Genomic DNA, 57671 nt, shown 5'->3' with positions numbered 1-57671 from the left:
CCCGGACATCATGTACGTGGAGGTCGAACCGCCGGCGGTGAACATCAGCGCCATCGCGCCGAAGCCGATGCCCATCGGCAGGACGACCATCACGGAGCCGAGGTCGGCGGAGGCGGGTTCGCCGAGGACGGGCGGCTCGGCCAGTTCGATCCGGGCCTCGGGCACTTCGGGCCCCGACACACGCGGCGGACGTTTCACGACCACGGTGTTCATAGGTGCATCTCCAGCCGGCGACAAGCCTCTAGGTAGGGCGAACTTAGGAAGAGGGGCGCGTGCCGGGCCAGCGCGGACCCGGGGACGTGCCTGGTCGGACACGACCACTGCCCGAACTCCCGGCGGGGCGGTGTCACCGGGTGGTGCGGGCGGACCACAGCACGGCGGTGCCGTGGCGGACGGCGAGGCCGCCGTCCGCCCCGAGGACCAGTTCGGCGCCGTCGTGCCCGTCGGTGCGGGTGGACCACACGGGGTGCATGGCGGCGGTGTAGACGACGAGGTTGCCGTCGCCCTGGAAGACCGTCCTGGCGCCCTGTCCGACGGTGCCGGACTGCCAGCGGGGGCGGCCCTGGCGGTCGTAGAGGACGAGGTTGCCGTCGCCCTGGAAGGCGAGGACGGTGCCGTCGGCGGTCCAGGAACGGCCGGGTTCCAGGACGCTGGTGCCGTGGATCACCGTCGTGGCGGGTGTGCGCCGCGCCGGGGTGGTGCCGGGTGCGGTGGGGGTGGCCGTCCGGGATGCCGCCAGACCCACGGGGACGGTCTCGGGGCCGGGGGCGGGGGTGGCCGTGGTACTCGGCGGGGCCGTGGTGCCGGGGGACGCGGAGACACCGGGGCCCGGTTCGGCGGTGGGGGTGGTCACCGGGTCCGGGGACGGGGACGGGGAGGGCAGGTCCAGGGTGAAGTCCTCGGTGGGGCGGGCCGCGTCGGGGCGGCGGGCGCGGTCGGACTCGTCCAGCAGCAGGACCGGGAGGACGAGGACCAGGAGGCTGACGCCGACGGCTCCGGCGAGGAAGTGCCGGGTGAGGTGGCTCCGGAGGGCCGGGGACTCGTCCGGGCCGGGGACGCCGGCGGCGGCGCCGGGACCGGCGCTCGGTTCGCCCGCCTCGTCCAGTGGCTGTTGCTGCCACGGCAGGCGGCGGCGCCACACCGGGGCGGTCGCCGGGCCGTCCGCGGGGTTCGGGGCACGGCCGGTGCCGGGGTCCTGCTGTGCCACGTACGCGCCTCTCTCGATCGGAAGGGCGCACGGGGGAAACCATGTGCGGTGCCGGGGCGCCCGGGCGTGATCGTAGGAGTGCCGTCCCGCGGGACGGCGCGGCTGTGTGGCGTCGTGCCCGGAAGGACGGAGGCGTTTCCCTTTCCGCCGCCGGGGGCGGGCGGTCCGCGCGGATCGGGTGCCGACGGTCCGGGACCGTCGCGCGGGCCGGGGAGTGCGACGCCGGAGCGACGACGCCCTGGATCAGTGGCTCCGAACGGCTTCAGGAGCCGGCCGGACCTCCGTGACGTCGTCCGTGGCGGCCGGTTCCCCGCCGTCCGGCCGGTCTTCGGGCCCGGACTCGTCCGGCCCCGTGCCCCGGTGATCCGCCGGGCCGGGTCCCTCTGCCGCGTCCTGTACGGCTGCCGGGCCCGGCTTCGGCACCGTGTCCCGTACCTCTGCCGGACCGGGGGCCGGCGGGGTGTTGTCCCGCGCGGCCTGCGCACCGGGGCCGGGTGCCACATCCCTTACGCCTGCCAGGCCGGGGCCCGCTGCCGCGTCCTGTGCGACTGCCGCGTCAGGGCCCGCATCAGGGCTCACGTCAGGGCCCGTCGCAGTGCCCTGAGTATCTTCCCGGCCGGACCCCGGTGCCGTGTCCCGTACGGCTGCCGGGCCCGGCTTCGGCACCGTGTCCCGCACCTCTGCCGGGCCGGGAGCCGGCGGGGTGTCTCGTGCGGCCGGGCGGTTCTCCGGCCAAGGGCTGAGACGGCGGCTTCGGGTGCCGGTGGTGGGGGTGGCGGAGTGGCGTCGCGCGGCGCGGTGGGCACGCTGGAGGGACTGCGGGCCGGCGGGAGCGGCGTGGTCCGGCGCCGCCTCGGTCTCGTCGACGCGGATGGACGGTGTCTCGGGCGGAGCCTCTGTCGTACGGAGGATCGCCGTGCCGACCACCCAGCGGGTGCCGCGGGGCCCGGTGACCCGCAACAGGCCGATGGCCCGGACCTGGTGGCCCGTCGCGCCCTGTTCCGCTCCTGCCGACGACGTGCCGAACTTCACCACTTCACGGCGCAGTGCGGATCCGGTCTGGAACAGCCCGGCGGAGGTGCGCTGTCCGGCCACCGGCACCGTGGGGCCGAGCCGGTCGTCGGCGGCGGCGACGTTCAGCGGCACACTGAGGCCGAAACTGACGGCCGAGGAAGCCGACAGGTCGCCCTGGGAGACGAAGCCGTCCGAGGAGACTTCCAGGTGGTCGAGGCCGACGTCGTTGCCGCTCGCCTCGCTGCGCGGCGCGTAGAGCGACAGCTGGACCGACGTGGCCCCGGTGCCGGGCCCGCCCAGGAACGGCGCGGTCGCGGCGGGCGGCAGCAGTTTCACCCGGCCGCTGCGGGCGAGCTGGGTGAGGCGTACCAGCATGCCCTCCGCCGAGGTGGAGGCGGGCAGGTCGGCCGCCCGGCCCAGGGAGGGATCGACGGCCCGCAACGCCTCGGCGAGCTGGGGCAGGACGTCCAGGTGGTACAGCGCGATCGGCCGTGCGGGAACCCACGCCGGGCCGGTGAGCCGCTCGCGCAACTCGGCGGGCACCTCCATGTCGATGGCGGTCTCCCCCGGCCGGGCCACCGGCGGCCGGGCCGGGTCGGCCCGGTACACGGCCGGCTCGGCCAGGACGGCCGGTGCGACCGGCACGGACGGCGTGTCCGACCCGTTGAAGTGCAACACCACGTCGGCGAGGACGGTCCCGGACACCTTCTGCACCGGGAGGGGCAGATGGCGTGCCTGCGTCTGCGCCAAGGCGCGTACGCGGGCGGGCAGCAGTCGCGTCACCTGGCCCGCGGCGAAGCCGAGACCGTCGTACAGCATGCGCACGGGCACGCCGGTGACCAGTTCATCCATCGCCCGCGCGGAGACCGTCACGTCGAACCGGTAGCGGACCTGGGCCTCGGTGATGTCTCCCGTGCTCCGCTGCCAGACGCGCCGGTCGCGGGACGAGGTGGCCGTGTCGACCGCGTTGGACTGCCGGGACAACGCCAGCGTCGGCCGGTAGCGGACGCCGGACTGCTGGATCACCGGTGAGACGTCGACCGTGTGGGAGACCGCGTCGGTCCGGGACTGCCGGGTGCTGCCGGGAACCGGCAGTGAGGTGCCGTCGCCGTTGCTGTGGCCGAAGATGTTGTCCATGCCCGGGTTGCCGGTCGCGCGCCGGCCCCGGACATCCGCCAGGTCCCCGTCCGGCCGGGCTCCCAGGGCGACCTCGACCAGCATCGGCCCGAGCCAGGAACGGTGGACGAAGTGGAAGGCGGTACGGCTGCCGGGGCCGAGGCCGGCGAGCACCCGCATGCCCAGGGACGAGGTGTGCTCGTTGACCCGGGTGCGGACGCCGGGCAGGTAGGTGGCGGAACCGGGCACGGTGACTCCGGGCGCGACCCGCTCGACCAGTGCGTGCACCTGCCGCTCGAACGCCGCCCGGGAGGCCCCCTCCGCCGGACGCACCTCGGTCACGGCCCCGAAGCCCAGCCGGCCGCCGCTCTGCGTGAAGTAGGAGGGCAGCGCCCGGTCCCGGGGAGCCGTCACCGGTTCGGCGAGCGGGGAGTCCAGCCGGAAGCCCGGGTGGTTGACGAGGTCGTCGTCGCTCAGCAGGAATTCCACGCCGTCCGGAACCTCGACGATCCGGGTGTCCGTGAACCGCGGCCGGCCGGCCAGCGTACCCGCCACGATGTTGCGCAGCCCTGCCCGGACCGTGACCTTGTAGGTGGCGGTGGCCACGAAGCGGTGGGGCGGTGTCCCGTTCTCGGTGGTGACCCGGAAGACCGAGGTGACGTCGTTGACCGTGGTGCTTTCGGTGACGGCACTGCGCCGGGCGTAGTGGCCGGACGGCGCGATCGTCCTGGTCCCGGCCCCGTAGTCGGCAGCGAGGGTGACGCCCGTCGCGTGCGCGCGGGTGGTGCCGCGGGTGTCGGCGGAGGCGTCCATGGCCTGGCCCCACCGTTCGTAGTCCATGTCCCCGGGCCGCGGCAGCGCGCGTACGCCGGTCAGGTGGCCCTCGACCTCGATGGTGAGGTCGGTCCCCGCCAACGGGCCCGAGGTGACCGCGCCTTCGACGACGTAGCTCTCGTTGAAGACGCGGTAGGAGTGGGTGTTCAGGTGGTGCGGGGTGAGGCTCGCCTCCACGACCTCCTGGGCCACGCTCTCGGCGGCCTCCATCGGCCCGCCGGTCGCCGCGGTGTTCAGCAGGCCGAGCACATCCGCGGCCCGCCCGGCAGCGCCGAGGACACCGGCCGCCCACCGCGTGTACGGCGAGGTGACCGGGGCAGCGGGGGCGGGCGCGGGCGCTTCGGAGTCCGTTCGCGGTGCCGGCACCGGGTCGGGCCACGCACCCGGGATCACCCGCAGTTCGATGCCCTCGTCCGCCTCGACGGCCGCAGCGGTGGCCTCCACCTCCGTCTCGGCCTCCGCCGCCACCTTCGCCGGACGGCCGAGATCCCCGTCGGTCCCGGCGGCCGCGGCGGCGACCTCCTCCGTCCCCGCAACCGCAGCCGCGACCTCCTCCGTCCCACCGGCCGCAGCCGCGACCTCCTCCGTCCCCGCAACCGCAGCCGCGACCTCGTCCATCCCGGCGGCCGCAGCGGCGGTCTGCTCCGCGCGGGCCGGACGACCGGCGGCGACGATCATCTCGTTGACCGCTTCGCGCAGTTGCCGGCTGCCGCCGACCCGGTCGACGAAGGCGGTCTCGGGCAGCCGCACGGCCTCCGCCGGACGGGCGTCGTCGGCGTCCGTCACCGGCCTGGGCCGCGGCGGGTCGGCCGGCCGCTGTTCGTCCGGCTCCTCCAGGGTCTTGTAGCCGGGCACGGCGAGGGTGGCGTGCCCTTCCGCTTTCCCCGGCTCCAGCGCCGGACCGTGGGTGTACGACATCGACGTGCGGTAGGTGACCGGCAGGGTGAACACCCGGACGCCGTCGGCCGGCGGGCTGAGGACGTAGTACTCCTGCCCGGTGCTCGCGCTGGACCCGGTTGCCGTCGACGACTGGCGACTGTACGTGTACTCCGGGGTGAGCCCCTGCATCCACAGGTTGCCGTGGCCGTCGAAGGGGTTGGTCAGCGAACCCTGCAGGGTGCCGCTGAGCGCCAGCGGCACCCGGGTGAGCTGCTCGTCGCCGGCCACCGTCGCGCCGGTGTAGTTGTACGTCTGCACCGCGCTCAGGTGCCGGTCGTGGGTGACGCCGCCGTGCTCCTGGTCCGCCGGGTAACGGCGTTCGGCGACGATCCGGAACGACACCCGCCGCACTCCGGTGAGCGTGGGCAGCTCGAACCACACCGGGTGACCGCCGGACGTCATCTCGTCGAAGCCGGCGCGCAGCCCCAGCTCCGAACGGATCTGGTCCAGTTTGCGCTGGTTGTTCAGCTGCTGGAGGAGGACGGCACCGCTCACCGGCCCGTGGTACCAGCCGGCGGCCCGGCCCTGGCGGGGCGGCAGGAAGCCGTTGACGCCCAGCCAGTTCTCCAGTTCGGCGAAGAGCGGCTCGGTCCCCCGCACCGCCAGTGGTGTCACGGTGGCGCCCAAGTCGGTCAGGTGCAGGATCTCCGGCGACAGGTGGCGCGGCGCCGATGAGGTGCCGGTGACGGTCTCCTGTGACGGCACCCTCAGGATCAGCGGGTAGGACTGCCCCAGGGCCAGCGGGGAGCCCGCGGCCGGGAGTGCTTCCGGCCCGTCGGGCCGGACCAGGGTGACCTGGAACACCGCTTCGGCGTTCACCCGCAGCAACGGCGCGCCCGTCCGCAGGGAACGGGAGGTTCGGGCCGTGCCCCCGGCGACCACGGTGTGCGTGACCTGCTGCTGCACGGCGGCCTGCGCGGTCAGGGTGAGGCCGGTCGGTTCCGTTCCGGTGGCCTCGTCCGGGGCACCGACGGCGAAACCGGCGCTGACTCCGAGACCGATGCCCGCCGCGTTGGCGACCGCGGCGCTGTGGGTCATCTTCACCGACCGCAGGACGTGGCTCTGCAGCACCACGTTGCGCGTCGGAGGCCCGGCGAGTGCCTCGGGGCCCTCGCGCTGGACGACCTCCGCGTGCATCCGCAGCATGCCGATCACGGAGCCGTTCTCGGCGTACAGGGTCGGTGAACTGTGGTGTCCGCCCCACATCAGCGGCAGGTTGCCGCGCAGTACCCCCTCGTCCAGGAATTGGCGCAACTGGTCGAGGGACGCCTCGGAGAGGTCGGCCAGTTCGGGTGCGAAGGACGTCAGTATGTCGGCGAGGAGACGGTCCGCCTGCGGCGCGGCCTCCGTGGCGAAGAGCGGGACCTCGTCCAGGAGCGTGGACATCGGCGCCGGTTTGCGCGCCGGATCGTCGCCGGTCACTGCGGCGGGGTCGGGCTCGTCCTCCATCAGGTGCTGGGGGAACCAGACGGTGAGCGGGGCCGGGGCCGCGGTGGCCGGGGTACGCCACTGCTCGGGCACCGGCGTGCCGGTCACCGCCTGGCTCACCGAGCCGGTCACCCGTACCTGCGCCCGCAGGGTGTACGCCACCGGCCAGGAGCGCTCGCGGCTCTGCATGATGACCTGCGGCTGCACCGTCGCGCTCGTGGTGACGGTGGTGGTGGTCTGGTTGTGCGTGTACGTCAGCTGCGGGGCGAAGGTCAGCCGGCGGAACCACCCGGTGTGCGCGAAGGGCAGCGTGCGCCCGTGGCTGACGGTGACCGACCGCAGGTCGCCCACCGAGTCGGTGTTGCCCGCCTCGGTCACGCCGATCGCCCAGCGCTGGAGGGTGACGGGCGGGCCGTCCGGCATCTCCTCGATGTCCGGGGACACCCGGCGCGGGTCGTCCAGGACGAACCGCAGGGTCACCGGATGGGTGCTGCCGCGGTAGGGCGCCCGCAGCGGCAGTCCGTGTTCGCTGAACAACCGCGGCCACTCGCTGCTGAGCCGGGCCGCGGTCAGCTCGGCGCGGACCGCCGCGCCGAAGGCCCGGTCCTCACCGCGGCCGCCCTGGACCAGCTCGATCACGTTCTGCTGGAGCCAGCGCACGGTCGCCTCCGGCACCGTTGCGACGTGGACGAGTCCCAGCGATCCCGGGTGGTCGGTGCCGAACCTGGTGACGGCGCTGCTGAGACGCTCCCCGGCGGGGACGGCGGATGCGGCGGATGCGGCGGATGCGGCGGATGCGGAGGATGCGAAGCTTTGTCCGGCTGGAGCCGCAGCGGTCACGGGTTCCGGGTCGTGGGCGACGGTGTTCAGCCGGTACAGGTCGGCCGCCGCCGCGTACGCCTCGTCCTCCGCACGGGCGGCGACGACCGGGTTGCCGGGAGGCGCGGTGTCGGGGCGGTCGCCGTACAGCCTGTCGAGCAGCCGGGCGAGACCCGGGTCGTTGGCCCGTACCCACTCCGCGCCGTTGCGGCGGTCCTGGCCGGTGTAGGGGTCGCGCCCCCGGTTGGCGCCGAGATAGGCGTTGCTGCTCTGCGCGAAGTACTCCTCGACGCTCGTCGACGCGTAGTTGTCGACGGGACGGCCGTCGGTGCCGCGGCGCGGGCCGTCGGCCCACTCGGCGTCGGGGCCGAGGGCGAGCCGGGCCTCGTAGGCGGCCCCGACCAGGGCGCGGTCGGCGTCGTCCAGGCCGAAGAAGTGGATCAGGTGGGCGAGTTCGTGCAGGACGCTGGAGTAGCCGTCGGCGTGGCCGGGCGTCTCGTCGAGGCCGGTGTCGTGGCCGAGCAGGTTCTCCTCGGGCACCATCACGACGCGGGCGGCGACGTCGGTCAGCGCGCGGGCCCGGGCGGCCGGGCGGCCCTGCTCGGCGCCGTGGGTGCGCAGGTCGCGCGTCCCCTCGTGGCCGGACAGCTCGGTGGGCCGTACGCCGCGTGGTACGAGGACCACCCTGGCGCCGGACTCCTGGACGCGGGCGGCGACGGCCGGGTCGCGCAGCACGCGGGTGAGCTGGCGCAGGAGTTCGGCGCGAGCCGTGACGGGCTGCTGGACGCGGTCGTCGAAGGGGGCGACGAGGGCCTTCGCGGCCACCGCCGCGCGTTCGTCGGAGAGCGGGGCGGCCAGGTGGTCCGGGGCGGGGGCCGGGGGGACGTCCCGCAGATCGGCCGTCGCGGTGCCGGCCGGGGGCGCGCCGAGGGTCACCGTGGGGCCGGTCGCGGTTCCGGTCGCCGCGGTGGCCTCCGGTGCCGTCGCCGCGGTGCCGGCCGCCGGGCCGGTGACGCTCTGGGCGTCGGCGCGGACCGGGACGTCCCCCTGTGCGGGCCCCTCCTGGGAGCGTACGACGGTCTCGGCGGCGGGCGTCGGCGGAGTGGCCGTGCGGTACTCGTCGGGGAGCAGCTGTTCGAGTGTCGTGCGGGCGGCTTCCAGGCGCTCGCGGAGCCAGCCGTCCCGGGCCGCCCGCTGATCGCCGAGGAGATCGCGCAGGGCGGCCAGGGCCTCCTCCGCGGCTCCCAGCCCGGCCGTGGTGGGCCGCTCGTCCAGTGCGGCCTCGGCGTCCCAGGCCCGGCGCAGGACCGCCGCCGGCCATACCTCGACGTCGCGCAGCCTGCGGCCGGCCTCGGCCCGGACGGCTCCGTCCAAGGTCTGCCCGTGGTCCCAGGAGGTGCGGTACAGCTCGCCGAGGTCCGCGTCGGACAAGGCGAGTTGCCGCACCACCCGGAGCGAGTCGGCGGAGAGCAGCCCGGCCCGCTGGGCCCGCCCGGGGCTGAGTCCGGCGGGCTGAGGGCCGCGCGGGTCGAAGGCGTGGACACGGCCGGACGGGTCCGCCCAGCGGTCGGTGCGGGAGCCGTCCAGGTCGGTGAGCCGGGCCCGGACCGGGATGTCCAGCTCGTGCGCGAGGTCGCGCAGGAGGTGGTCGGTGGAGAGGGCGCGCAGGCTCAGCAGCGACGGCGGCGCGGGCGGCGAAGCCTGGTCGTCGCGCGCCCGGCCGACCTCGCCGACGACCGTGTCGGCGTCCGGGGAGGCTGCCCGCTCCTCCCCCGCCAGCAGCCGCCGGTAGCGGTCCACCAGGTGGGTGGACGCCCCGGGGCCGGCGGTGCGGGCGAGGCCGGACTCCAAGGTGTCCACGGCCCAGCGCAGCGCGGCGCGGTGTGCCCGCTCCTCCAGGGCCGTCCGGTCCAGCCGCAGTTCCAGGGCCTTGAGCGGGCCGGGGCGGGCGGCCCGGATCCGGCGGGCGAGCGCCCGCGGTGCGTGGGAGGCGGTGCTGCCCCGCTCCCCGGCGGCCTGTTCCAGGAGGGCGGCCAGGTCGAGGACGGGTGCCCCGGTGAGGTCGGCCCAGCGCGCGGCCGGCAGCGGCGCGGGCAGCGGCCGGCCGGCCAGCCTGTCGAGGAGTTCCTCTGTCTCGGCCCGGGACAGTTCGACGTAGACGTCCCCGGTGAACGGGTCGCTGACCACGGTCTCGGGGCGCCGCGCGGAGCGGCCGGTCAGGCGGCGGACGTACGGTTCGGCCTCCAGCCGGTAGCGGCCGCGCAGCCGGACCAGGTACACCGGGCCCTGCTGCTTGATGTGCTGCTCGCGCCGGTAGTTCTCGGTGCCGGCGCCCGCGACGCCGCTGCCGGTGTTCCAGGAGGTGGAGGCGCCGCCCTGTCCGGTGTACGGCGGGTAGTCCTGGCCGTCCGGGGTCCTGGCCGGGTCATGCTGGGCGAGGGTCCCGGAGGCGGAGGTGCTCACGGCGGCCGACGGGCGCCGGCGGTCGGTCGACGCGCTGACCGACGTACCGCTCTGGTGCTTGATGTAGCGGCCGGTGCCCGTGCCGCGGACCGGGCCGACGACCTCCAGGTCGAACAGGTCGCCGCGGAGATAGAGCCTGGCCCGCCGGGCGGAGCGGCCCGGCACGAAGATGCCGTCGCTGAGCAGGTGGCGCCGGCCCGCCGACGCCTGGAGCAGGTGGTTGGTCATCATGTCGCGGCTCATCAGCTGCCGGACGCTGAGGCTGGTGCGGGTGCTCGCGCCGTCCGCCTCCGGTCCGAACACCTGGCGCATCAGCCGGAGGGCGGCGGGCAGCGCGTCGTCCAGCAGGGTGCCGGCCACGTACACGTCGCCGGGCAGCTCGGGCAGCGGACGCGGGTCGCGCACAGGTGACGGGCCGTACCGCGGGTGGAACTCGCCGAGGCCGCGCGGGACCTGGAGGACGAGTGTGCCGGGGACGGTGGCGGTGGCCGTGGTGGAGCGGGCCTCGTCCAGGCCGCGGTAGAGCCCGGTCAGCCATCTGTTCAGCGGCCGGCCGGCGGTGTCCACGCGCCGGACACGCACCCGGAAGGTGTGCTGGAAGCGGGCCAGATAGGTGCCGTCCCAGGCGTAGGCGGTCTGTTCCGTCGTCGCCGTCTCGGAGCGGCTGGTGCCCCGGTGGGAACCCTGGGCGACCGTCACTCCCCCGTTGTGGGAGGTGTAGGTCTCGCCGCCGCCGAACTTGCCGGCGGTGACGCTCTGGGAGGAGTCGAAGGAGGTGCCGGCGGAGGTGCCCGTGTAGCCGTGCCCGTACTTCTCCAGCCCGCTGTCCGGCCGGAAGTCGAACACCTCGGGGCCGGAGTCCAGGGTGCCGGAGAGGGTGATCTCCACGACGTCGGCGAGCAGCCAGCCGATCGGGTTGACCAGGTAGAGGGTGTGGCCGTGGGGGGAGAGCAGGTCCTCGAACAGGGCGGCGTCGCGCAGCAGCGTCTGGAGGATGTTGACGGCGCCCTGCAGCCGTCCGACGCGGCGCCCGGCACCGGTCCACAGCTCGGGTCCGGAGCCGAGCAGGCCGGGCGCGACCCGGTCCACCTGGGCACGGACGATGTCGTACGCGGAGCGGCCGTCCGCGTAGTCGACCGAGCGCACCGCGCTGTGCCCGAGGGTCCGGCCGCCCGGGTCGGTCCGGGTCAGGTACTCGGGGAACCCGCTGTCGGGGAACGCCCGTCGCGGGTCGCCCAGTTCGTGTCCGAAGCGGGCGCGGAACACCGTCCTGGTCCGCGCGTCGAGGACCGGCAGGGCACCGCCGTCGTGCAGCCCGGCCAGGACGCGGGCGAGTTCGGGGCGGGGCACGGTCAGGGTGTCCAGGACGTCGGCCACCGCCTGCCGGTCCTCGGTCAGCGGGCGCGGCCCCGGCTCGGGGGTGTCCAGCGCCCAGCGGGACAGCACGCCCGCCACGGTCGTTCCGCTCAGCCTGGTCCGCCCGGCGTGCCAGCGGTTCAGGACGTCGACGAGTTGCGCGTCGGGCAGCGGGACGGTGGCGCGGGCGTACTCCTCCAGCGCGTCCGCCTCGGTGAGGACGTAGAGGACGGCGCGGCCGGTGACCTCCTGCCGGTCCGAACGCGTGGTGCCGGGCAGCAGTTTCGCCGACTTCTCCAGCCGGCTGCGTACGGTGAAGTCGGCGTCGGCGCGGAAGACGTAGCCGCGTCCGAAGCCGAGGCGGATCATCTCCTCGGCGCCGGTGCGGCCCTGGCCGACGGAGGTGTTCCGCTGCCAGGTCCGGGCGGCGCCCGCCTCGCCCTGGAGCGTGCCGCCCCCGGCTGTGCCGCCGACGGTGACCCCGGCCTGAGCCCAGGACAGGCCGGTGGACGAGGTGTCCGTGGTGTTGGTCTGGCTCATCCACAGGCTGATGTCACCGAGGACGAAGTCCTCCAGTGCCCCGGCGAAGGCGGACGGGCCGAGCGCCGCGCGCACGTCGACGGCGGCGTTGGCGGTACGGAACCCGGTGTCGAAGAACTGGTCGCTGGTGTAGAGCCCCTTGAGTATTTCCCGCAGATGGGCGCGGACCTGGATGGTGCTGGTGAAGGAGGCCAGTTCCTGGTCGGCGTGGCCCTGCGGGCCGGTCAGTTCGCCGAGCACCGACACGGCGGCCTCCCGCAGCCCGCTCGCGTCGACGTGGTAGACGACCGCCCGGTCCAGGACCGAGGCCGGTGTCCGGCGCCGCATGGCGTCGGGGGTCTCCCGCACTTCGCCGAGCGGTGGCAGGTACGCCACGATCCGCCGCCCGGTCAGGATGACCGGCGCCGGGTCGCGCCGGCCGGGCCGCAGCCGCCCGCGCAGGCCGCTGTGCTGGACTTCCAGGGTCGCGGTCAGGTCGACGCGCAGGGCGTGCCGGTGGACGACGCCGTTGTACTCCAGCAGTTCGGGCCGGTTGTTGAGGAAGGAGACGGTGTCACTGGCCCCCACGGCGCGTTTGAGGTCGACGCCGGTGACGGCCCCCTTGAGCTGGTTGGACCCGGTCCTGACGCGCAGGCTGACGCCGATCTGCCGGCTGCCGCCGGCGCTCTGGGCGGCGGTGCCCATGCCCATGGCGAGGTTGACGACCGCCTTGGTGCGGGTGGTGCCGAGGAACTGGTCGGCGCCCTCGGCCATGCGGGCCCGCAGGACGAGCCGGACCGCGTCCACGTCGGTGTCGGTGCCCAGGACGCCCTTCGGCAGGAGCAGCGACAGAACCACGCCGGACTGGAGCATCTGGTCGAAATGCGTCTCCAGGCCGCGCCGGGAGAGGTACTTCTCCAGCAGTTCGTGGTTCTGGAGCCGGGCGTCGCGGGTGTTGGCGTGCGACCACCAGCGGGCGTCGGACAGCGGTGCCGACCGGTCGTCGCTCAGGAAGCCGAGCCGGTGCAGTCTGCGCGCCACCTCGGTGCGCAGGGTGCGCACGGTGTCCTCGTCGAACTCGACCAGCCCGGTGCCGATGCCCTTGCCCTCGCGGACGTGCGGCGGCAGGGGCACGTGCTGGGGTTCGTCCGCCGCGGGGCGGGTGCCGCGCAGGAGTCCGGCGCGGTAGCGCACGCGGGGGCCGCCGGTGACGGTCACCGTGGCGCCCGCGGCGGAGGTGTCGGGAGCGGTCCCGGCCTCCGGGGGTGCGGCCAGGGCGTCGCGGTCCACCGGGAAGCCGTGGCGGAAGGCCTCCGGCTCCGGTACGCGCAGCATGGCCCGGCCGCGCACCATCGGGGTCCGCACCGGTCGGTGGCCACGCACGGTCACCCGGGCGCTGTGCGCCAGTTCCACCAGGTAGGCGGCGCTGTGCCCGGTGTCGCGGGGCACCACCACCCACAGGCCGGTGCGGCCGGAGCTGACGCCCTCGGTGGTGGCGAAGGTCAGGCCCAGCGAGGCGCTGACGCCCAGGCCGAGCGCGGGGTTGCCGTGCGGCAGCGGCAGCAGGTTCAGTTCCGCCGAGGGCGCGGTGAGGGTGGTCGACTGGCCGATGGTGTGGGAGCCGGTGGTGCCGTCGATCGCGGTCCGCACGTTCTCGATCGGGGCCTTGTCGCTGGTCGCGCCGACCCGGACGCCGCGCGAAGCGCGCACGGTGTGCACCTGCACGGAGGCGACGGGCCTGCCGTGGCGGTCGTGCAGGGCGAAGGCGTACCCGTGGTCGTCGCCCACGGCCGCGTCCAGGTGGGACTCCAGGTTCCAGAGTTTCTGGAGCAGTTCGTCGTGGGGCACGCTGCGGACGGGCAGTTCCAGCCCGCCCGTGCGCGCGGCGGTGACGATGTGGTCGAACAGCGCGGGCAGGCCGGTGAGCCCGGAGGCGTAGTACACGGCCGGCAGCCGGTGTTCGAGCCCCTCGGTGCCGAACGCGGTGACCTGCTCCGGTGCCCGCTCCAGGTAGTGGCCGGGCAGGTAGAGCAGCAACCGGTGCTCGCCGGCGGTCTCGACCCGGACCGGTGCGATCTCGTCCCAGCGCCGCCGCGCGTCGGTACGGACCCGCACCGTCCAGTCGGGCCGGTAGGCGATCAGCGTGGAGTCGCTCTTGGCGGCCTCGACATGCCCGCCCTCGGCGTCCCCGACCCAGCTGGTGGAGCGGGAGGAGGCGTTGGCCGTGCCGGAGACGCCCGCACCGACGCGGGCGACCTGGAGGACGCCGGGACCGACGCCGACGCCGTAGGACATCGAGACGCCGCCCCGGGTGGCGGTGGTGGGGCCGGAGTGGGTGCGGACGAAGGCGCCGGTCAGGTACGAGGCGTTGATGGCCTCGTTGGCGTGGAAGGGCTCCGGCCCCGCGGCGCGTGGCGGGACCAGGCTCTGCGGTCCGGCCGGTGCCGCGGCCTCGGTGCCGACGTCGGGAGCGGGCTCCTCCGCAACGGTGTCGAGCCGTCGCGTCGAGGGCCGGTCGTAGGAGGCGGCCGGGTCGCGTACCGCCCTCGGGTCACGCGGGTCGAGGGTGATGAGCGCCTCGACGTCGCCGAGCGGAACGAGCAGGCCGGCGGCGGTGGTCTCGCCCTCGCCCGGCACCAGGTAGCGGTAGTTGCTCAGCAGGCGGTGCGGCAGCAGGTTCCACACGGTATCGGGGACGCTGTGGCCGGTGCGGGAGATCTCCGCCAGCAGGGTGCGCATCACCTCGGGCAGATACGGCAGTCCGGCGCGGGGGACGCCGATCGTCCGGGCCGCCGCGGGCACGTCGGCCGGGTCGCCCAGCAGCGTGTCGGCCGGGGGCGCCGCGGACGCCCAAATCTCCTCGGGCCGCTCGGCGGCCTCCGTCGTACCGGGCCTGGTCCGGAACTCGTGGCCCAGCGCGAAGCCGTCCGGGGTGGCGCGGTCGAACAGCAGGAAGCCCGCGCCCCCGTCCTCGGCGGCCCCGGCCGGGGGCAGCGCGGTGAGGGCGTCCCGGTCCGGGGCGAGGACGATGCCGTGCTCGCCCGCGACGACCGGCACGCCCAGGGCATCGGCCAGCGCTCCGGCGAACCGGCCGGCCCCCGGCGTCGCCAGGACCGGGACGTACCCGGGGACGGCCACCGCCAGCAGCCCGGCCAGCGCGGCGACGGTCACGGGCCGGCCGGCGGAGGCGGCCACGCCGCCCTCGCGGCCCGGTTCGGTCAACAGCACGACGGTGCCCGGCGGCACCGCTTCCGCCAGCCGGTCCAGCGTCGCCGGGTCGGGCATCAGCCCCGCCGCCTCCGCACCGGACAGCCACACGGCCAGCGGCCGCTCGCCCGCCCGCGCGATGCGGACGCCCTCCATCAGGTCCTCGACGGGAACGAACTTCGGTCCGGTCGCGGTACCGATGGCGGACACGGTGCCGGCGGCGGGCACGGTCTCGGGGGGAGCCGCAGTGCCGACGGCAGCCACAGTACCGACGGCGGGCACGGTCTCGACGGCAGCCACAGTTCCGACGGCAGGCACGGTCTCGACGGCAGCCACAGTACCGACGGCAGGCACGGTCTCAACGGCAGCCACAGTTCCGACGGCAGGCACGGTGTCGGCGGTGGCCGGGAGGTGGGCGCCGCCCGCGGCCGGCTGGGTGTCCCGCGCGGTGAGGGGGTGCCGCTCTCCCTCGTCCCGGGGCGCGGCTCCCCGGTGCAGGTACGGCGCGAGGACCTCCGCGATCTGCCGGAGGTGATCGTCCGTCAGGGTCATCGTGTAGTCGTCCGGTCTGCCGTCGCCCATCAGGCTCGTCAGACCGTCGGGGACGACCTGCCCGGCCCGGCCGCCGGGCGTCAGCAGTACGCGGGGGCCGGCCACGTCGTCCCGTACGCCGAGTCCGTGCACGATCTCGTGCACCAGCAGCGCGCCGGGAGCCTCGGCGTACCAGACGCCCTGCACCATGGCCCCCCGCGCCGGCACCCGGCCGGACCGCACCCGGACCACCTGGTGCGCGGCGTCCGGGGTGTCGGTGAACCGCACCCGCACCTCCAGCAGCGGCCCCCGGGCGGTCGTCCCGCGCACCTGGTCCGGCTGGAACGCGGGCAGCCGGTGCCCACGTTCGTTGACCAGGCGGTCCAGCGCGTAGGGCAGGCGTTCCCTCAGGGCGTTCAGGTCCGACTCGGTGGCGCCGTCCGCGACCAGGTGCAGCCGGCGGGTCAGCCGGATCGCCTCCCCGACGCCCGACCCCCGGTCGGTGAGCACCCACTCGTACCCGACGTCCGTGCACTCGCCCGACGCGGGCGGCCGGTACACCACCGGTATGCCGTCCACGCCGCTGGGCTGGAACCGGAAGGCCTCCGCCTCCGGCACCGGAGCGGGCCGGCCGCTCCACCAGGAGGTGAGCCGGGACGACAGGCCCGCGGTGCGGGCGTCCGGCGGCCGCCAGCCGCGCCGGGTGCCGAACGGCAGCCAGCGGTCGGTCCGCACCTCGCCGCTGCCGAGGGGCAGGCCGGTGACCTCGCCGCCGCTCCAGTCGACCTGTCCGGTCCCGGCGTTCCAGACGCCCGTGCGGTCCTGCTCGTAGTCGTACACGCGGACGACGGCGCCCGGCTCGATCCGGCCGGCGAAGGCCACCTCGGCCTGGCCGGGGAAGAACGGCTCCTTCCCCGTGTTCCCGAGGGTGGCGTCGACGCCGGTCGGGTCGGTGTTGGCGGCGGCGACGATCTCGTAGCGGTAGCGCAGCCGCAGGGAGCGCAGGTCCGGGTCGCGGGTGGTGGAGACGTACGGCGTGGCGTACGGGTTGTCCGTCGCCCAGTCCTCGACGGTCACCCGCGCGGACGCGTCGCGGGCCGGGAAGCCCGTGGCGAAGACGTCCTCGGGCTGGCGTTCGGAGTAGCGCCAGAGGACCTCGCCCGGGTCGCTCTCCACGACCCGCGCGCGGTCACCGGGGTGGACCAGGGCGAAGTCGACGGCGGGGGCGACGTCCGCCGCGGCCGTCGCCGGGGCGGGGGCCGGTCCGGGTTCCGCCCGCTCGTTCCCCGCCGGGGCGAACAACTGCGGGAGGAGGCGTTCGAGGTCACCGGCGAGGCGGCCGTCGGCGTCGAGGGGCAGCATCGCGTACAGACCGCCGGGGACGACGGCACGCAGGGCGCGGCGGGCGTGACCGTCCGGCTGGACGGTGAGGCCGACGGTGAAGGCGTAGTGCCGGTAGCGGCGGGTGGCCTCCCGGTTGGTCTCCCGGGTCTCCCCCGCCTCGAAGCCCTGTTTCAGGCCCGTGCTGCGGCCGTAGACGTCGACGGTCTCGCGCTCGTAGAGCCGCAGGCCGTCCGGCTGGCCGCCGACCTCCGGGCCGACGGAGACGACCGCGCCCCGGGACGAACTCTCCTCACTCTTGGGGCTGGTGTGGTCCTGCTGGTAGCGGCGTGCCTTGAAGGCGACGCCCTCCGCCGGGCCGATCGGCTCGGCCGAGACCAGTTCGAAGCCGACGGTGACGGTGCGGTCGCCGACCGGCACCCGGTAGCCGTGCCGGAGCAGCGGCACCACGTTCGCGCGGAGCATGCCGGTGGACGTGTAGTGGTCGTAGCGGACGCCGGCCATGCCGGTCGGGTCGAGACCGGCCGGCCGCCGGGTGTCCGCGCGGGTGAGGTCGGGTGCCCGGGCCGGCTGGAACGCCGCCTCCCGCGCCCAGCGGCGCACGACCGGGGCGGCCGGCACGTCCCACGCGTGCAGGAAGTCGGTGAGCGCCTCGGGCGGCGCGGCCGCGGGCTCCGGGGTGGTCCACCGGGGCACCACCTCGGCCAGCGGGTCGGGGGCCGGCGCCGGCGCGGGCGGGACGGACGGCGCGGTGAGGTGGGCCGGGACGAGCAGGCGCACCTCGGCGGGGACGACGCGGTCCTCCCCGAGGCCGTGGTCGTGCCGGGTCGCCCTCCGCACGGGGTCGAGGGGGCGGCCGGTGCGGTCACCGTGCAGCAGCCCCGCCGCCCACCGGACCGAACGGCGTGCGGCGTCCACCGGCAGCGCGAACAGGGCGGGTGGTTCCTTCGACGTACGCAGCTCGATCCGGATGTCGAGGCGGTGCTCGAACTCCTCGGAGCCCTCCCGGGTGTTGGCGCGGGCGATGTCCAGGACCGTGCGGGCCACCTCGTGCGAACGTGCCCGGCCGGTCTGGTAGGAGGCCTCGGCCTCGATCCCGCCGTGCGCGTCGTGGTTGCCGAACCGGGTGCGCAGCCCGATCCCCGCCCCGGCGTGGAAGGACCGTTCGGTGCCGGTCACCTCCTCGGTGACGCCCTCCGAGCGGAGGGTGAACCTGATGTCCGGGCGGGACCGGTGGGAGTGGGGCTCCCGCACCGTGGCGCTCACCCGCACCCACACGTACCGCGTGGAGCCGAACGCGCCGGGGAGCGGGAACCAGCGGGCCACACCGGTGCCGGTGAGAGCCGTGTACTGGGAAAGCAGCGCGTCGGAGGAGAAGGTGGCGCGCAGGGCACGCAGCACCTGGTCGCGGCCCGCGCCCGCCGCGCCGAGCCCGCCGTGTGCCTCCAGGCGGCGCAGGATCTCCGGCACCACACCGTCGGCACGGAGGACCTCCGGGTGCACGGCGCCGGGCAGCGGGCGGCCGAGCAGGTGGCGGCGGTCCGGGGCCCGCGTGCCCGAGCCGGACGCCTCGGCCTCCGCCGCCGGGGTGCGGGCGGGTGCCGGGGCGGCGGGCAGCAGGTCCTCCAGGCGGCGGCCGGGGACGAGCAGGTCCAGGCCGTCCTCGATCCGTACGTACCGGACGATCCGCTCCTCCTTGCCGCCCTTGGCCCGGGTGACGGTCACCTCGAAGACCGGGCTGGACCGGACCAGGTGCGGGGTGCCCGCGTAGGTGGCGCGGCTGATCTCGATCATGCCCGCGACCGTGCCCCGGTTGCCGCCCCACTCCCACTTGGCCTCGGTCTGGGCGAGGGCGACGATCCGCGCGCCGGCGCTCGCGTGCCCCGTGGCGCCGGACTCGGTGCCGTGCGCCCCCTCGGTCCCGTGGTCCTCGCCGTGGCCGTGCCCGGTGTCCCCCGTGCGGGCGAGCACGGTGGCGCCGTCGTCGTGCGAGGAGCCGTGCGCGCCGCCCGCGAGGGCGCCGGTGCCGATCTGCGGGCCGATCGTGCCGGACAGCCCCAGCCGCCACGTACGGCGCTCGTCCCGGCCGTACTTGTCGGTCGTCTGGGCGTACTGCTCGATCTCCGTCTCACCCTGCGTGGGGCCCAGGTCCCGCGGGTGCGCCGCCCTCATCCGCAGCGTCAGCTCGTAGCGGTGGCCGTCGTGTTTCGGCAGCACCGCCCGGAAACCGTCCGGACCGGTCAGCGCGCCCAGCCGGGCGGCCAGCGCGGACGGCTGGGTGCTCTCCGCGATCTCCTCGGGCCAGTTGCCCGGGTCCTCCAGCCGGCTCTGCGGGAGACCGGCCAGGGCGGTGTAGGCGTGGGCCGCGAGCCGGGTCAGTTCCGGCATCACCAGGAAGGCCGCGTACAGGCCGCCGGTGCCGCCGCCGGCGAAGTCGAGACGGTGCCCGGCGGCGGGCCCCCAGCCGCGCTGGAAGACCGCCCGGCCGACGCGCGCGGCGGCGGCCGCGTCGACGGGCACCGCGGGCTTGTGCTGCCGCGGCACCACGACCTGGGTGACCAGACGGCCGGGCTGGTCGATCCACCACGTGTCGCCCGGTTCCCGGTCCCGCGCCGCTCCCTCGGGACGTACGGACACCTGGTAGACGGTGTCGTACACGTGCTCGTCGACCGTTCCCTCGGTCTCCGTACGGCGGTATCCCGAGTGGGCCGACGTGAACTGCTCGTCCACGGCGCTCTCCAGGCCGGCGCGGGCGGTGAGGCCGCCGAGCCGCAGCCGGATGCCGCCACCGACGGTCAGGATCGCGCCTCCGCCGCCGCCGGCCGAGGTGCTCCACTCGTTGCCCAGCTTGCCCGTCACCGTCTCCGTCCGGGCGGCACGGGCGTTGACCGTCATCGGGTACGGGTACTCGTCGCCGCCCAGCCGGTCGCCGAGCACGGCCCGCGCGGTCAGCCGGTACCGGCGGGACCCCACGGTCACCGTGTGGGAGACACCGGCCAGCACGGACGGCAGGTCGCCCTCCAGGACGGGCCGGCCGAAGTGGAGGTTCAGTTCGCCCGCCACGGCGGCCCAGTCGGTGGACCGGCGCACCGCGGGCGTCGCCTGGTCCTTCAGCTTCCACAGCAGGTGCTCGCGGACCAGTTCCGCGCCGGGCATGGCCAGCGCCATGGCGAAGCCCTGGCCTCGCCGGGCGGCCAGCGCGAGCGGCTCGGCGACGTGCGGGTCCCGCCGCCGGGCGGGGTCCATCCGGGCGGGGCGGCGCGTCAGCCGCACCGGCGTGGTGCCGGACTCCCTCAGCAGTGCCCGGACGTGGGGATGGGCCGCGACCGGGGCGGGCAGCACGCTCGGCGTGCCGGTCAGGTGCGGGGTGTGGACGGCGCCGAGGACCTGCCGCTCGAACCGGGCGGCGCCCTCCCCGTCCTGCCACGGCACGGCCAGTTCCGCCTCGACCACCTCGACGACCGGCGCCACCTTCAGCGGCCCCGTGGCACCGACCTCGACGGTGATCCGCAGCCCCGCCCGGTAGCGGGCCTGGTCGCCTCGGGCGTTGAGGACCGTGTGGTTGAGCGTCTGGGAGGTGACGGTCAGCCCGCTGCCGCCGCCCCGGTCCGCGCTGACACCCAGCAGCGGCAGCAGCCCCCGGGCCGAGGAGCCGCCGGTGTCCTCGGTGACCGGCAGGGAGAAGCCGTAGGCGTTGTAGCCCAGGGCGAGGCCGGCCGAACCGCTGCCCGACCGGCCGGCCCCCCTGGCCATGCCGCGTCCGAGGTCGTCGCGGGTCTGCAGCCCTCGGGTGACACCGGCCAGCTGGAGGCTGTCGATCTCGGCCCGTACCGTCACCCGGGCCTGCGCCGACCGCCCCGCGCCGAGCCGTACGGCGAAGGCGCCCGAGGTGTCCCCGCCGGTGATCAGCCAGCGGCTGCGGGCGCGGGCGGTGCGCTCGTTGAGCGTCTTCTCGGCCTCGCGCATGAACCGTTCGGCGGTCGCGGCGTCCAGGCCGGCCTGGCGCAGGTTGCGGTGCAGGGCGGCCACCACAGGGGTGTAGTCCACGGCGTTGACCACCGGCGGGTGCACGCCGAGACCGGAGCCGGCCGACGCGTCAGGTCCGGCGTCGATCAGTGCGGCCCGTGTGTCCGGGCGGGGGGCGTCCGGGCCGGTGTACTCGGTGGGGAACTCGACGCGCAGCCGCCGGTCCACGGTGACGTCCGGGGTGTGTTCGACGCCGTCCACGAAGACCCGGACCCGCAGGCCGGCGGTGAACGGCCGGTTGGACGCGATGAACAGGGTGCGGCCCGCGATGACGTTGCGGCGCAGGATGTCGGTGGTCTTCGCGGCGGCCTCGGCCCGCACCTGCGGCAGCCCCAGCAGCATCGACGAGGCCACCGCGGAGGCGGTGCTGAAGCCCAGCAGGGTGGCCGCGTCCGCGCCGACCGCCCGGCCCCGGGTGAGTTCCCGGCTTCCGGCGGTGGTCGCGAAGCGCACGCCGTACTCCCGGACTCCGTCCGACCGCTGGGCCTGCGGGGCCGGCCGGGGGTCGGCCAGTACGGGACGCAGCCACACCAGCCGGCCGCGCACCGTGCGGGTGACGCCGTGGGTGAGGAGGTCCTCCCAGGCGTTCCGGCCGGTGGTCAGCAGCATCGTCCGGACCGCGTCCGCCACCTCGGGGGCCAGCGGGCGGACCGCGTCGGGCAGCGCGGCGGCGATCTCCCCGGCCGCGTGGTCGGCGTCGTAGGCACCGAAGCCGACCGTCGAGGCCACCGCGACGTGCCCCAGCGGACCCACGTCCAGGTACCAGGGGTACTCGGGCTGCTGCCGGGCCGCGTCGGCGGGCGCCCGCGCCGTGTCCTGCGCCGGGGGCCGCTCCTGGGCCACGTCGGTGTCCGGGCCGCCACGCACCGGCGCGACGCGGGCGTCCCGCGGGGCCAGCGGGCGCAGCTCGACGGCCCCGCCCGGTCCGTCGTCCCGTGCGGCGTCCTGGGCGGCGGCGGGCTCGTCCGTGCGGGCCGCGCCGCGGCCGGTGCCGCCGAGCAGGCGCCCCAGCACTCCTCCGGCGAACAGGCCGGGGTTCTCCCGTACTTCGGCGTCGGTACGGGTCCGCGCCGCCAGCCGGCTCGACACGTCCGCGCGCTCGCCGTCCGCCCGCTCCAGCACCTCCGCCAGGGTGGTGTGGGCTTCCGACGCCCGCGCCAGGGCCGCCGCCACGCGCTCCCGCGCGGCGGCGTCGAGCCCGGCGGCCCGGGGGTCCTGGCCGAGGCTGGACCGCTCCAGCCGGGTCCGCAGGGCCGCCAGGTCGCTCTCGGCGCGGTGCACTTCGGCGAGCGCGGCGGCGTACTCCTCGGTGGCGGCGCTCTCCTCCTCCGGCGTCGGCGGGGTGGTGGCCGGCTCCTCCCCGTCCGCCGCCGCGCGCGCCTTGCCCTTGCCCTTGCCCTGGTCGCGGTCCTGGTCCGCGGAGGGCGTGTCGTCGGCGTCCGCGCGGGTGAGATGGGGCCGCAGCGCGTCCAGCCGGTCGGCGGGAACGTAGAGGACGGCCGCCCGCTCGCTGACGACGGCGTCGACCGCGCGCGGCCGGCCGCCGTCCGGCCGGTAGACGAGACGCCAGGTGACCGCGTCGGCCTCCAGCCGGACGAAGGAGCCGTCGTCCTGACGGCCCGGCGCCGACGTCGGGTCGCCGGTGCGCCTGCGGGCCGCGGCGATGTCGCGGTCCGCGCTCAGCGGGCCCCCGAGCCGCACGTCGGCGCCGGGGCGGCCGGCCGGGAGGATGACGGAGCGGGCCGGGGGCTTGACGACGGTGTCGGGCAGATCGCCGCCGGACACGCCGGGGGCCGTCTCCCGCAGGCCCCGCACGGCGAGGCTGACCTCCAGGTGGCCGGAGAGGTCGCTGCCGGTGCCGGGCAGCGTCACCGGTTCGCGCAGGATGCCGCCGGCCGCCAGTTCCATGAACCGCTGGGCCAGGTAGGGCCGGCTGAAGACCGCCGCGATCTGGGAGCGCAGCAGGAACAGGCCGCCCTGCCAGGAGTCGGCGGCCGGGGAGGAGCCGGTGCGCAGGTCCCTGCTCGCGAACAGGGACTCGGCGGCGGTGCGCAGGCCCCGCAGGTCACCGACGGTGCCGAGGAACGCGTCCCGGAGCGGATCGCCGGGGAGCCGCAGGCCCTCCGGCGGGCCGTCCACCGGGCCGGGCGTGATCCGCGTGGCGGGGCGGGGCGCGGGGGGCGGGCCGGGGCGGGTGAGCCGTTCGGGGAAGCCGAGGCGCAGTGCGTCCGGGAGCCGCCGGGTGGCCAGGTGCTCGGCGCCGCGCCAGCCGACGACGGGCATCAGCATGCCGACCGGTGAGAAGCCGGCGCCGAGCGCGCGGTGGGTCTCCAGTTCGGCGGTGAGGCGTACGTCGAAGGCGGTGACGTGCGGCCGCAGGACGCTCAGGACGCCGGTGTCGCGGCGGTCCGCGGTGTGGGTGCGGTGGCTGTCCGAGGAGCTGTGACCGGGCCGCAGCAGGCCGGTGGCGGGACCGCCGTCCTCGGTGAGCGCGTCGATCTGCTCGCTGGTCGCGGCCGGGGCGGTGCGGCCCTCGCCGGTGCTGCTGGTCCGGGTGGTGCGGGTGTTCTCCTCGGCGCGCAGGTGCGCGCTCTCCAGGAGGTGGGCGCCGGCTTCCCGGCCGACGGCGCGCGGGTCGAGCAGTTCGGCGGTGAGGGTGACGCGGGCCATCGACGTACGGGCCTCGTCCCGGTGGGGCACCAGGATCGGCAGGCCGGCGAGCATCGTCTCCAGCAGCGCGGCGGTGCCCTGCCGGGGGGCGACCTTCCACAGTTCCGCCTCGACCGCGTCGGCGTGCTGCCGGCTGAGCGTCCGGCGGATGCCTGGCAGGATCTCGTGGACGAACGGGGCGAGGTCGGGCACCCGCAGCAGCACGGCGTGGTCGAGGCCGTCGCCGTGCAGCACGTTGGCGGGGGCGAGCGGCGCGGCGGTGTCGCGGCCGGGATCGGTCGCCGGGTCCTGGTCGCGGGTGGCGGCGGGGCCGTCCGGGTCCAGGCCGCGGGCCCGGGCGGACTGCGGTGACAGCAGCGCCAGGCCCGGTGCGTGCTGCGGGGTGCCGGTGCGGGACGTTTCGCCGTACCGGCGGGAGCTGAGGCCGCCGAGGATCTGCACGGGCAGTTCCTCCCAGCGGCGGACGGTGACCGTGAACTCGGTGGGTGCTTCGGCCCACACGTGCGGCCCGACGGTGGTGTGCGTCCGTTCGCTGCGTCCGTCGACCGCGCGCCGCACGGAGGCCGGGGCGGTGCGGCTGTACTCGACGTCCGTCTGGGCGCCCTCCCGGTCGGCGGGCAGCTCCGAGTCCTGCGGGTGCAGGCCGGTGAGGGAGGTACTGGCGGTGGCCTTGACGGCGAGGCGGTCGTCGGTCCGGGTGCTGCGGACGCGGGCGGTGGTGAGCGTGTGGTCGTAGTGGAAGGCGTGGTCGCTGCGGCCGATCGCGTCGAGCCGTACGACGCGGGCCTGGACGGAGACCTCCACGTGGGCGGGCCCGCCGAAGGTGCCGCGGCCGACCGGGCGGGTCCAGAGGGGGTGGGGGGTGCCGGTGAGGTCGTGGACGCGGGAGGAGAGTCCGGCGACGGCGGTGCGCAGGGCGGCCTCGTCGGCCGGGTCCAGGCGCGGCACGCCCAGTTCGCTCAGGAGCCGCTCGGCGTGCGGGTACAGGTGGTCGGTGCGGACGACGTGCAGGGTGTCCTGGGGCAGCCGCTCCCCGGGGGCCGGGGTCCAGGTCCGCCGGGGTGCGGGGTCGGCGGTGCGGGGGACGCGCAGGGCGGTGCCGGCGGTGTCCGTACGGGACTCGAAGTCGAGCGTGCTGCGCAGCCGCCCGGCCGCGTCCTGTTCCAGGACGAGGTCCTCGGGGGCGACGAGGGTGGCGCGGACCGGCACGGGTTCGGCGGTGACCGGGGCCGGGGGGTGCTGTCCGGTGCCGGTCACCGGCTCGGCGGTGAGGTGGAAGGCGACCGGGCCGTCGAACTCGGCGAGCCACAGCGATCCGCCGCCGAAGGCACCGGCCGCGGAGAATCCGCCGGTCTCGTCCACCGACCGGCTCCAGCTCACCTTCGGCGCCAATGTGCCGCTGAGCTGTCCGACCGCGTCGTCCGCCGTGTCGGTGAGGTCGCCGAGCTTGATGCCGAGGCCGGCGGTGACCTTCCAGCGGCGGAGCACGGAGCTGAGCAGGTCGAAGGAGGCGCCGTGGACGATCTCGGTCTGTCCGGGGCGGGAGCGCTGGTGGGTGAAGGCGGCCGGGTCCAGGCTCGCGCGGACGGTGATCCGCAGCCGCTCGTCGCCCGTCCCCGTCCGGGCCGGACGGGTCAGTTCGACGGTGTGGCCCTGCCCGGTCAGCAGGTGGGCGCGCCGGGCGAGGGCCGCCGGGGCGAGGGCGGCGGCCAGCGCCAGGTGGTTGCCGACGTGGTGGGGCAGCGTGACCCGCTCGCGGGCGGCGGGCGCGGTGCCGGGCGGGGTGTCCCGCCAGGGCGTACGGGAGGCCAGGTAGCCGGGGAAGCGGTCGTGGACCAGGGTGAGCGCCCGGTCCAGGAGCCGGGCGGCGCCGGCCGCGTCCACGGCGCCGACGCGGCTGGTGGGCGCCAGCCACTCGCCCGTCGTCGAGGGCAGCCGCAGTACCCGGCCGGGGGCGGTGCGGGCGAGTGCCTCGGGGTCGCGGGCGGCGAGGTGCCCGGTGCCGGCGGGCGCGGACCGCTGACCGGTGAGCCGGGCGGTGTCCGGTGCCGCCGGTGCGCCGAGCCGCCGCGCGTCGGCGGTGAGCATGCGGACCCGGGCGGTGATCCACGCGGTCCGGCCGGGGCGGCCGCTCAGCGTGCCGGTCTCCAGCCGTACGTCGAACTCGACGACGGAGGTGGGTTCGTCGGTGTGCCGCAGCCGGCGCGCCTCCAGGTGGTCCGCCTGCTGTCCGGGCCGGGTGTACTGCACCGACCGCCCGTAGGTGACCCCGGGCAGCGGCACGCGGGACGGCACGCCCAAGGCGGAGGCGACCATCGAGACGGCCGACCCGGTGCCGGTGGTGGACGCGTCGGACTGGACGAGGGAGGCGCCCACCGCGCCGGAGCGGACGTCCTCGATGTCGATCCGGGCCAGTTCATCGGCGTCCGGGACCGGCCGCGGGTTGTGGAAGGAGGCGGTGACCCGTACGGCGTCGGCGCGTCCGTCGGCGTACCCGAGCGGGGCCGAGTGGTGGCCGCCGCCGGCCGCGTCGTGCAGGCCGGACAGCAGGGACCGGGCCGTGGCGAAGGCGTCCAGCACCGGGAAGGCGGCCGTCGACGGGTCCGCCGCCGCGGGGCCGGCCGCGGCGAACACGGCGGCGCGGTAGGCGGCGGCACCGGTGACCGAGTCCACCCAGGACACGTCCGGCACGGTGACCGCCGGCCCGACGTGGGCGGGGACGGCCGGGGCGACGGTGGCGTCCAGGTTCTGGTCCGCGGGGGTCGCGCGCAGGCCGGCGGTGCCGGGCGCGGGTTCGCCGGACAGGCCGGCCCACAGCGCGGAGGTGGCGTGGCGGACGGCGCCGGCGGCCGGCAGGGCACGCACGGCCCGGCGGGGGTGGGCGGAGGTCAGGGCGCCTTCGAGGACGGTCCGGTGGCGCGCGGTCTCCTGCCCGGGGCGCCGTACCTCGATGTCGACGCCCACGTCGTGCAGGAACTGGACGGTCCGGGGCGCGGCGGCCGGGCGGATGGTGCGGGTGCTGCCGAGGGTGCTGGAGGCGTTCAGGGCGGAGGTCCGGGCGAACCCGGTGAACAGCCCCTGCACCGCGGAGCTGACCTGGGCGAACGGCGGGACCAGGGAGAGCGCCTGGGAGACCGGCTGGGGCAGGCCGACACGCGGGGTGTGGTCGACGGTGCGGTCGGCGGAGACGCTCTCCCGCCACTCCCTGACCTGTGCCGCGGACGGCGTACGGCTGTCGCGGCCCGCGGCGGCGCCGGTGTCCGTGGCGGTGACCGGCTCGCCGCGCGGGTCGGTGAGCTGGGTCCAGTCGCCGAGGCGGAGCCGGACCGTGGCGGTGACCTGCTCGCCGGCGGGGCGCAGGACCAGCGTGCGCCGGTCGGCGAGCGCCTCCCGCAGGTCGTCCTCCAGGTCGGTGGCGGCGAAGTAGGCGTCCAGGTCCTGCCCGGCGGGGGTGCGCAGCCGCTCGGGGAGCAGGGCGAGGACGCCGTCGCGGACGGCCGCCGCCAGCCGGTCGTCGACGGGCGTGAGCCGTTCCGTGCCCGCGCCGCCCCGCAGATCCCGCGCCACCGCGTACGCGGGCGGCGCGAACACCCGGTCGGCGTCCCGCCGGTCGCGGACCTGCTCGGGCGTCTCGTCCGCCCGCGTACGGCGGTCCGCGCCGTCCGTGTCCGTCCCCCGGACCGCCGGCGGGGCGAGCGCGGCGGCCGTGTGGAGCACGCTGTCGAGGAGGGGGTCGGGGGTGCGCCGGCGGGGCTCCAGCGGGTCCTCGTCCGGGTCCAGCTCCCGGCCGTCCGCGAGCCGGTGGCGGAGGGGAGCGCTGAGAGCGAACGCGTCCGCGTCGACGGCCGGGGCGGAGGTCCGCGTCCGGAAGCCCTCGAACACGGGCTCGCGCTCCCCCGGCCGCGCGCTGCGCCAGCCGACCGTGCCGTCGAGGGGCACGAGGCCGAGGGTGTCCGGGAGGGGCAGCACCCGGCCCGTGGGCCCGGTGACCGGCAGCCCCAGCTCGTCCGCGAGCCGCTGGACGTACGCGGGCTGCCCGAGGGCCGTCGACCGCGCGGTGTAGCAGACGACCGTGACGACGGAGGCGTCCGCGGGCGCGGTGCGCCGGAACGCGCGGAAGCTCGCCCGGCGCCGGAGCAGCGCCGCCATCTGGTCGGCGGCGAGCCGGACCTGCCGCCCCTCCCTGGTCGTCAGCACCGCGTGGGGCGCGTCCTCGGCGCCGTGGTGCAGCAGGAAGTGCCGAGGGCCCCGCCGCCCGGCCCAGGGGGTGGCGGCGGTGCGTCCGTCGTCCTCGGGGCGGCCCGACACCACCCGGTAACCGGCGTGGGCGGGGACGGCCGTCAGGGCCGCTTCGTGCGCCGCGAACTCCGCGTCGGACAGCGAGACATGCCCGGTCGTACGGCTGTCAGGGCCGGCCAGCGGGGTGAGCAGCAGGGAGCGGTGGTGGAGCGTCTCGCCGTCCACGGTACGGACGTAGTTCTCGGGTCCGCTCTCGTCCCGGTCGGCGACCGGGGTGCGCGGGACCTCCTCCGAGGGGTCCACCAGGATCCACTGGCCCTGTGGGGCGAGGGTGTCCGGCCGGGCCTCGGCCGTGATCGCGAGGTCGCCGAACGGGGTTTCGGCGAGGGTGACCCGGCCGGTGTGCGTGTACACCGGCGTGCCCGCCCGGTCGGCCACCGTCCGGGCCAGGTCGAGCCCGTGACGGGCGCCGTGGTCGGCGACCAGCCACACCGGGCCCTCGTTGAAGCGGTGGCGGGCGACCAGGTCGGCGAAGGCGGGCAGCGTCAGCCGTACCGGCCGCCCCTGCCGGCGGAGGACGACGGCGGGCGCCCGCTTTGGCGGCGCCCCGGGGTCGTACGCGAAGCGCCAGACGGACCGGGGCTCCTCCCCCCGCACCCGCCCGGGCCCCTGGACGGAGTCCGGGAGGAGGTCGTAGCCGGTGAGCCGGCCGGCACCGTCGAGCAGCGGCCGGCCGTCCAGGTCGTGCGGGGAGAGCACGTCGGCGGGGTGGGTGACGGCCCAGTCGACGGGGCCGGTCCGGCGCGCGCGGGCCGCGTCGAGGGCGGTGGTGAACGCGTCGGTGGTGTACGCCTCCTGGGCGGACCAGGAGGCGGCGAGCGGCTGCGGGGCCCACAGTGCGCGGTAGGCGGCGAGGAAGTCCTCGCGGAAGTCGCCGGCCGGCCGGTGGCCGTCGGGGTCGTCGGTCTCCCGGGTGTCCTGGCCCCCGCTCAGGGCGTCGAAGACGCGGGCGGCGCCGCGCAGAGCCGGGCCGACGCCGGCCTCGAAGGCGAAGTGGGCCGGGAGCGCCCGGGTCTCCTCGACGAGGACGGCGTCCCAGCGGCGCAGGGCTCCGGTGGTGTCGCCGAGGGTGGGCGGACCGGCGGTGAACAGGGTGTCGAAGGCGGCCAGCAGCCGTTCGTCCAGGCCCGCGCGGGCCCGGGCGGCGTCCGCGTCGCTCAGCGCGCGGTCGCCGTGCTCGTCCCTCCAGTGCCTCAGCCGCTCGTCGAAGAGCCGGCCGGAGACGGCCTCGACCCGGTCGCGGGCGTGCCGCCGGGTGAGCCAGGCGTGCAGCCGGCCGGGGTCGGTGAGGTCGGTGTACGCGGCGCGCAGGCGTTCCGGCCGGGCCGCGCCCACCGGGGCCGCGGCGTCGGTGGTGTCGCTGGCGTCGGTGGCGTCGGTGGCGTCGGTGGCGAGCACCGAGTCGAGACGCTGGTGCACACCGGCGGTGACGGCGGCGGACAGTTCCTCGACGAACTCCGCGTTCGGGTGCGCGGTGTCCACCGCGAGACGGGAGAGGAGGGCCTCGCCGGCCCCTCCCCCGGACTCGGACCAGAAGGTGACGGCCGCCTCGACGGCCTCCTGAGCGCGGCGGACCGCCGTCTCGCGCAGCGCCTGCTCCGCCAGCCGGCCGGGCAGCCGGGACACCAGCGCGTCGACGTGGTCCGCCCAGGACCGCGCCGGGGCGGTCCGGCCGTCCGTCACCGCTCCGGCCGCGCCGTCCGCGCCGTCCGCCGGCGGGAAGAACCGGTGGAACGCGTCGCGCAGTTCGTCCCGTACGGACTCCAGCAGGCGGGCCCGGCCCGGTGCGGAGACGACGGTGTCCACGGCGTCGAGCGCGGTGAGCAGGCGGCGCTGGTCCGGTGCGAGGTGGTCCGCCAGGGACGCCGCCGTCTCGTCGAGCCGGGTACGCAGCCGTTCCGTCTCGGCGTGGAACCGGGCGTGCCGGTCGAGTTCGGCGGGCACCCGCGTGAGCAGGGAGCGCAGTTCGCGGCCGGCCCGCCGCAGCGCGTCGTTCGCGCCCTCGCGCAGGTCGAGTCCCGCGAAGGTGTCGCGCAGCGCCGTGTCCCAGCGCCGGTGGAAGGCGGCGGCCGTCTCCTCGTAGACCGCGTCGGCCAGTTCCCGGGTCAACCGGAACGGCGGTCGGCCGGCGGCGTCCGTCCGGGCGGACGCGGCGTCGGTGCTGCGCCGGGCCCACTGGTCGAAGACCCGGTCGAAGGCGGCCTGGCCGTGGTCGGCCCCCACTTCGCGCGCGGCGGCCACGGTGAAGGCGTCCCGCAGGGTCTGTTCCGCCGGGCGTTCGCCGGTGGTCTCCGCGTCGGTGATCCGGCCGTGGGTGCCGCGCACCCGGTCGTGGACCGCGGCGAGCTGGTCCGGGGTGAGCGAGGGTGCCGCCTCGGCCGCCCACCGGAGGAACGCCTCGTCGGTCGCCTCGTCGGCGGGCACCTCGGCGGCGGGCGCCGGCCCGGCGGGCGCCGACGCGTCGGCGCCCGGTTCGGCGGGTATCCGGGTCAGAAGCTCGGTGTAGCGGGCGTACAGGTCCCGTTGGGCGTTCTCCCAGGCCGCGACCCGCCAGTCCGCCGCGTCGGCGTGCGCGGGGGGCGCGACGAGGCCGGCCGTCCGCCCGGAGACGACGCCGTCGACGTACGCGCCGCGCAGCCCGGCGATGTGGGTGCGGGCCCAGTCGGCGGTGGCCGCGTGGGTCAGGGCCACCGTGCCCGCCGTCTCCTCGTGCAGCGCCTGGAAGGCCCGCTCGGCCCGGTGGCGGGCCTCGGCCACCCGGCGCAGGGCCTCGGCCTGGGCGTCGTACTGGTGCAGCGCTTCGGTGGCGGCTTCTGGTCCGTACCGTTCGAGCCGGTCGGTCAGCGGCTGGACGAGGGTCCGGTGCCGCCGCTCGTGCCAGGCGGTGAGGTCCGCGCTCCACGTCCGGTCGGCCCGGGTGGCGGTGCGCTCGGCCAGCCACTGTTCCCGCTCGACCGCGGCGGGGGTGCGCCGCTGGAGGTACCGGGCCGTCTGCCGGGCGTCCTCGTCGAGCAGGGCGAGCGCCTCCCGGCGGGCGTCGGCGTCCTGGAGCGCCGTGGCGCGGGCGTACTCGGCGGCGTACCGTGCGCGCTCCGCGTCGAGCCGGCGGGCGTACCAGTGGCGTTCCGGCGCGTTCCACCGGGCGTGGCCGTCGGCGAGGTCCACGCGGCGGCCGTCGGGGCCGGTGGTGCGCAGCGCGCCGTCGTAGGCCGCGCGTGCCCGGCGGTCGGTCTCCCAGGCCCGGTGGGCCTCGGCGTAGCGGTCCTGGAACTCGCGGACCAGGCCGGCCGTCGCCGCCGCGCCGGCCGTCGCGTCGTGGAACCGGTCGGCGAGCGCCACGGCCGCCGGGGTCGCGGCGAAAGCCGGGGTGTCCCGGCCCTCGGGCAGGACCGTGGCGACCTCGGTGTCGAAGACGAGCCGGGTCTGCGCGCGGGCGGCCAGGTCCTCGCGTACCGCCTCCAGACGCGCGGGAAGCTCCGCCAGGGCCCGGGCCCGGCCGGGGGTCAGCTCGGCCGGGCCGGCGGCGCGGTCCTGGGTCCAGGCGTCCGCGAACGCCTCCCGGACGGCGGTGACCCGGTCGGCCGCCTCGGGGGAACGCAGGGCGGGGTGGTCGGCGAGGCGGGTGGTGAACTCGCCGTAGGCGCGGTCCCGGGCCTGGACGGTGCCGCGCAGATCCGCCGACGTCCCGGTGGCGGCGGACGGTTGGGGCACCGCGGTGGCGGGCGGTTGCTCCGGGCGGGCCGCCGTCTGGAGTTCCTGGAGCTGTACGTGCCCCGGTCCGTCATCGGGCAGGGGGCGGCCCGCCTCCTCGAAGGGGGTGCGGCTGATCTCCAGGCGGGCGAGGTCCAGGGTCCAGGACGGTGCGCGCTCCCAGGCCGCGTACTCCTCGTCACGCCGCCGGGTCCGTCCGGCCAGGTCCTGCCAGCGGTCCCGGGCCGTGCCGGTGAGCGCGTCACGGGCCGCCGCCTCCTGCTCCGGGGAGGCGTTGCGGGCGGCGGCGTCCCACTCGCGGGAGAACCACGACCGCAGCTCCCCCAGTTCCCGCTGGTACTCCTGGAGCACACGCGGCGAGCGGACCTGCCCGGCCGGGATCTCGGCCCGTCCGGCGAGTTCCTCCAGGGCGGCGCTCTTGCCGAGGAAGCCCTGGAAGTTGGCGGCGACCTGGGCCCGCCAGGCGCGGTTCTCCTGCCGGGCCGTGTCCCGGGCCGCATCGGCGCGCTGCCGCCCGGCCGCGTCGAACGGCCGGTCCGTCTCCTCGCGCAGCGCCTCCCCTTCGGAGCGGACGGTCTCACGGAAGGCGTCGCCGTGCTCCCGTTCCCGCTCCAGCCAGAGGCGTACGTCCCGTTCGGAGGGGCCGTACAGGTCGTGGTAGCGGCCGGTCCAGTCCTGCCGGAAGTCGTCGGCCAGCCGGTCGTACGTCTCCTCCGCGACGTCGAAGCGGCGGGCGGCGCGTCCGGTCAGCTCGCCGCGGTGGGTGGTGAGGCCGTGGAACCGCTCACCGCCCTCGCGCAGCGCGCGTTCCATGCCGTACTCGAGCTGGAGCCGGTCGGTGAGCGAGCGGCGGGCGAGGGGGACGTAGTCCCGGAAGAAGACGGTCTCGCCGTCCGCGACCCGCTCCCGCGTCCAGGTTCCGTCGCCGTCCCGGCCGGCCAGTTCGCCGAAGACCCGGGTGACGTCCTCGCGCAGTCCCTCGCGCGCACGCTGTACGGCGGGCCCCTCGGCGTCCAGCCGCTCGATCATCAACTCCGCCTCGGTGAGGGCGCGTTGCAGGCCCACCTGGAAGTCGAGCCGGGACGGCAGCTCCGTCACCAGCCGGTGCTGGGCCTGCCGCAGGTGGAAGGTGTAGGCCCGCCAGTCCTCCGGGGACAACTCCCAGGGCCGCTGCCCGGCCAGGAACTTCTCGCCCTCGGCGGTCAGGTCCGCGCGGTGGGCGGTGATCACCGCGTCGGTGTCGACGGCGCCGGTCTCCCCGGGGTCGTGTCCGGTGGAGCGTGCCCAGTCGGCGCGGGCCGCCTCGACCTCGCCGGGGACCGCCGCCCGCAGGTCCTCCGCCACGGCGGTGGCGCGCAGCCGGGCGGTCCAGCGCCCGTGCGCGTCGGCCAGACGGGCCTCGACGGCGTCGCGGTGTTCCAGCCACTCGTCGTAGGAGGCCCGGCGGGTGAGCCGGTTCTCGTCGCCGGGCAGGGTGCGGGTCAGCTCGTCGAACTCGGCGCGGAAGTCCTCGCGGGCCCGCTCGACCCAGGTGGGGGGAGCGTCCTCCGCGTCCCCGGCCCGGCGGACCGCCGGCCGTTCCACCCGGGCGGCGTCCACGGCCCGCAGGAAGATGTCATCGGCGGCGGCCTCCAGCTCCACGCGGGCGCGCAGGCCCCGGTCCAGCTCGCCGATCCCGGTGGCGAACCGGTCGCGCAGCCGGTCCATCGGCAGCGGTTCGTGGGCGTCGCCCTCCTCGGCCCGCACCCGTTCGGCGGCCCGGTACACCTCCGCCGTGGCGTCCCTCACGTACGCCTCGCGGGCCCGCGCCCGTACGTCGTCCGGCAGGTGTGCCCAGGTGCCCTCGCCGTCGCCCGTCTCCTGCCGCCGCCGCAGCGCCGCGGCCTCGGACTCCTCGCTCCTGCCGCCTCGCGCGCCGTCGGTGTCCGGCGTGCCCCCGGCGTCCTGCCCGTTCTTGGCGGCCTGCGCCGCCCTGACGTCCCCCAGGGCGGTCAGGCCGGTCCCGGCCAGGCGGTCGAAGTGCTGCCCGGCGGTGTCGTGCGCCAGGCGCGCGGCGGCCGTGATCTCGAAGTCGTCACGGAGTCCGGCGGACAGCCGGTCGAACCGCGAGAAGAACTCCGAGCGGGCGATGTCGCCGCGCAGGTACGCCTCGAAGTCGGGCCGCCACCGCTGTTCGAAGTAGTCCTCGGTCTCCCGGCGCCAGACCTCCCGGGCGTCCCGCACGGCCGGGTCGGGCGCCTCGTCGTCGGCGAACCGCAGCCCGGCGCTCTCCCGCTCCGGGTGGTTCGTCAGGTGCGGGGCGGTCCGCCCCCTGTCGCCCGGCGGTACACCGGCGTCCGGCCGGGGGAAGACGGGTTCGGGACCGGCCAGGTGGGCGGCGAACGCCTCCCGGACCCGCCGGTGCGCCGCGTCCTCGACCTCGAACCGGAGGCGGTGGCCGGTGACGACGCTTTCCTGGGCCTCCCGCCAACGTCCCGCGAGCGCCGGATCGTCGCCGCGGAAGACGTACGGTCCGGCCGCCCGGTCGGCGGCCGGCCGCACACCGGTGTCCGTGTCACCGGCCGGGCCCGGCGGGTCCTCGCCCGCGCGACCGTCCCGGGCGGCACCCTCGTCGGCGGCGCCGGAACGCGCGGAGCCGTCCGGCGACCGCGGGGCGGACGCGGTGCCCTCCGGCGCGCCGTCGGGGGCGGGCCGGCCGGACGCCTCCGTGGCTTCCGGTGTCCGGGCGGCGGCCGGTGGGCCCCCCGCGACGCGGTCGGCCGGGTCAGGTGCCTCCGCCGGCCGGACGACCGGAGCGGTGGCCTCCGCGGGCCGGCCGGCCGGGGCAGGGGTTTCGGTGCGGGGCGGGGCGGGGGTTCCGGTGCGGGGGCCTGCGGCGGCTTGGGGGCGCGTTGCGGCGGGAGTTTCGGTACGGGAGCCGGTTGAGGTTTCGGTGCGGGGGCCTGTCGGGGTTTCGGTGCGGGGGCCTGCTGAGCTTTCGGTGCGGGACGCCGCCGGAACCTCCGTACGCGACCCGACCGGGGTTTCGACACGTGACCCCGCCGAGGTTTCGACACGTGGCCCCGCCGAGGTTTCGACACGTGGCCCCGCCGGAGTTTCGGCGCGTGGCCCCGTCTGGGTTTCGGCGCGTGCCGCAGTCGGCACCTCGGCCCGCGCCCTCTCAGTCACGCCCGGCCGGCCGGACCCGGGCTCGGTACGTGGCGCCGCAGGAGCCTCCGGGCCCGGCCGGGGGCCGGGCCCGGTGGTGTCGCCGGCACGGGACGGGACCGGCCCCGCGTTCACCTCGCCCGCGCCCGGCCGTCCGGTGCCGGAGGCGCCGCCGTCCGCCCGCGCCGGTGCCGGCGCGCCGTCCCGCACCGCCGGGCCCGTGCCGGTGGCGGGGTGGACCGAGGTCTCTGTACGGCCACCGGAATCGGGGATCGCGGACGCGTCCGTACGGCCTCCCCCGCCCGGCGCCGTCGTGCTCTCCGTGCGGACGACGGGCGTCGGACCCGCCTCACCCACGCCGGGACGCACGGGCGCCGGGGTGGAGGCAGGACGTGGCGGGGCGGCATGAGTGGTCGCCGTGGGGTCCTGGCGGGCGGGGGCCGGCGTCAGGTCGGCACGGCCGGGAGCCGACGCCGCGTCCGGCCGGCCGACGGCCGGCGCCACCTCCGTACGGCCCGCGGGAACCGGTGCGCCGATGGCCGGGGCGCCGTCCGGGCCGGTGCCGCCGGGAACCGTCGAGTCGGTCCGCCCGGGCGTGACCGGCGCCAAGGACTCCGCCGTCCTGCCCGCGGCAGCGGTCGGCGACGGAGCGGGCGGACCGCTGGCGCCGGCGTCCTCACCGGCTCCCGGGCCGGCGCTCCGCACGGACGCCGCCACCGGGGTCCCGTCCGGGCCGGTGCCGCCGGGCACCGTGTCCGCGTCACGAACCGGCAAGGGCGTCGAACCCGGCGCGTCGGGGCCGACGTCCCCGGCCGGAACGGAATCCGTCCCGCTCCCGGGACCTCCCGCCTCACCGGCCCTCACCGGAACAGGAACTGCCCCGTCCCCGGAACCGGTCGGCCTGGCCGGCGCGGGATCCGGTGCGGAAGTCACCGGCGCGGCGGTCCCGTCGGGACGTGCCGTCACCGGTGCGGCGGTCCCCTCAGGAGGCACCGCCACCGGCACACCCGTCCCCTCAGGACGCCCCACCACCGGTGCGGTGGACGGCGTGATGCCGTGCGCCCCGGCCGACCGGGGCGGCGCCCCGGAACCCTCCGGCTCCCCCGCGCCGGTTCGCGGTCCGCTTCCGGCGCCGTTCCCGGCCGCGGCGGTGGTCGGCGGTACCGTCTCCGGGGCTCCGGCGGCGCCCGCCCCGGTGCCCGTCCGGACCGTGACGCCCTCCCGGGAAGCCGCCTCCGGGCCCCCGCCGACACCCGACCCGGCACCCGCCCGGACCGCGCCACCCCCCGACGACACCGCCTCAGAACCCCCGCCAACACCCGACCCGACACCCGCCCGGACCGCGCCACCCCCCGACGACACCGCCTCAGAACCCCCGCCAACACCCGACCCGGCACTCGTCCGGGCCGCGCCACCCCCCGGGCCTCCCGCGGCCTGCGCCGGTTCGAAGCCCGGCAGCCCCGTCCGCGTCGGCCCGGTACCCGCCGCCGTCCCCTCGTCCCGGAGGGCCGGACCACGCCCCGCCGCCCCGGCGGATGCCGTCTCGCCGTCAGGCGTGCCCGCACCGGTCCGCGTCCCGTTCGCCCTGCCGGAGGCCGTGCCCGTTCCCCCCGGTGCGCCGGAGGCGGACGCGGCGGCCCCCGCCGAATCCCTCCCCGGCGCACCGGACCCGCCGCTCACCGCCGGCCCGGTGCCACCCGCCGGCCCGCCCGCGCCGCCCTCGTCCCCGGTGCCCTTCCCCGGGGACACCACCAGCGGATCCGTGACCGACCCGGCCCTCTGGCCACCCGGACCAGTGAAGTCCGCTTCCCCCGGGAGGGACTTCACCAGGTCCGCCACCCCGGCGGCCGGATCGTCCGCGCCCGGCCGGCGCCCTCCGCCGAAGCCCGGCGCGCCGAGCGCGGCACCCGCCGCGCCGCCGAGGAAGGCCAGCTCCGGATCGACCGCCCCGCCGGTCGCCGCGCCGGCGCCCACGCCGCCGATCACACCCGCCGTACCGCCGATCACCGCCCGGCCGAGCAGCGTGTCGGACGTGCGCGGCGCCACCACCCGGCCCAGGCCGGACAGCGCGCCGAAGGCGGCGCCGCCGATGGCGCCGCCGACCGCCATGTCGGAGATGGCCTTGGGGTCGAGCTTCTTGCGGTGTCCCTGGAGGATCTCGATGCCCTGGAGCAGCGTCTCCAGGCCCGCCATGACACCGGTGCCCACCGCCGCCGACATCAGCAGGCGCTTCATGATCGTCATGATGATCTGGCGTACGCCCGTGATGAGCGCGGGGACGGCGGCGAGGCCGAACAGCGAGTTCATCAGGAAGGCGAGTTCGACCAGCATCCAGGACAGCATCGCGATGACGAGGTTGGTGGCGTGCTCGACCTGGAGGGCGAAGTCGTCGCTCATCGTCTCCAGGTTGGCCGCGGCCTGCGCCAGCGCCGGCAGCGTGCTGTTGAGCTGCCGCATGTAGTCGCCGAAGGCCTCCGCGGGCTGCCCGTCGACGTGCCCCTGCACCTGGGCGTTGACGGCGTTGATCTCCCCGACCATGCCGGCGACCTCACGGCCCAGTTCGGCCCAGATCTGCCCCTGGCGGCGCAGCCCCTCGGGGTCCGCCTCCGGCAGTTCGGTCCCGGTGAGGTAGGCCGCCCACCGCAGTGACTCGGGTACCTCGGCCACTAGCGGCGGCCCCCGCCCGTCGAGGTGCCCCCCTCGCCGATGGCGGAGTTGAGGCGCGAGGTCGTGCGGGTGGCCCCCGTTTCGGCGGCCTCGAAGAGGGAGGCCATCTTCGACAGCCCGGTCCGTGCCTCGGTCAGCGCCCTGCCGACCCCCGTCACCCCCTCGATGACGAGCTGGGCGGACGGGTCGTGCTTGCCTTTGAACTGCCGGCCGAACTTGTCGTCGCCCGCGGGGTCGCCGAGAGCGTTCAGTTGGCGTCCGACGCCCTCGGCGAGCACCCGCAGCCGCTCGGCGACGGGCTGGAGGGCTGCGGCGGCCCGTTCGAGGCCGTCGGTGTCGACGCGCAGGTTCTCCGGCACAGGGCTCAACTCCAAGGCAGAGGCGAAGGGACGTTTCAGCGGTGGGCGATGCGCGGGCCGTCGCCGGTGTCGGGGGTGACGCGGCCCTGTTCGACGTAGGCGCGTACCGCGTCCGGCATGGCGGGCTCGGGCGGCAGCAGTTCACCGACGTCGGCCGTGCCGCGCAGCAGGTGCTCGGCGTCGAGTCCCTCGGGCAGGTGGGGGGTGAGCACCTTGGCCAGTTCGGCGGTGGCCCTGGACCGGGCCTCCTGGACGGTGGCGACCATGAGGTCGGCCAGTTCCCTGGGGGTCATGCGGCGGTAGGCGTTGGTGGGGAACTCCACCGACAGCAGCTCGCCCTGCGGGCCGACGGTGACCTTCATCGCCTGCGCCTTGGCGGTCGCCGTACCGGACACCTCGCGCATGCGGCGCTGGAGGTCGGCGAGCTGCGCCAACTGCGTGCGGTAGGTCTCCCCCAGTTCCCCGATCTGCTCGTCGAACGGTGTGGACACCCGCTCGCTCCTTCCGCGGTCCGACGCGCGGACGGCCCGGTGCCACCGCTGCGGAGTCAATCAACAGGACGCGGGCGGGCCCGCGAAACAGCAGGTGGCGGCCCCTGCCCGCTTGAACGCCGACTCTGTCCGAAGGGACGGCCGACGCCTGCCGGTGGACCGGCGGCGTGACGGCGGCCGTTCCTTGGTGCACACCTCCTGCCCGGAAAGGCGCTGTCCCGCCCGCCCGCGCATACCGTGCCGAGCGGCTCCCTAGCCTGGCCCGCGTGCTGCCGGCCGCACGGCGCCGGGCCCTCGGGCCGGCCCGTCCCCGGACCGCTTCCCCACCAGCCGCCCCCGGAGCCCCCTGGAGCCCCCTGTATGGCCGCACGTATGGCTGCCCACCGCGCCGCCCCCTCCCGCGGGACCGTACGGACGGTCCGCCCGGCCCGTCCGGCCGCCCCCGTCGGGCTGCTGCCTACGCCGCCCGACGAGCGGGAGAAGTACGCGTACGTCCAGCGCCGCGCCTGGCTGCTGACCAGCACCTCGTTCCTGGGGTTCGGGTGTGTGCTCTACAGCCAGGTGGACTCCGCCCGGCACGGACCGTGGATCTGGTTCTTCGCGCCCGTGCTGCTGCTGTCGGTGCTCGGGGTGCTGATCTCGCTGCGCCTGGAGCTGTCCGGCCGGGGCTTCGACCTCGCGGCGCACCGCGCGCTGGTGCGCGCGTGGGCGCCGCGGCGATACCCGTCGGTCGATGTGTTCCTGCCGGTGTGCGGTGAGCCGATCGAGGTGCTGCACAACACCTGGACGTATCTCCAGCGGATGGCCGACGCGTACCCGGGGACGGTCGAGCCGCTGGTGCTGGACGACTCCGACAGTCCCGAAGTGGCGGCGATGGCGGACGACTTCGGCTTCCGCTACCTGGTGCGGCCGGACCGGGGATGGTTCAAGAAGGCCGGCAACCTGCGGCACGGCTTCGCGCACTCCGACAGCGAGTTCATCCTCATCCTGGACGCGGACTTCGTGCCCCGCGCCGACCTCCTCGGCGAACTGCTGCCGTACATGGACGCCGATCCCGGCCTCGGGATCGTGCAGTCCCCTCAGTTCTTCCGGGTGCTGGAGCAGCAGAACTGGATCGAGCGGGGCGCGGGCGCCGTACAGGAGCTGTTCTACCGCTCGGTGCAGGTGTCCCGGCAGCGCAGCGACGGCTCGATCTGCGTCGGCTCGTGCGCCGTGTACCGGCGCACGGCGCTCGCGGAGGTGGGCGGCACCAGTCTGATCGAGCACTCCGAGGACATGCACACCGGCTTCGACCTGCGGGCACGCGGCTGGGACCTGCGCTATGTGCCGCTGGCGCTGGCGACCGGGCTGTGCCCGGACACCATCGGCGCGTACTACAGCCAGCAGTACCGCTGGTGCATGGCGTCGATGAGCATGCTGGGCAGCGTCCAGGACTTCTGGAAGGTACCGATGCGGTTCGCGAGCCGCCTGTGCTATGTGTCCGGGTTCGTCTACTACATCGAGTCCGCGCTGATCCTGTTCACCGGGCCGCTGATCGTGTGCGTGCTGCTGCTGTTCTTCCCGGAGCAGGTGAAGTTCACCGACATGCGGCTGCTGCTGCCGGGGCTGGTGTACCTGGTGGTGGTGTACCCGCTGTGGCACCGGGCGCCCTACCGTCTGGAGGCGTGGGCGGCGCGGGTGCTCTACAGCTGGTCGCACCTGTTCGCGATCTGGGACGTGCTGCGCGGCCGGACGATGGGCTGGCAGCCCACCGGGTCGGGCGGGGCGCGCCGCGACAACACCCGGCGGCTGTGGATCGGCGTCTGGGCGTGGACGGTGCCGGCGACCGCGCTGTGGGTCGGGGCCGCGCTGTGGCGGATGGACACGATGGTGCCGGAGGACTTCGCGCTGCCGCTGGCCTCGGGGCTGTTCTACGCGGCGGCCGTGCTGCGGGTGGTGGTCGTCCCCCGGCCCGAGGAACCCGCCGAGGGGGTGCCGGCATGACGGTGACCGGTCGCCGGGCCGCCCTCCGGTGGGCGCTGGCCTCGACGGTGGCGGCGGGCTGCGCCCCGAGCCGTACGGCGCCCATCGGCGCGGGCGGGGAGGGCTCGACGCGGCGGACGGCGCCGTACGTGCCGTTCGACGTGACCTGGCTGATCCGGCCCCGCGACGGCCGCAAGTACCTCGGGGTCTCCTTCGCCGGGGCGTCGGTGACCCCCGGGTACCTGGACCTGTGGACGCGGAAGGCCGGCAAGGCGCCCAACCTGCTGGCGCAGCGCTTCTCGTGGGACGAGGAGTTCCCGGCGGACCGGGTGCGGGCGGTGTGGCGGCAGCGGATGCTGCCGTATCTGGCGTGGGAACCGCACGGGCGGACGCTGCGGGAGATCGCGGCGGGCGCGGACGACGGCCGCGTCCGGCGGACCGCCGAGAGGGTCCGCGACCTCAATGTGCCGGTCGCCCTCGCCTTCGCCCCCGGCATGAACGAGCGCGGCCGGCCGTGGGGCCCCCGTGCGGCGGGCGCCGAGGACTTCACCGGCGCGTGGCGGCACGTCCACGACCTGTTCCAGGACACGGGCGTGTCGAACGTCGTCTGGGTGTGGAGCCCCACCGTGACCGCGAGGCCGGCGGTGCCGCTGGAGCCGTACTGGCCGGGGGACGCGTACGCCGACTGGCTGGGGCTGACGGGCCGGTACGGCACGGACGGGCCGCGCACCTACGACGGCCTCTTCGGTCCCGTGGTGCGGGAGGCGCGGGCCTTCACCCGCGCCCCCGTGCTGGTCGCCGGGACGACCGCTCCCGCGGGCGGGCGCAGGACGGCGGTGGTGACGGACCTGACGCGGGCCGTGACCACCCGCGACGACGTGGTCGGCTTCGTCTGGGTGGACGCGGCCGACCGCACCGGCTGGCGGATCGACAGCAGTACCGGGGCGCTGGACGCCTTCCGCCGCGCAGTCGCCGACCCGCGGTTCGGTTTCGACGTGAGGCGCCCATGACGGCCACCGAGGACCACCCCGTCGCCACCGCCGACGGGGGGTACGACCCCGAGTCCACCCTGCGGCTGCGCGTACCGGCCGCGCGCGGCCCGCAGCCCGCCCCCGGCTACACCTTCGACGAGATCACGCGCGCCGACTGGGTGCTGGGCCGGGTACCCGACCGCGGCTGGTCCGCGCGGCCCTCGCCGCGCCGGACCCGGGTGAGCCGGGCGCTGCTGGCCTGTCTGCTGCTGGCGCAGGCGGTGCTGTCGCTGCGGCTGCGCAACAGCGCCTTCGAGGACGAGGCGCTGTACGTGTACGCCGGCCACGCCATGATCGACCACCTGTTCCACGGCGCCCCGGACTACGGCGGTTTCGACACCTACTTCTCCGGCTCGCCCGCGCTGTACCCGGTGCTGGCGGCCTGGGTGGACTCGGCGGCGGGGCTGACCGGTGTCCGGCTCATGAGCCTGGCGTTCATGCTGGGCGCCACGGGCCTGCTGTACTCGCTGACCCGGATGCTGTTCAACGAGCGGGCCGCGCTGCTCGCGGCGGGCGTCTTCTCGGTCACCCAGTCGACGCTGTTCCTGGGCAACTTCGCGACGTACGACGCGATGTCGCTGTCCCTGCTCGCGCTGACCGCCTGGCTCCTGGTCGGGAACGCCACCGGCCACTGGGCGCTGCCGCTGGCCACGGCGCCGGTGGCCGCGCTCGCGGTGGGGGTGAAGTACGCCTCGGCGCTGTACCTGCCGACGCTGGCGCTGCTGCTGATGCTGGTGGCGTACCGGCGGCTGGGCGCGCGGGAGGCGGTGCGGCGCGGGGCGGTGTTCACCGCCGGCACGGTGCTGCTGCTGGGCATCGGCCTGGTGAGCACGGACTACCTCCAGGCGATCCAGAGCACCACGACCGAACGCGCCCACGGCACCACGTCGGTGGGGCTGCTGGTGCGCGACAGCGTCCGGTGGGGCGGTCTGCTGTTCGCCCTGGCCTGTCTCGGCACGGTCCTGCACACCCGCCGCCACGGGCTCGGGGAGATACCCGGTCACCGGGCCGTCGCGCCCCCGCGCGGGTGGCGGCTCGCGCTGGGTGCCGTCCTGACCGGCACCGCGCTGCTCGCCCCCGCGTACCAGATCCACCTCCAGACCAGCATCTCGCTGCACAAGCACATCGGGTACGGCCTGCTGTTCGCCGCCCCGATGGCCGGGGTGGGCCTGTCCCGGCTGATGGGCGCCCACCTCCGGTTCCCCCAGGCGGTGATCGCGGTCGGCGTGCTGGCGCTCACCTTCGGCATGTCGCAGTCCGCGCAGAACTACGGTGTCTGGCCCGACACGAGCCATCTGATCCCGGAACTGGCGAAGAACGTCCGCCCGGGCCAGAAGTGGCTGGGCCAGCCGCACGAGGGACCCGTCTACTACCTCACCGACCGGGGCCTGACGGACTACACCCTGTGGACGTCGATCTTCTACATCGACTACGCGGGCCGGAAGAGCGGGCACCTGAGCGGGCCGGAGGGCTACCGGGCGGCGATCCAGGACGGGTACTTCGACGGGGTCGTCCTCGACTGGTCCGACCAGCCCGGGGACGTGCAGACCCTGATCCGCCGGGAGATGCGGGCCACCGGCCGCTACCGGCTGGCGAGCGCGCTGACGTACCGCACCTCCGTGGGCTCGGGGCACTTCGAGATCTGGCTCCGGCTGCCCGCCGCCCACACGTCGTGACGCCATCCGCTGCCCCGAGGGGCACAGTCCCTTCCCGCACGGGCGCGAACCCGGCCGACGTCGCCCGATTTTCCTATCATCGCCCCGGACAGCGGGGCCTCAGCACCACCACGGAGATGCCGCGAATGAAACGCAGTCAGGTCAGGGGGACGGCCGGCCGCCAGGGCCGCGCGCCCGGGCGGACCGCACCTTGACGGCGAGGAACCGGGACGGCGGCACGGTCGGCAGGAGACGCCCCTGGCTGCCGTCGCGAACCCGCACGGCACCGCCCGCCGTCCTGCCGGCCGTGACGCCGGTGGCGCCCGCGGCGCCCCTGCCCCTCGCCGAGCGGTACGGGGTGCGGCGGGTCGGCAACGCCTGGCTGGTGCACCCCGCCGCCGGCCCCGACCGCCAGTCGCTGCTGTTCGCCGCCGGTCTGGCCGCCGACCCCGAGTACACCCTGGTGGTGGTGGACCTGCCGCCCTGCGCGCCGCTGGACGCGGTCGCCGAGGCGCTGGCCCACGAGGTGCCCGCCGGACTCGCCGGGCTGCGGGTGGTGTTCGGCCGGACCCCCGACCGGGGCGCCGCGCCCGCGGGAGGCGAGCTGGCCCGGCGGCTCGGACAGCCCGTGGCCGTGCCCGACGGGATCGTACGGCCCTGTGCCGGCGGCACCCTGTTCATCGGCGCCGACCGGGGCCGGGGCTGGGTGCGGTGCGTCCCGCACGGCGAGAGCCGGTACCTCTCCCGCCGCTTCCCCGCACCGGCGTGGGACGGCTGTCTGCCCGACCGTCCCCGTCCGGTGGGTCAGTCCGCCGTCGCCGAACCGGTGGGCGCCGGCGTGTGGCTGCGGCCGGTGCCTGAGGACGCCGACCAGCATCGCCACCGGGGGCGGCTCGCCGCCCGGCTGCGCTGCCGGGACGACGCGCCCACCGTCGTGCTCGGCTCCCCCGGCGCCCCGGAACCGCCGGCCGAGGACGTCGCCCGCTTCTGGCGCACCCTGCCCGGCCATCCCCCGGCCGCCCCGCGCTTCGTGCTGTACGGCACCGTCCACGAGCCAGGAAGCCGGCCGTTCGGTGAGACCCTGGCCGCCCTCACCGGCGAACCGGTGCACGTCTGCAACGGCTTCCCCACCGGCGATCCGCGCATCGGCCGGGACGCCGGCGAGGACGTGGTGATCCTGCGGCACGACGGGACACCGGCACGGCCCGTCTTCGCCCGCGAGTTCCTCCACCTGCCGCCGGAGCCCGGAACCGCCTCCCCCACCCCGCTGGCCACGGACCACCGCTGGCCGCTCGGCCATCTGCCGATGCTCCGTCAGGGCCTGTACCGGGGCGGCCCCGGCGCGGTCCTGGAGGTCCTGCCGTGGGGGCTGTGGGTCCGCTCGTCCGTCGAACCGGCCCACGCCGACGAGGTGCGCGCGGCACCCGCCGATCCGCAGCACGCCCTGATCCTGTGCGACGACAGCGCCGTCGAGGAGCTGCCTCGGCTGCGGCGGCTCGCCGAGGACGTCGTCCGGCGGCTGCCCGCCGAGGACGGCCTGCTGGTCCGGGTGGCGACCGCCGACCGGCCCTGGGGGGCACCGGCCGGCCCGCGCCGCACACCGGCCCTGCCCGCCGCGCCGGCTCCGGTGTTCGTTCCGGCTCCGGCACCTGCTCCGGTTCCTGCTCCTGCTCCCGCTCCTGCTCCTGCTCCTGCTCCTGCTCCGGCACTTGCTCCGGCTGCGGCCGCGGCGCCTGTTCACGCTCCGGCACCGACACGGCAGCCGTCGGCAGCACCGGCCCTCCCCCGGCCGACGGAACCGTCGTCGCCCGCGCCACGCGCCGCGCCCGTTCCGCCGGTGCCCCCGCCCTGGACGAGCACCGGCACGCCCAGGGACGCGTCCGTCGTCGCGCTGGCGCTCCGGCACGAACCCGGGCTGGGCGGGCTCCTGCCGCCCGACATCGTCCTCGCCGGGCTGCTCGCGGTACGGCTCCAGCTCACCGTCCCCGCGCTGCGGGCCGAGCGGGACTTCGGGGCGCCCGCGCCCGAGGGGCCCTCGGACATCGCCCCGGACACCCTCGCGGCCCTGTCCCTGCTCCCCGTCCACCACGGCGTGGCGGCGCTGCGCACCGACCTGGACCCAGCGGCTCTCGACCGCTACCGCGCCCACCGGACGGCCGTCGCGCACCACGTCTGCGCGGCGTCGCTCACCGGCACCCCGGGCGCCCCGGGCAACACCGACGTCCTCGTCCACTCGGTCACCGGCCGCCGTACGGCACTGCTGGAGCCCGAACTGCCGGACCGGGTGCTGTTCACGCCGGGCACGCGGTTCGAGGTCCTCGGGGTCCACGCCCCGGCGGGCGGACGCGCGGTGGTGCTGCTGGGCGAGCTGCCGCCTCCGGGATTCTGCGGCGCCGACGGGACCGGCCCGGAGGCCGTGCGGCGGCGGCTCGTGGCGGCGCTGCGGCTGTGGCGCGCGGACGAGCGCGCCGGCGTGGCGCGCCTGCGCGGCCCCGACCCGTTCGCCCGGCCGCCGCGGCCGGACGGCCCGGCCGGTCCCGTGACCGTACCGGACCGGTCCCGGGCCGAGCCGCGGCCGATGGCGCTCAGTGGGCGGTACCGCTGACCCAGAGGTCGGTGCCGCCCTGCTGGATCACCACGTCCCCGTCGCCGCGCAGCACGAGTTCGGCACCGTCGTGGCCCGCCGTGCCGGAGGACCAGGCGGTCGCGTCGTCGGCGGTGTAGACGACGAGGTGTCCGTCGGCCTGGAAGACGGCCTTGTGGCCCCGGCCCTCGGTGTGCGAGGACCATCGGACGGTGCCGTTCTCGTCGGTGACGACGAGGTTGCCGTCCTCCCGCAGGGTCAGCACGGCCCGTGCCGACTCGATCGACTGGCCGGTCTCCAGGACCCGGGTGGCCTGGACGACCGTATCGGCGGCGGCCGTCTGCGCCTCGGCCGGCGGAGTCCGCTGCGCGGTCCGGGCGTCCGGGCCGCCCGGGTCCGGCGCCGGGGTCTGCGGAACGGGTGTGCCGGGGTCGGCCTGCGTGTCCCTGGCGACCGTCGTCCCGGGGTCGGCCAAGGCGGTGACGGTGGCGGAGGTGATGGCCGGGGCCGCCGGCTCCGTGGGCTGCTGCGCGTCGGAGTTGTTGTCGGGGGTGTCGTCGGGGCCCGCCGCGAGCGCGACGACGTTCTCGGGCTCAGGAGAAGTCGTACGGGAAGGGGCCGTGGTGTCAGTGGTGTCAGAAGAGTCGGTGGTGTCAGAAGAGTCGGTGGTGTCAGAGGAGCCGGTGGAGTCGGGGACGTGCTCGTCGGCGGCCCGGGCGACCCGCGTTCGGGCGGGAGCGGGCTCCGGAGCGGTCCGCGCGGCGGGGTTCGAGGTGGCGGCGGCGGAGGGGTGCGGTGCTCGGATGCCGGGACCCTGGAACGTCTTGCGGGGCGAGACCGGGACGGCCGTCGAGGCCGACGCGGACGGGGACGCCGTTGGGGGATCACCGGCTTCGGTCTCCCGGCTGCCGGAATCCCGCGTGGACGTGGACGTGGACGTGGGCGCGGACGTGGGCGTCGGCACGTCGATGGTGAAGTCGGGTCCGGTGTTCGACGGGGAAGCGGTGCGGTGGCCCGAGGCCTCGTAGTCGACCTCGTGGTCGCTCTTGTCGTCGTCGCTCAGCGCCAGGGGCAGGGCGACCAGGACGGCGCCCGCGACCGCCGCGGCGGCGAGCATCTGGCGATGGCCGGACTTGGCGGCCGGCTCCTGAGGCGCCCCCGTGTCCCGGCGGCCACGCGGGCCGTCGGGCCGCTGCCCGCCCGCGCCGGGGCCGGCGGACGGCGGCAACGGCTCCGCCCCGCCGTCGGGCTCGGCGGGGGTCAGGACGACGGCGCGCCGCATCCTCAACTGGTCGGTGCCCTCCGGGGGTGTGCCGCCTCGTGGCGTCCTGCGCTCAGCGGACATGTTCCTCTCCTCAACGATGTGGGTGCGGCCGGCCGAGGTGTCAGACCGTGCCGTCCCCGCGCGGGTGTCCCTCGGCCAGCGGCCCGGCGAGCCGGGGTGGCCAGGGTGCGGGGTCCTCGGCCGTGGCGGGGCCGGCCACCGCCTGCGTCAGCTGTTCCATGGCCTGCCGGTCGGCGGCGTCCTGGTCACCGGGGCGGCCGGCCGGCTCACCGGCCGCCACCTCGCGCAGCAGTACCGTCGTGACGCCGGTGCCGCCCCGGGTGCCGAGGACACGGAAGCGGGTGCCGGGCGCGAAGAGGACCTCCTCCGGTCCGGTCCGTGCGGGGGAGCCGGTCAGGGCGCGTACTCTGCGGCCGGTCATCGACCAGATCAGGTACCGGTCGCCGGCCGGCGCGGGGGCGCCCTCCCGCACGTACGCGCCGACCGGCCCGGCGGGGCACAGTTCGGTACCGGGCAGCGGCGCGCTGGCGCGCGGCGGGAGCGTCCCCGCGGCACGTACGACGGCCCCCCGGTACGACGGGAGTCTCCTCAGCCCGGACGCCAGGCCGACGAGGCACGGGTGGGCGTCGGCGGAACCGGCGACCAGCCGCCGTTCCAGCCAGCGCCAGCCGAGCGGGGCGTCGTCGAGGGTGAGGAAGGAGCGTACGGCGATCAGGCCGGCGAGGACGACGTCGTCGGGGTCGCCGCCGCGCAGCCCTGGTGACACCGTCAGCATCCGGCCGACGGCGGCCTGTTGCTGCCACCACTGGTCCCCGGCGAGCGCCCGCAACGCCTGCCGGTCGGCGGGCCCGCCCCGGTACGACGGCCCGGTCCGCACCGGAGGGGCTGCCTGCGGCGCGGCTGGGGGGCGGGGGCCGGACGGGGGGTGGGGGCCGGACGGGGGGTGGGCGGTGCCCGGCCGGTACCCGACGGGCGCGCCCGGCACAGGGGACGGGGGCGGCGCCTGCGGAACACCCGCCCGCGCCCCGGCGGAGGGCTCCGCCGCCCCGGCGGAGTCCGAGGACAGCGGCGCACCCGGCACACCGGACGCAGGCGGCGCCGACGCGACCGGCCGGGGCCCGACGGGGGCACCCGGGCCGGGAGGAGCCACCGGCGGCACCGGAGCGACCGGCCGGCGACCGGCAGACCCACCCGGCACGGCAGACCCGGGCGGCGCCGGCACGGGAGGGGCGACCGGGGCGGCCGTGCCCCGCGCGGCCCGCTCCCCGCGCGGTCCCGTGCCCGGCGTCCCCCAGGCCACCGGCACGGGACGTGCGGCGGGGCCGCCGATCGAACGGCTGGCCGCGTAGGCCTCGGCGAAGCCCGGCGGCACGGCGGGCACGGCGGGTGGACCGAGGTGCGCGGCCGGGCCGTCGGCGATCCGCGAGGAGGCGACGACCGGCACGACGGGCGGCCGCGCGGCCGCACCGGCGCTGTCGGCGCCCCCGGCCGGTGCGTCGCCCGTCACCGCGGGTCCACCGGCGGAGACGGAGTGACCCGGCGCGCCGCTCCCCACGGCGGACGGCACCGGAGAACCACCGGCCCGCCCCCCGGACACCGGGGAACCTCCCACCCGCCCCCCCGGAAGCCGGTGCCGCCGCCGCGCCGTCGGCCGGCCCCGCCGGAGACGGCGCCCCACGGCCGGCCGCCCGCACGGCGGACGCCGCGTCCGGCGCGGCGGTGCCGGCGGGAGGCGGCGGAGCCGCCACGTGCCGGATGCGGACGCTCATCGGCGCGGCGTGCCAGGGGACGTCCGGCGTGCCCTCCCGCTGTCCCGCGGTGCGCGTCCGCTGTGGGTCCTCGTGGTCCTCGGACGGCTCCACGTCGTACTCCAGGGCCAGTCCGAGGCGTTCGGCGAGGCGTCGAGCCCGGCGGCCGCCGCGCGCGGTGCCGGTGCCCCGTACGTGCAGGGCTGCCCGCTCGACGACGCCGGGTTCGAGGCGCTCCAGGAAGCCGTCGAGCACCGGCCACACCCCGTCGTCCAGGGTCCGCCCGGGCACTCCGACGTCGATCGTCACGGTGCCGGGGTCCAGCGTCCACCCGAGGGCCGTGGGCCGCGCGGTGTCACGCGGCCCCACCCACAGTCCTCCGCGGGTGACGGCGGCCTGCCACACCTCGTCCAGTGGCAGCGTCCCGTCCGCGCCGACGGCTTCGCCGGGGACCGGGGGCCGGGGGCGCAGGACGCGCGGCGCGGGAGCGCGCCCGCCGCCGGCCGGCCGGCAGGCGACCGCCTCGGCGTAGGGCCGCCACGCCGGTTCGCCGTCCGCTTCGAGCAGCACGACCGCCTCGGCCGCCGTGCCGTCCGCGGACTCCAGCAGGGCGGGGACGCCGCTGACGACCTCCACCTCGGTGCCCAGCAGGTCCGCGGTCTCCTGGCCCACCTCCAGCAGGTCCCGTCCGTCGCCCGGGACGAGACGGAGGGCCGACCGGGCGCGGGCCGGCAGCCGGGTCAGCAGCGCGGCCAGCGCCCCGGCGGTGACCTCGGAGGTGCCCGGGGCGCCGACGACGACGGTGAGCCGGTCCCCGTCCACGGGGATGGAGGCGCCGACGTCCGGCGCGGAACCGGGCAGTGGTCCCGCCCGGCGGACCAGCACACCGGCGGGCACGGCGGTGACCACATGGTCCTCGACGGCGTCGGAGGCGAGGAGGGCCGCCGCGTCCTCCCAGCCCGGCACGGGGTGGCGCAGTCCCAGCGGCCGGGGTGCGAGGCCGGGCGCCAGCCGCCACCAGCCGCCGGTGCCGTCGGGCCCGGCGGGGGCGAACAGCGAACCGCCGGGGGCGACCACCACCGGCCCGGCCGGGGCGACGACCTCCATCTCCCAGCGGTCGCCGACACGGCGGGCGGGGGCGGGCCGGTCCGGCCGGCCGGCCGCGGCGCCCGCCCAGACCAGGCGCACCGTGGTGACGCCGGACTTCTTGAACCGGTCCAGCACCGGGGCGAGCCGCCGCCACACGCCCCGGGACCCGTCCTGGCCGGTGGTGACCACGACCGTCGCGTGCCCGGGGTCCGCCAGCCGCAGGGCGTCGACGGTCGCCGAGAGGTCCGCCGACCGGGCGCCGTCCGGGCGGAGCAGCACCACGGGACCGCAGCCGGCCGGGCCGGAGCCGCCGAGCCGGGCCGCCAGGGTCCGCAGGGCGCCGGATCCGCCGTGGCGCCGGCTCATCGGGTGCCGTCCCCGGCGGACCGCGCGCCGGACCGGCCGGCCGGTGTGCGGCCGGTGCGGCGGTGAGGCGTCTCGCGCATGCCTTCTCACCCGCTGTCCTGGCCGTCCTGTACGCGCTTCCCCGGTGGCAGGAGGAAGTGTCCGACCCGGCCATCGGACCAGAGCCGGCCCAAGATCCACAAGGCGGGCGGCGCGGCACTGCCCGTTTGCGGATGGCCGTGCACGAGTGGTCACCGCGCCGGCCGGAACGGCGTGGTGGCCGAAGAGGCGGAGTCGGTGGCCCGCCGGGCACACGGCCGGCGGTCCGCCTCCCCGCCGGTCCCCCGTCTCCCATGATCGGCCCGGCGCGGCGTCCGCCCCGGACCCGCACCGGCCCCGGCCCCGGCCCCGCAGTCCGGGCCGGGGGCCGGGCCCCACTCGTCCGACCGATCAGGAGAGAGCGTGTCCTTCCGGAACCGGGTCATCGCGGGCGGCACCGTCGCCGTGGTGGCCGTCGCCCTGGGTGGCGTGTCCCTGGCACTGGCCGACACCCCGGTCAGTACCGAGGAGATCGCCGGCAAGATGACGTACTACAACGACAGCGGCTACGGCGCCTGCGGCACCCAGGTCGACGCGGCCACCGAGGACCTCGTCGCCGTCTCCCACGCGTGGTGGACGTCCGCCGACCCCAACCAGGACCCGCTGTGCGACGGCGTCTCGGTGCGGGTGTCCTACGAGGGCAAGACGATCACGGTGCCCGTGAAGGACATGTGCCCCTCCTGCGAGTCGGGCCACCTCGACCTGAGCCAGTCCGCCTTCGAGCAGCTCGCGCCGCTGGAGAAGGGCGAGGTGGAGGGCATCACCTGGAAGTTCGTCACCGCGGACGGCGACGACCTCGATCCCCCGGCCTCCCCCGACGACGGCGGTACGGCGCCCCTGGCCACGGGGCCGGCCTTCCCCTCCCGGTACGCCGCCCCGTACGTCGAGACCTGGAACTCCCCGTCCGTCCTGACGGACGCGCAGGCGGCCGGGCTGCGCTACGCCACCCTCGCGTTCTTCCTGGACGGCGGCGGCTGCGAGGCCACCTTGAACGGCAACCAGCCGGTGCAGGACGCGGGTTGGCTGGAGGCGATCCAGCGGCTGCGTACGGCCGGCGGCGACGTCATCGCCTCGTTCGGCGGCGCGTCGGGCAGCGAACTGGCGCTGGGCTGCGACTCGGCCCAGGCGTTGCGGGAGCAGTACCGGTCGGTCGTCGACGCCTACGGGCTGTCCCGCCTCGACTTCGACATCGAGGGCGCCACGCTGGCGGACACGGAGGCCAACCGGCGTCGCAACGAGGCGCTGGCGGCGTTGCAGAAGGACGTGGAGGCGGCCGGCGGCCATCTGGACGTGCAGTTCACGCTGCCGTCGGGCACGGACGGACTGCAGGCCGACGGGCTCGCACTGCTCCAGGACGCGGCACAGGCGGGGCTGCGGGTGTCGCTGGTGAACATCATGACGATGGACTACGGCTCCGCGGTCGACAACATGGGGCAGGCCGCGATCGACGCGGCGACGGCACTGCACGCGCAGTTGGGGCAGATCTGGCCCGACCGGTCCGAGCAGGAACTGTGGGCGATGCAGGGCAACACCCCGATGATCGGGGTCAACGACACCCCGGGTGAGACCTTCACCGTCGAGGACGCCGGCCGGCTGGCCGGCTTCGCCGTCGAGAAGGGCATCCGGCAGCTCGCGTTCTGGGCGGTCGGCCGGGACAAGTCCTGCGCCCAGGCCGGACAGCTGTCCGAGGACTGCAGCGGCACCGAACAGGAGCCGTACCAGTTCCTGAAGACCTTCGAGGCCGTCGGCACCACGGCCCCCGGCACCGCCACCGCGACGCTCGGCTCCGGGGCGCTCGCCCCGGTCCCCGCCTCCCCGGCGGGCTCGCCGTCCGGTGAGCCGGCGCGGCTTCCCGAAGGGGGCGTCGAGCCCTCCGCCCCGGCCGCTCGCCGTCAGGGCTCGGTGACCGCGACCGGGTCGGGCAGGACGATCGAGAACGCGTTCACCACGGGCTACACCTGGTTCGACAACACCCCCCGGGGCAGTGCCCAGATCTCCGACCCCGTCATCCACGACCAGGCCGGCGGCACCGGCACCTGGGACGACCCGATCACCCTCGCCGTCGGCCACAGCAACGAGAGCGGCGAGGACGTCCTGGACTACCCGGCCGGCACCCGTTTCTACTTCCCCAAGGTCCGCCGGTACTTCATCGTCGAGGACGCCTGCGGCGACGGCGGCAGCCCGCAGGACGGTCCCTGCCACGACCTCGGCTCCGCCCCCGAGGGCGCGACGACATGGCTCGACATGTACGTCGGTGGCGGCAGCGGTGACAGCGAGTCCGCCGCCGACGCCTGCCTGGGCAAGCTCACCGGGCTGACCACCGTCGTCCAGGACCCCGCGGACGATCTCCCCGTGGTCGAGGGGCCGCTCTTCTCCGACGGCAAGTGCACCGACACGTACGACGACTGAGGACGTCCCGTCATCGTGCGCGCGCACCCTCGCCCTGGCGGTGGTCCTGGCCACCGCCTCCGCGGCCGGCCGGACCTCGCCGCCGCCCCGGACGGCCGTCTGCTCATCATGGAGCGCGGCTTCACGGCCGGCGTTCGGCACACCGTCCGCGTCCACCTCGTCGGTCTGCGGGGCGCAGCGGACCGGTGTCCCGCCGGGCGGGACGTGGAGCACCTCGACGGGGCGTCGGACGTCCCGCCCGCAAGACGCCGCGGGCCGACCCGGCCGACTGCCCGTTTCCGGGCGCGCCCGGCGGGCAGCCGCGGGCCGGTCCGCCGATGGACGACGTCGAGGGCGTCGCGGTGACGGGCCGGACCCGGGACGGCCGGCGGCGGCTCCTCCCGCCGGTCAGCGACGACAACGGCGGCGCGGACCAGAAGCCCCGTCTCCGCCGGCTCGTCACGCGGCTCCCGCGCCGCTGGCCTCGAAGACCACGGGTCCGCGCCGCCGGTCCGGCGCGGGCCCGTCGCGTCCGGTCCCCGTGGCACGGGTACGGCGCGTCCGGCCCGCGCGGCGCCCCCGCCCCCGTACGGGCGGACCGCCCCGGACACCCGGTGTCCGGGCGCGGGTCAGCCGCTGGTCCGTGCGTTCCAGTCCCGCCGGGCGCGGACGAGGTCCCGGACGGCCGCGCGGTCGGCGCCGGGGTCGGCGGACTCCTCGTCGGGAGCCGTCTCGCGCATCAGGACGGTGCCGGGGGCGCCGGGGTCGGGGGCCAGTACCCGGAACCGGGTGCCGGGCAGGAACAGCACCCGGCCGGGGCTGAGCGGGTCGAGCAGATCGGTGCGGCGGCCGTTCACGGACCAGATGAGGAAGTCGGTGTCGCCCGGCGCGCCGGCGGGGCCCCGCGCCGACGCCTCACAGACCTGCGGGTCGGTGATCTCGGGCTGTGCGGCGTACCACTGGCGCATCGGTTCGTCGAGGGTGGCGCGCAGGCCGGTGGGGCCGTGGTGGACGGGGAGCATGAGCAGCCCCCGGCGGAGCAGGGCGAGGTCGTCCGGGCTCCCGGGCGGGCCGGCCCCCGCGAGCCGGCCGAGTACGGCGGCCAGGGCGGCGACGGCGCCGGGGTCCGGGTCGGGGCCGGCGAGTTCGGGGTGTCTGCGCAGCACCTCGGCGGCGAGGGCCGTCAGTCCGGTGGGGACGAGGCCGCCGGCCGGCGCGGGCGCCGGGAGCGAGGGGGCGCCGTCCGGGGCGGTGGGGCGGCAGACACCGACGCGTACCGCGCGGCGCAGGTCGGCGGGGAAGGACCGGGTCAGCTCCTGCGCGAGCCGCCTGAGCCGGGGCAGCGGCCCGGCCGGGCCGGCGTCGCACAGCACGCGTTCGTGCGCCGGGTCGGGGTCGGCGCCCCGCACCTGCGCGGCGTGCGCGGGGGCCTGCGCGGGCCGTACCCACAGGCCGCTGCGGACCACCTCGACGACGACGTCCTCGGCGAGCCGGTGGACGCCGGGGCCGGTCTCCGGGAAGCCCTCCAGCGGCCACCGGTGAACCGCCGCGTACGGCGCGGCGGGCGCGCCGGACGGCCCGGCGGCCGGGGGCAGGTGGATGAACTCCCGCGCGCGCAACGGCCGTCCCGGTGTGCCGTCGGGACCGGCCAGCAGGACTTCGTCCCCGTCGTCGCCCGGGCGGGGCAGGCCGCCGAGGAGGCGTACGGGTTCGCCGACGACCTGGGCGAGGACGTCGCCGACGTGCCGTCCGCCGCTCAGACGGGCGGGCCCGTAACACAGGAACCGCACGGCGGGCCGCAGCCACGCGGGCAGGTCCTGCCAGAACCGGGCGACGTCCGCGACCGGCACCGCCGGGGCGCCGGGGGCGCCGACCGCCACGGTGAGCAGGTCCGCCGAGATCCCGACGTCCCGGACGAGACGCCGGCGGTGGCCGTCCGGGCCGGGGGCCCACCGGGCGGGGCGCAGCCACACGCCGGCGGGGAGGGGTTCGGCGACGCTGCGGCCGAGCTGCCAGGGCCGGTCGGGGAGGGCGGACTCCCACGACGGCCGGGGAAAGGTCGGGGAGTCGGGCAGTTCCGGTCCACCGGGCGGGCAGCGCAGCCAGCCCGCGCCGTGCTCCGGGGCGGCGTGCAGGCCGCCGCCGGGGAGGGGCGTCAGCGGTCCCTCGGCGGTGATCACCGTCCGGCCCAGCCGGGCGGCGAGCCGCCGGGCGACGGCCACGGCGTCCCGCAGCGGCGGGCGGCCGAACACCAGCCGCAGATCACCGCTGCCCGCGGGGACGGCCCGGGCGAGCCGGTCGAGGGTGGCGTCGTCCGCGCCGTCGGGCAGGTCGGCGACGACGACGGTCGCCTCGGGGTCGGCAGCCAGTCCGGCGGTGAAGGCCCGGGCGCGCGGATCGGCGGCGCCGGCCGGGGCGATCAGCCAGGCGTGGCCCGCGCGGTGGGCGGTGAAGCGGGGGCCGGGTACGGACGGCCCGCCGACGGGGGCGGGGGCTGCTGTGGGGTGGCCGCTCATGCCTGGCATCTCCGTGGGGGCGTCGTACCGGCCGGCCGGGAACCGGCGTCCGGCCGCGGGCGGGCACCGGCCGGGTGGTTCCCCGTGCCGGTCCGCCGGGTTCCGTCCCGGGCGCGGTCACGGGCAGGGCACGGACGGGACGGTGCCCCCGGGGGGACGGGCGCCGGGGAGCGGGGGTGTCACATCGCGGTGCCGGTGGACCACAGCACCGTGCCGCCGTGCTCGATCACCATGTCGCCGTCGGCGCGGAGCACCAGCCGGGAGCCGTCGTGGCCGTCGGTGCGCGAGGACCAGACGGTCCGCCCGTCCCCGGCGTACACGGCCAGGTTGCCGTCGGCCTGGAAGACGGCCTTGACGCCGCCCTGCCCGGCGGTTCCCGACCACCACAGCGGGGTGCCCTGCTTGTCGTAGAGGACCAGGTTGCCGTCGCCCTGGAAGGCGAGGCCGACACGGTTGGTGGACCAGCTCTGTCCCGGCTCCAGCACGCTGGTGCCGTTGACCACGGTGCTCGTCCACTGCTGCTCCGGCGAGGGCTCGTCGGACTCGCCGGTGGCGTGCGGTGACGCGCTCCTGGTCGTGGTCGTGGAGCCGGCCGTGGGCCGGGGCCGGGACATGGCCGCCACCGGTCGTCCCGACTCGGCGGGCGCCGTCGCCGCGACCTCGGCGATGCGGTCGTGCCCGGCGCTGGTGCCGCCGCCGCGCGGGGCCGCGGAAGGCGCCGCGCTCGGTGCCGCGGTGGCGTCCTCGGGGCTGTCGGAGGCCGGTGCGGAGCCGGGGTCGGCGTCCTCCTGGCCGGCCTGCACGGTCGTGGACGGCGCGTCGTCGTTCAGGAGCTGGGGGGCCAGCAGGAACAGGGCGCTGAGGATGCCCGCTCCGGCCAGGATCGGCTTGGCGAGGTGCCCGCGCGGGGTGCGGTCTCCGGTGGCGCCGCGGGGCCGTCGTCCGGTGGGCCGCCGTTCCGGGGCGGTCGTCGGTCCGGCGGCGGGCGGAGCCGCTTCGGCGGCCGGTGCCGGGCGGGCGGCCGGTGCGGCGCCGAGGGCCGGCGCGTCATCGGCGGCCCGGCGCGCTCCGGTGTCCGGGCCGGGGGCGGCGACGGCCGTGGCCGGCCCGGTGAGGTCCCCGGCGGACGCGGCGAGCGGTCCGCCCGTCGCGGTCTCGTCCGGCGCGGGGAACTCCCAGGGCAGTTCGCTCTCCCATACCGCCTGCCCGCCCGGCGCCCCGGCGGACTCGGCGGAGCGGCCGGCCCCCGGCTCGCGGTGGTTCATCTTCCATGCCTTCCCGGTGGAACGGATCGGTGTTCGCGCACAGGTCGACGCCTCGCGGGAAGCCTAGGGAGGACCCGGTCGCGGCGCGGACCCGTGCGGACGGGACGTGCACCGACGCACATCACTCGTGCCCTTCTCGACACCGGGGCCGGTCAGAGGATGCCCATGCGGATGGCGTAGGCGACGGCGTGGGTGCGGTTGCGCAGTTCGAGCCGTCGGATCACCGCCTGGATGACGCTTTTGATCAGGCGCTCGGAGTAGCTGAGCTTGGTGGCGATCTCCACGGTGTCCATGCCCTCCGCGAGGAGCTGGAGCACGTCGACCTCACGCTGCGACAGTTCCACCGGCAGCAGTCCGGAGTGGCTGTCGGTCCGCTGCATGGTGCGCATCCGGTCGAGCAGCATGCTCAGCAGCACCGGGGGCAGTACGGCCCGCCCGTGGTGCGCCTCGACGGCCGCCGCGAGGATCTGGCTGAAGCTGGTGTACGGCCGCACCAGGAAGCTCACTAGGCCGTGGTTGACCGCGAGGGCGAGCTGCTGTTCGGAGATGTGGTCGGCGACCAGCACGATCCGCACCCGGCCGCCGGAGGTCTGGTTGGCACGGCTCATCAGGGACAGTGTCTTGCCACTCACCGAGGCCGTCAGGACGATCAGGACGTCGGCGTCCGCGATGTCCTCGGCGGGCAGCAGCTCGACCCGTTCGTCCGCTTCGAGGAAGGCGGCGGTCCCGTCACGCGTCAGCAGGTCGTCGGCCTGAACGACGACCCCCGGGACGGGACGCACTTCGTCTTTGCCAGCAGGCATGGGGGACTCCTTGTCGAGAGCGCGACTGCGCGCGGCACGAGCGCGCGTCCCCGAGGAGGCCCGGTTCACCAGGCCGTGCCGACCGGGCCGGACAGCGCGCTCTTCACTCGGCCCCGATCATCACAGCTCGTGCGGCGCGCTCTCGCCGTCGGCCGCCTGACCATGCACTATCAATCAGAAGCAGTGCACTGTCGAACAACGACTCCCCTGCGCACGAGGGGATTTCCCGTTCGGGTGCGCCCCACCGGGTCGGCCCGGTGGGCGGCGTGGTCGGTGGCGTCCGGGCCGGTCAGCCGCAGGCCGGTAGCCGGATGGTTCCCCTGGTCGTGTTCGTCGCCTCCCTGCGCCCTTTCGTGCAGGGGGTGATGGCCGTTCGGCCGTTCGGTGAAGCAGGAGCGACACGGCCTGGGTGAGCCGCACGGCGCTGTGCGCGCTGGGACCAGAATCGGTGCGCGGGTACGCAAAACCGGTTCCGAGGAGTCCTTACGGTGGGTTCTGCCCGGCGGACGACCGTGTCCGGTGGGCCCGCCGCGCCGGAATCACCGGCATCCGGCACGCTCACGATGTTCTCAGGAGTCCGCATGTCTCACACCTTCGAGCCGGTCGAGCCGGTACTGGAGCCGGCCGCCGCCGCGTTCGCCGAGGCCACGGCCAACCCCCCGTACCTGTTCGACCTTGCGCCGGCCGAGGGCCGCAAGGCGGTGGACGAGGTGCAGTCCGGTGACATCGCCAAGCCGGCGGTGGACGAGGAGTGGAT

At 76.5% G+C, this 57671-nt stretch carries 16 protein-coding genes and 1 pseudogene (1 of these 17 running past the window's edge); 7 read left to right on the top strand and 10 right to left on the bottom strand.

Annotated features, from left to right (window positions below; all coding sequences use genetic code 11):
- The 5 genes from eccCa to ACZ3IG_RS26655 all read right to left on the bottom strand — a co-directional run.
- Positions 1-213, bottom strand: partial view of a type VII secretion protein EccCa gene (gene eccCa, locus ACZ3IG_RS26675; RefSeq protein ID WP_467435204.1) — the start only. The gene continues 3747 nt to the left of window position 1, outside the view; 213 of the gene's 3960 nt are visible here — the first part of the coding sequence; its start codon is at positions 211-213; its stop codon lies beyond the left edge, outside the window.
- Positions 214-346: 133 nt separating this feature from the next.
- Positions 347-1207: a hypothetical protein gene (locus ACZ3IG_RS26670; protein ID WP_467435203.1), complete on the bottom strand. Its 861-nt coding sequence runs from the start codon at positions 1205-1207 to the stop codon at positions 347-349.
- Between the two features lie 243 nt (positions 1208-1450).
- Entirely contained in the window at positions 1451-37294 is a 35844-nt protein-coding gene (locus ACZ3IG_RS26665; protein WP_467435202.1) for a scabin-related ADP-ribosyltransferase, read from the bottom strand.
- Positions 37294-37653, bottom strand: a complete 360-nt coding sequence (locus ACZ3IG_RS26660; RefSeq protein WP_467435201.1) for a hypothetical protein — start codon at positions 37651-37653, stop codon at positions 37294-37296. The genes ACZ3IG_RS26665 and ACZ3IG_RS26660 overlap by 1 nt, the downstream gene beginning before the upstream one ends.
- A gap of 35 nt (positions 37654-37688) precedes the next feature.
- Positions 37689-38144 (bottom strand): YbaB/EbfC family nucleoid-associated protein, encoded by a 456-nt coding sequence (locus ACZ3IG_RS26655; RefSeq protein ID WP_467435200.1) that lies wholly within the window; start codon positions 38142-38144, stop codon positions 37689-37691.
- 360 nt (positions 38145-38504) lie between these two features.
- Here ACZ3IG_RS26655 and ACZ3IG_RS26650 point away from each other — a divergent pair, with 360 nt between their 5' ends.
- The 4 genes from ACZ3IG_RS26650 to ACZ3IG_RS26635 all read left to right on the top strand — a co-directional run bounded on the left by ACZ3IG_RS26650 (position 38505) and on the right by ACZ3IG_RS26635 (position 45397).
- Positions 38505-40127: a glycosyltransferase family 2 protein gene (locus ACZ3IG_RS26650; protein WP_467435199.1), complete on the top strand. Its 1623-nt coding sequence runs from the start codon at positions 38505-38507 to the stop codon at positions 40125-40127.
- Positions 40124-41116: a glycoside hydrolase family 26 protein gene (locus ACZ3IG_RS26645; protein ID WP_467435197.1), complete on the top strand. Its 993-nt coding sequence runs from the start codon at positions 40124-40126 to the stop codon at positions 41114-41116. The genes ACZ3IG_RS26650 and ACZ3IG_RS26645 overlap by 4 nt, the downstream gene beginning before the upstream one ends.
- Complete coding sequence (locus tag ACZ3IG_RS26640) at positions 41113-42813, top strand: ArnT family glycosyltransferase (RefSeq protein WP_467435196.1); 1701 nt, start codon at positions 41113-41115, stop codon at positions 42811-42813. Before ACZ3IG_RS26645 ends, ACZ3IG_RS26640 begins: the two co-directional genes overlap by 4 nt.
- Before the next feature lie 190 nt (positions 42814-43003).
- The gene (locus ACZ3IG_RS26635) at positions 43004-45397 is read left to right on the top strand and encodes a hypothetical protein (protein ID WP_467435195.1); all 2394 of its coding nucleotides are present in this window, start codon (positions 43004-43006) and stop codon (positions 45395-45397) included.
- On the opposite strand, the gene ACZ3IG_RS26630 is transcribed toward ACZ3IG_RS26635, so the two are convergent.
- Together ACZ3IG_RS26630 and ACZ3IG_RS26625 are read right to left on the bottom strand one after the other, a co-directional pair.
- Positions 45378-46721 carry a hypothetical protein gene (locus ACZ3IG_RS26630; RefSeq protein WP_467435194.1) on the bottom strand — a complete coding sequence of 448 codons (1344 nt, stop codon included), beginning with the start codon at positions 46719-46721 and terminating at the stop codon, positions 45378-45380. The genes ACZ3IG_RS26635 and ACZ3IG_RS26630 overlap by 20 nt on opposite strands.
- Positions 46722-46761: 40 nt before the next feature.
- Positions 46762-47538, bottom strand: coding sequence for a hypothetical protein (locus tag ACZ3IG_RS26625; RefSeq protein ID WP_467435192.1), 777 nt, complete (start codon positions 47536-47538; stop codon positions 46762-46764).
- Positions 47539-48439: 901 nt separating this feature from the next.
- Between ACZ3IG_RS26625 and ACZ3IG_RS26620 the strand changes: the two genes are divergently transcribed.
- Both ACZ3IG_RS26620 and ACZ3IG_RS26615 read left to right on the top strand, forming a co-directional pair.
- Entirely contained in the window at positions 48440-49930 is a 1491-nt protein-coding gene (locus ACZ3IG_RS26620; RefSeq protein ID WP_467435191.1) for a hypothetical protein, read from the top strand.
- A 375-nt stretch (positions 49931-50305) separates the two neighbouring features.
- Positions 50306-52351 (top strand): cysteine/serine endopeptidase inhibitor, encoded by a 2046-nt coding sequence (locus ACZ3IG_RS26615; RefSeq protein WP_467435189.1) that lies wholly within the window; start codon positions 50306-50308, stop codon positions 52349-52351.
- A gap of 608 nt (positions 52352-52959) precedes the next feature.
- Here ACZ3IG_RS26615 and ACZ3IG_RS26610 read toward each other — a convergent pair.
- The 3 genes from ACZ3IG_RS26610 to ACZ3IG_RS26600 all read right to left on the bottom strand — a co-directional run bounded on the left by ACZ3IG_RS26610 (position 52960) and on the right by ACZ3IG_RS26600 (position 56914).
- On the bottom strand, positions 52960-54846 hold the full coding sequence (locus ACZ3IG_RS26610; RefSeq protein ID WP_467435188.1) for a hypothetical protein: 1887 nt from the start codon (positions 54844-54846) through the stop codon (positions 52960-52962).
- A gap of 179 nt (positions 54847-55025) precedes the next feature.
- Positions 55026-56111, bottom strand: a complete 1086-nt coding sequence (locus ACZ3IG_RS26605) for a hypothetical protein (RefSeq protein ID WP_467435187.1) — start codon at positions 56109-56111, stop codon at positions 55026-55028.
- A 152-nt stretch (positions 56112-56263) separates the two neighbouring features.
- Positions 56264-56914, bottom strand: coding sequence for a response regulator transcription factor (locus ACZ3IG_RS26600; RefSeq protein ID WP_467435185.1), 651 nt, complete (start codon positions 56912-56914; stop codon positions 56264-56266).
- A 581-nt stretch (positions 56915-57495) separates the two neighbouring features.
- Here ACZ3IG_RS26600 and ACZ3IG_RS26595 point away from each other — a divergent pair.
- A pseudogene (locus ACZ3IG_RS26595) lies at positions 57496-57671 on the top strand (esterase); the annotation flags it as partial.

The sequence above is a fragment of the Streptomyces sp. NPDC016677 genome, assembly GCF_055562815.1.
Note: the sequence above shows the minus strand (reverse complement) of the source record. Positions and strands in the feature narration are given on the sequence as shown.

What these genes read in the sequence shown, in the direction of transcription:
- ACZ3IG_RS26650 (WP_467435199.1), top strand. Translation starts at nt 38,505, where the DNA reads ATGGCCGCACGTATGGCTGCCCACCGCGCCGCCCCCTCCCGCGGGACC.
- ACZ3IG_RS26645 (WP_467435197.1), top strand. Translation starts at nt 40,124, where the DNA reads ATGACGGTGACCGGTCGCCGGGCCGCCCTCCGGTGGGCGCTGGCCTCG.
- ACZ3IG_RS26640 (WP_467435196.1), top strand. Translation starts at nt 41,113, where the DNA reads ATGACGGCCACCGAGGACCACCCCGTCGCCACCGCCGACGGGGGGTAC.
- ACZ3IG_RS26630 (WP_467435194.1), bottom strand. Translation starts at nt 46,721, where the DNA reads ATGTCCGCTGAGCGCAGGACGCCACGAGGCGGCACACCCCCGGAGGGC.
- ACZ3IG_RS26610 (WP_467435188.1), bottom strand. Translation starts at nt 54,846, where the DNA reads ATGAGCGGCCACCCCACAGCAGCCCCCGCCCCCGTCGGCGGGCCGTCC.
- ACZ3IG_RS26605 (WP_467435187.1), bottom strand. Translation starts at nt 56,111, where the DNA reads ATGAACCACCGCGAGCCGGGGGCCGGCCGCTCCGCCGAGTCCGCCGGG.
- ACZ3IG_RS26600 (WP_467435185.1), bottom strand. Translation starts at nt 56,914, where the DNA reads ATGCCTGCTGGCAAAGACGAAGTGCGTCCCGTCCCGGGGGTCGTCGTT.